This window comes from Nonomuraea sp. NPDC049750 (genome assembly GCF_040659625.1).
In the GTDB taxonomy this organism is placed as follows: domain Bacteria; phylum Actinomycetota; class Actinomycetes; order Streptosporangiales; family Streptosporangiaceae; genus Nonomuraea.
Genome location: NZ_JBFANB010000044.1, coordinates 1 through 56,977, shown reverse-complemented (window position 1 = coordinate 56,977; position 56,977 = coordinate 1). Strand labels below are relative to the sequence as shown.

Genomic DNA, 56,977 nt, shown 5'->3' with positions numbered 1-56,977 from the left:
GGGGCCGGGCGCCGTGACGTGCGCATGGTCGGCCATGGCTTCCGTATGGCCGGCCATGGCGTCCATACGGAATGGTCGGCCTCCCCATGGTCAGCCCCGAAGGACGGGTGGGTCTTCGGGGCCGGCTTGGGACAAGAAGGATTCAGCGGAAGCGCGGGACAAGAAGGACGTCACCGGGCGCAGGGCTGGAACGGCCTCCTCGGGAGCGGGGCCAGGACGGACTTCACCGAGTGCGGGGCCAGGACGGACTTCACCGAGTGCGGGGCAGGAAGGCGGCGACCGCCGCGCCCAAAAGGCAGATCAGCGCCGTGACGAAGAACATCTCCGTGTATTCCAGATGTAGCGCCGCGTCCACCTTCGCGAGGTACTCGCTCAGCTGCTTCGCGTACACCGCAGGTTCCACCCCCACCGGCAGCGGCGTGTCCAGGCCCGCAGTCAGCGACTGGAACCGGTGGAACCCCCACGCCGACACCCCCGCGATGCCGATCAGCATGCCCATCATCCTGGCCACCACCAACGCCGCCGAGGCCACCCCGTGCTGCGTGGCGGGTGTCACCCGGAGCACCGCGGCCGACACGGGGGCGATGACCAGCCCCAGCCCCAGTCCGGCCACGACCAGGGAGAGGTCCACCATCAGGGCGGCGTTCGCCAGGTCGAGCGGCCAGCGGCTCATCACGCCGTACCCGGCCGAGGCCACGATCAGGCCCGCCACCGCCACCACGCGGTCGCCGAGCCGGCGGGCCAGCAGACCGCCCAGCAGCGCGCCCACCGGGAGCGCGATCAGGAACCTGGCCAGCACGAGCGCCGCGTCCAACGTCTCCAGGTCGAGCAGCGTCTGTGCCGTGAACTGGACGAACACCATGGTGATCAGCAGCGCGGCCCCGGTCAGGAAGCTCACGCCCAGCGTGGCCAGCAGCGGTCCCTTGCGGGTGCCCGTCAGGTCGAGCAGCCGGACCTTCGACCTGATCTCCCACCAGACGAACGCCGCCCCGGCCACGACCCCGGCCGCGATCACCGGCAGGCCCCAGGGCGGCAGCACGGTCGTGGCGGGATCGGGGTTGTACAGGCCCACGACCAGGAGGGCGAGGCTCAATGCCAGTAACGCGCCGCCGACCCCGTCCACACGCCCGGCCGACGCCTGCCCCGGCAGCCCGGAGGACCCATGATCCGAAAGCTTGGCGGACGCCCCACCCGAAGGCCCGGAAGACGGCTGCTCCGGGTGTTCGGACCGGGTCTGCTCCAAAAGGTCGGACGGAGTCTGCTTCAGAGGGCCGGGCGGGGTCTGACCCATGGGAGCGGGGCCGGAAAGGGCCCGTTGAGCCTGTGGTGAGGGGACGGTCAGGTGGACCGCCACGGCGGCCAGTGCCGCCAGTGGCAGGTTGATCCAGAAGATGGCGTGCCAGCCGCCCAGCTCGATCCCGAACACCGTGGTGCTCGGGAGCAGCGCCAGCACCCCGCCGTACAGCGGACCGAGCGCGCTGCCCAGCTCCTGCGCCGCGCCGACCGCGCCGAGTGCCACCGGCCGCTCGTGCTCGTGCCACAGGTCGCCGATGAGCGCCATCGTGATCGGCAGCAGCGCGCCTCCCGCGATCCCCTGGATCGTCCGGCCCGCCACCACCATCACCTCTCCGGACGCCAGCGCGGTCAGCACCGAGCCGAGCGCGAACGCCGCCAGGCAGGCGTGGATGAGGGGCCGCCGGCCGTACCGGTCGGAGAGCTGGCCGAGCAGCGGCATCGCGGCGATGTAGCCGAGCAGGAACCCGGTGACCACCGGTGTCGCCCGCTCCAGGCGGTTGGTGGGGATGCCCACGTCGGTGGCGATGTCGAGCAGGACGGTCACGACCACGTACGCGTCGAGGGCGGCCAGCAGCACCACCGCGCCGCCGACGCCGAGCGCGACCCGGCGGGCGCGCCTCATCCGGCGGCGGGTGGCGTGATGGTCACCGGCGCGTCGAAGTCGCTGAGCGACACGGTCACCGTGCCGTCCTGCAGCGGCAGTTCGAGCTTGGTGAGCCGGCTGGTGGCCTTGTCCACCCAGAGCTTGCCGTTGACGCCCTGCGTGACGCCGGGGATGAGCGTGCCGAGGACCTGACCGGAGAACGCGGTGGCCACCCGGTAGGCGCCGCTCTCCTCGGCCTCCACACGCGGGTCGGTGGCCGTGCTGAGCAGCTGCGCGAGGCCCTTGGCCGGGTCGAGGATCTTCGACGGGTCGTAGAGCTGCGCCAGGTCCTTCCTGGTCATCTTCTGGAAACCGCCGGTCGGGCCCTTGAAGTGCACGGTGTCGCCGACCAGGGCGAAGGTGATCTCCTGGAGGCTGCCCAGCACCTCGATGGTGATCGTGCCGTCGGCGTCACCGGCGGCCGTCAGCCTGCCGTCGGCCTTCTTCACCGGCACCTTGGGCTTGCCGTCCGTGGCGATGGAGAAGGTGGCCGACTTGACCACCTTCATGGCCTCGGTGGACTTCTTCAGCAGGTCGGGCCCGGCGGGCAGCTCGCTTCCGCCGCCGCCCGATGAGCAGGCGGACACCAGCGCGAAGACGACGACGAACAGCAGCTTTCGAAGCATGAGCGGATCGTAGCGAGCGCCCGGAACGATCGTGCGCCGTCGGGCATATCGGTTAGGTGTCGGCGTGGCCGTTCAGCGTAGCTTCTTCAGGTGCTCGACGATCGGCTCGTAGGCGGCCACCAGCGCGTCCAGCTGGTCGTCGGTGAGCCGGTCGACGAAGTGCTCCCGGACACTGGTCACGTGATCAGGCGCGACCCGCTCGATCGTGGCCCAGCCCTCGCTCGTCAGCACCGCGAACGTGCCCCGCCGGTCGTCGTGGCAGTCCTCCCTGACGACCAGTCCCTTGGCCTCCATACGGGAGATCTGGTGCGACAGCCGGCTGCGCGACTGGATGGTCGCGTCGGCCAGATCGCTCATCCGCATCCGGTGGTCGGGACTCTCCGAGAGATTGACCAGGATCTCGTAGTCGTTCACCGACAGGGCGTGCTCCTGCAGCTCGCGGTCGAGCCGATGCATGAGCAGCTTGTGCAGCGCCAGGTGGGTACGCCAGGCACGCTGCTCGGCGGGGGAGAGCCAGCGAGGCGCGCTCATCGAGACTCCTCGAGCGTGGATACCCCCGTCTTCAGGCGAGGGAGGAGGTCAAGATCTCCAATCTAGCGCACATAGGCGCCGGCCTCGCAGTCCGTGTGACCTCGCAGTCCGTGGAACGCCGCAGGCTCTATGGCGGACCGCCGGACGAGGCCCCGCCACGCCGCCGGACGCGGCCCACCATGCCGCCAGGGGTAACGCGCGTCATAGAGTGACCCGTCGTGGCGGACAACTCGGGTGAGAGTCTGGGCACCGTCCTGGTCGCGGGCGGTGCGAACCTGGCCATCGCGGTGGCCAAGCTGATCGCGGGCCTGATCGGCGGTTCGGCGGCGATGCTGTCGGAGGCGGCCCACTCGGCCGCGGACACGGTGACGGAGCTCCTGCTCCTGGTCTCCGTACGCCGGGGCCAGCGGCCCGCCGACTCGCGCCACCCCTTCGGGCACGGCAAGGCGGGCTTCTTCTGGGCGATGATGGCGGCCGTCGCGACCCTGGTCGGTGGCGCGGGGTTCTCCATCACCCATGGCGTGCACGAGATCAGCCACGGCGAGCGGCTCGGCAACCTCATCCCGTCGTACATCGTGCTGGCCCTCTCCTTCGCGATCGAGGGCGTGTCCTTCCTCAACGCGCTCGCGCAACTGCGCAGGGAGGCCCGCAGGCATGACGTCAGCCCGTTCCGGCTGGTCTCGATCACCTCGGACACCGCGCTGAAGGCCGTCGTGTACGAGGACGCGGCCGCGCTGATCGGGCTGGTGATCGCGGCGCTGGGTCTGCTCGGCTACCAGGTGACCGGCTCGCCCGTGTGGGACGGCGCGGCGTCGATCGCGATCGGGGTGCTCCTGCTGGTGGCCGCGCTCACGCTGATCCGGTCGAACGTGTCGCTGCTGATCGGCCAGTCCGCTCCGGGCCCGGTCGAGGAGGAGATCCGCGCGGTGCTGGCGGGGCAGCCCGAGGTGGAGAGCGTGGTCGAGCTGCTCACCATGATGCTGGGCCCGGGCCGCTTCCTGGTGGCCGCGAAGATCGACTTCCGGGACGACGCGACGGCCGCGGGGGTGGAGATCGCCTGCGACGAGCTGGAGCGCTGGCTGCGGGATCGCTATCCCGGCATCTCCCAGGTGTTCCTGGATCCGACTCCCACTCGGCGTCGTTAGTCCAGGGCCATGACCACGGCGAGGCCGACGACGTGCATGAGCACGACGGCGACGATCAGCGAGACGAACACGAACTTGGCCGGCCCGTGCTCGAAGGTCTTGCCCTCTTCGAGCGGCTTGCGCTTGGCCATCCGATCGGCGATTCGCTCCTCGACTGACTTGCTGTAGAACATGCCTCCATTTTATCCGACCAGAGGCAGCTGCTCGGCTGGTGAATCTGTGATGACGGCCACTACGATGTCGCCCTCGGCGGTCCATTCGAGCAGGTGGCGGCCCGTCACGTCGGCGTCGGTGGCCCGCAGCCCGTCGATGGTCAGCTCGCCGCGCTTGATCAGGGCCTCCTTGCGGGTCCAGCGCCTGATCAGCTCTTCGTTGGTGCTGACCGCCGCCAGTTCCCGCTCGGTGAGCGCCCGGCCCGCGAGCAGCCGGTCGAACGGGCCCGGCGGCACGCGTTCGGCGTCGATGCCCACCCGGCCCGCACCGGCCGCCGCGCAGACGTAGCCGCGCGTGTGGCTGAGGCTGACGCCCAGGGAGGGGGCCTGTTCGATGTATGGGCGGCCGTGGCCGGGGCCGTGTATCTCGCAGTGTTGTAACAGGGTCAGCCCGGCCGGGTCGGTGTCGAGCACCGCCGCGGCGCAGAGGCGTACGAGCAGGTGGGCCGCCGTGAACGAGCGGCGGTCGGGCTCGAACGCGAACCTGGCGGCGCGCGCCCGCTCGACGTCGGTCAGCCAGTCTTCTGGGGCGAGCACCTCGTCGGGGCGCCCACCCATCGCCACGGGGCCGATCGGTCAGTCCTTTTTCTTGGTGCCGCTGTCCAGGTTGTACTGGTCCTCTTTGGCCGCGCCGAGCACGGTCACGTCGTGGACCTTCCAGACGCCCTTCTCCTTGACCAGGCTGATCTTCAGATGGGAGTCCTTGACCGAGCGTATCGCCTCCGAGGTGTTCACCTGCTGGTCGACCACGACGATGGCGTGCGCGGTGGCCTCGTCGACGTCCGAGAGGTAGACCTCGCGGACGTTCGCCTGCGAGACGGCCTTGAGCTTGACGATGACCTGGGCCATCGCGCCGCCGAACGCCTCGTCGTAGGTGGCCAGGAAGTCGCCGGTGGCCTGGGCTGTCAGCGTGGCGCGGGTGGCCTGGAGGTTCTGGTAGTCGTAGCTGAGCAGCGCCTTGCCGAACGAGCTCGCCGCGCCTGAGACCTCCAGTCGCAGGGCCCGCTCGCTCTCCAGCCGGGCCAGCGAGTCGCGGGCCTGGCTCGCGGAGATCCACTGCAGCGCCGCCGTGGCGGCCAGCGCGGCCACCAGCAGGGCCACCACCGCCACCAGGATCCGGCCACGCCCCAGCCCCGACCGCCCAGCAGCGACCACCCCACCGCCGTCCGAGGCACCGGTGTCGGAGGGGACGCCGTCCGAGGGGCCGCTGTCAGAGGAGGCGCCGTCCGAGGGGCCGGTGTCCGAGGCCGCGCTGGCCGAGGGCTCCCCAGGCGGCCCGTTCGAGGTGGTCGGTGATTCTGCCGCTGGGGCCTCCTCCGTGGCGCTCCGCTGGTCCTCCGCGAGGTCCTGCTTGGTGGTCATGACTTCTCCTCACGGCGGCGGGCGGCCCGGCCCACCGCGATCCACCCCAAGATGCCACCACTCGCCGCCACCGCGAGGAAGATCGCGACGATCAGCGGAGCGGCGTCCACCGGGGTACGGGACGCGGGCCCGGAAGCCGCGGCGGGTGACTTCGCGCCCGCCGCCTCCGGGGTCCGCTCGGGCTGTGCGGTGGCCTTGGCCTGGGCTTCCGGCCGCCTGGTCTGCTCTGCTTCGGTGTCTTTCCTGGGATGGTCGGCGGCGTCTTCCGTACGGACCGGCTCGTCCGTCGCGCGGTCGGTGCAGGCGCGCAGGCGGGGCACGGTGGGCGGGCCGACCGGGCCCGCGTACTCCTCCGCCGGTTGCGGCCCGCCTGGGACGCTGAAGATGAACGACGCCTTGCCGTACACCGTGTTCCCCTCCCTCACACTGATGTCGTCCGCCAGGCTCAGCGCGGTCGGCACGATGCTCAGCAGGTGGTGCACGTTCCGCTCGGTCTCGGCGGAGAACACCGGTTTGTGCGGCAGGCCCGCCGCGGTCAGCAGGCACGACAGGCCCGGTCTGGCCCGCTTGATGGCCTGGTCGAGCTGCCCGAACACGCCGGGTCCCTGGTCCAGGAAGGCGTCGAGGTCGCTGCGCGAGTCGCGCAGCGTGGCCGTCACCGTGCTCAGGTCCGTGATGCCGGAAGCCAGCTTGTCCTTCCTGCCCGCCAGGGTGTGGGTGAGCTGGGTGAGCTGCACAGACAGGTCGTCGAGCACCTGGGAGTTGTCGGCCAGCGTGCCGGTCAGGTCGTGCGCGTCCTCGATGATGTCCCTGATCGACGACGACCGGCCGTCCAGCGCCACCGCCAGCTCGTGCGTGATCGTCTTGGCGTCCTTGGGCGGCACCGCGGACAGCAGCTTACCGACGCCCTCGAACAGCTTGCGGTAGTCCAGCGGCACCGTGGTCTTGGACAGCGGGATCACGTCGCCGGCCGCGAGCGTCGGGCCGTTCACGCCGGTCACGGGCGGCGACAGCTCCACGTACGGCTCGCCGACCGCGGACTTGCGCCGTACCTCGGCCGTGGCCGCCTTCGGCAGCCGGACCTCCTTGTCGATGTCCAGACCCACGACGATCTTGCCGGGCGCCAGCCGTACGTCCCCGACCTTCCCCACCCGCACACCCAGGTAGGCGACGTCGAAGCCGCGGACCAGGCCGGGGGAGGAGACGAACTCCGCCGACACCCGGTAGGGCTGGGTGATCGCGTCGAGCTTGATGATCGTGCTGAACGCCCAGATCGTCATCACGATGCCTAGGACGACGAAGAAGCCAAGGTTCAGATAGATGCGGCGGTTCCTCATCGCGACGGCCCCCAGAGCAGATAGTTCCTCATCGCGGCGGCTCCCAGAGCAGGCGGAAGTCCGCGACCCGGTTGGGCAGCAGACCCGTCTTGCCGTTCGGCAGCAAGCCCGTCTTGCCGTTCGGCAGGAGTCCCTTGTGCCGCGGCGTCAGCAGGCCCTTCAGCCACACGTAGATCAGCACCTGGCCGTTGACCGTGATCGGCGGCGTGTCGATGAACGCCTGCAGCTTGGCCACCAGCGCCTTCAGGTCCTCCTTGCCGCGCAGCATCGAGGAGGTGATCGCGTCGAGCTCGCGCAGCAGCGTGCGCAGCCGGGCGGCGTGCCGCGGGTAGACCGTGAGGTTGGCCTCCTTGGCCAGGTCGGTCAGCGCGATGATGGCCGTCTTCACGTGCTTGCGGCCGTGCGCGATGCGGGCCGTGGCCGCCGCCAGCGTGCCGGGCAGCCGGTCCAGCTCCTTGCTGCCCTTGGCGAGCTGGTCGCCCAGCTTGGCCAGGGCGTCCACGGTGGTGGCGATGTCCTGGCGGGCGGCGGCGTAGGTGTCGGTCACCTCGGCCGTCTGCTTGATCAGCTTGTTGACGTCGGCGCCCTTGCCGGCGAACGCGGTCGAGGCGGCGTCGAGGATGGCGTTGACGTCCTGTGTGCCGAGCGCCTCGATGAGCGGCCCGGCTTTCGCGGTGACCTGCTCGATGTCCGGTTCGACCGAAGTGTCGGTGATCGTGGCGCCGCTCTTGAGGTAGGGGCCCTTCGACAGGTCCTTGCCCGGGGGCGGCGTGAGCTGGACGTAGTTCTCGCCCAGGACCGAGGTCTTGGCCACCGTCGCGGTGCTGCCTTCGGGCACCGGGTGCTCCGGCGTGATCGACATGGTCACCCTGGCCTGGTAGCCCTGCAGCCGGATGCCGGTCACCGTGCCCACCCGTACGTCGGAGATCTGCACGCTGTGCCCGGCGACCAGGCTCTGGACGTCGTCGAAGGTGGCGTTGATGGTCAGATCGCCGCCGGTGGCGCCGAGTGTCTGGAGCGAGCAGGACGCGGTGATGCCCAGCGCGAGCAGCCCGGACAGGACACGTGCCTTCATCGGTTCTTCTTCCCCTTCTCGAAGGGGCAGTTGCTGAGGCCGGCGGGCAGGCACGGGACCTTGCCGAGGTTCAGGGCGTCGAACAGCGGGGTCAGCCAGGCCCTGGTCATCGCGTTGAGCACCACGCGGATCTTCAGTACGTGCTGCTTCTTGTCCCAGGAGTCGATCAGGATGTCGGAGAAGTCGGCCGCGCCCTTGATCGCCTGGGCCATCGACGCGCTGTTGGCCCGGACGGTCAGCACCAGCTCGGCCAGTGTGCCGGCGGCCTGGGGGAGCCGTTCTGAATAGGCTTCGATGATCACGTCGCCGCGGCGCACGAAGTCGGCCATCCCCGCGATGAACGTCCGCAGCCGCCGCCGCTCCTCGGCCAGGATGGCGCTGGCCTCGGCGAAGGAGTCGATCGCGCCGGTCACCTGGCCCTGCCGCTTGTTGAGGCTGGTGGCCAGCTTGTTCAGGCCCTTGGCCAGGTCGATGAGCTGCTGGTCCTGCTTGGCCAGCGTGTCGGTGAGCCGCGCGGTGTCGGCGAGCGCGTTGTTGACCGTCTTGCCGCGGCCCCTGACGCCGTCGGCGAGGTCGCCCGCGACGTCGCCCAGCTTGTCGGAGTCCAGCGCGTCGGTCAGCTTGGTGAACGCGTCGAGCGCGTCGTCGATCTCCACCGGCAGGTCGGTGCGCTCCAGCGGGATGGTGGCGCCGGAGGCGATCCGCTGGTCGCCGGGCTTCCAGGGCGGGTAGAGGACGACGTTGCGCTCGCCCAGGGTGTTCTGCGGCGCGACCACGGCCTTGACGTTCGCGGGCAGCGGCACCTCCCGGTCGACCGACAGCTCGACGCGCACCTTGTCGCCGTCGATCCGGATGCTCGTCACATATCCGGCGTCGAGCCCCATCACCTTCACCCGCGCCTGCTCGTACAGGGAGGGCGCCTTGCTGAAGATCGCGGTCAGCCGGTACGGCTCGGGGCCGAGCAGCGTGCACCCGCCACTGGCCGCCAGCAGCGTGCCGGCCAGCAGGGCCGCCAGTAAACGGGTCATCGGTCGTTCTTCCTGTCCTTGGCGATGGCGCCGAGCACCTCCGGGTCGATGGGGCCCAGGCCCGTGGCTATGGCCTCGAGCCACGGGCCTTGGCCGCCCATCGTGGACAGCCCGGAGAACGTCGGGCCGGCCCACGCCAGGAGCGCGTTGAACTCCTTGTTGCCGCTGTTGAGCTTGGTGGTGATCGCGCCGGTGTCGTCGAGGACCTGGACCAGCGTCTTCTCGTGCTCGTTGATCAGCCGGGTGGTGCTCTGGACGAGGTCGCTGCCGTCGCCGAGCAGCGCGCGCAGCTCGTTGCGGCGCGAGCGCAGCTCGTTCAGCATGACCTCGATGGCGTCGATGAGCCGGCCGAGCTGCTTGTCCTTGCGCTCCAGCACGTTCATGATCTTGGTGCCGTTGTCGAGGAGCTTCTGCAGCTGCGGTTCGCTCTGGCTGATGGTGTCCGACAGGTCGCCGATGTTCTTCAGCAGCTTGGTGATCCGGCCGCGCTTGCTGATGTCGACCTTGCCCAGTTGGGTGAGCAGGTCGTCCACGGCCTTGGTGTCGAGCTTCTGGACCAGGTGGGTGGCGTCCTTGATGGCATCGTTGATCAGCGTGGGGACGCCCGTCCGCGTCACCGGGATCCGGCGCTGCGCCTCGGGGAGCTGGTCGACGTACGGGGCGGTGACCGGGCCCGACAGCTTGACGTAGCGGCCGCCGAGCAGGTTGGACAGCGTGATGTCGGCCCGGGTGGCGCGGCCGAGCCGTACGTCGGTGTCGACCTTCCAGGTGACCACCACGTTGCCCTGGCCGTAGTCGGGCCGTACCTCGGTCACCTTGCCGACCCGCACGCCCGCGACCCGCACATCGTTGCCGGTGCGCAGGCCGCCGGAGTCCACGAACGTGCCGGACATGTAGTAGCCCCCTTCGAGCAGCCCGAGGCTGCCGACGAGGAAGGTGGCCACCAGGATCGTGCCGATCACCGCCAGCGAGATCAGGCCGACGACGATCTTGTTGCGGTCGCGGAAGGACTTGAGCGCCATCACTCACCGACCATGAGCTTCTGCAGGTCCTTCGAGCTCTGGATCCGCGTGCTGCCGCGCAGTGGGGGCGGCGTCTTCATCGGGTACGGGCAGGGCGCGGCGCTCAGCGCCAGGCACGGGACCGCGGTGATGAAGTAGTGGCCGCGATCGACGCTGGAGTAGGCGCGGGCCAGCAGCGGCTGGAAGGTGCCGATCGTCTTGTCGATCTCGTTCACGTGCCGCCTGATGCCGCCGGTCAGCCCGGAGAGGTTGTCGACCAGCGCGCCCAGCTCGTCGGCGTTCTTGCCGAGCACCTGATCGGAGGTATGGACGGTGGTCGAGAGTTGCACGATCGCGTCGTCGATCAGCTTGCGGTTGCCGGCGAACGCCTCGGAGAGGGTGACCAGGTTGTCGACGAGCTGCTCGATCTGCTTGTCGCGCTGGGCGACCACGCCGGTGACGGTGGCGTAGTCCTTGAGCAATCGCTGGATAGTCTGCTTGCGCTCGTTGATCGTGCCGGTGATGGCGTTGACGTTGTCGAGCAGCCGGGGGATGTTCTTGTCGTTGCCCTTCAGGGATTTGGCGGCGGCGGTGAGCAGCTGGTTGATCTGGTCGGGGTCCAGGCTGCGGGTCAGCGGGCCGAGGTCGCTCACCAGCTGGCCGATGTCGACCACGGACGAGGTGCGGACGACCCGAGAGCCGGGGGCCAGCCGGCCCGGCGCGGTGCCGGGGAGCAGGTAGACGACCCGCTGGCCGACCGCGTTGCGCCACCTGATCGCGGCCTCGGTGTCCGACGGCACCCTGACGGCGTCCTGGACCTCCATGGTGATCTCGGCCCGGCCGTTCACCACCTTGATCGTGTCGACCTGTCCCACGGGCGCCCCGGCGATCTTCACCTGATCGCCCTCCCGCAGCCCGGACACATCATCAAATGTCGCGACTAATTGGTATCCGCCGCCGGTGCTGACCCGGGCGATCTGCACCGTGATCACCACGATCAGCGCCACCGTCAAGCCGACGAACAGCACCACGCGCAGCAGCGTCCACCGGCGGGCCACGCGTTCCCTGGACAGCGCCACGTCAGTCCCTCCCGTCGGTGGGTCCGCAGGAGCCGACGACGAGCTCGCAGATGTCGGTCGAGACGAACGCCTCCACCTGCAACTGGCGGGCGCCGCCGGGGCCCGGCGCCTCGATCAGCTTGTTCAGCAGGTCCACCAGCCGGTTCAGGCCGCGTACGCCGTCACCGGCCAGGCCGAGCTGGGCGTAGATGAGCGAGGCCACCCGCTCGCCCGAGTGGACGGCCGCCCGCAGGTCCTGCCGGTGCTTGCGCAGGCCGTGCGCGCTCAGGTCGGAGACCGAGGTGACCTCCTGGAGCAGGACCCGCACCTTGTCGGCCCGTTCCAGCAGGTCGGGGGTGATGACGTTGACGTCGGAGGAGATCGCCACCAGCTCGTCGCCCTTGTCGGACAGCGCGGTGGACAGCCCGGCAGTGTCATGCAGGAACTGCCTGGCCCGCGCGCGCTGCCGGTGCGCGACATCGACGACCGTGCCCGCGTCGTCGATGAGCTCGCGCAGCCGCTTCCCTTCGCCGTCGAGCCCCTGGGCCAGGGTGTGCACGATGACGGTGACCTCGCGCGGGTCCACGGCGTTCAGGCCCCGGTAGGCGGCGCCGAGCGTGTCGGACAGGTCGAGGGCCTGCTCGGTCTGGGTGATGACCGCGCCGCCGGCCAGGTAGGGGCCGGTGGTCTCGCCCGCGCCGAGCTTGAGGTCGACGAACTTGGGCCCGAACACCGACGACGGCTCGATGGCCGCGACAGTGGTGCTGGGCAGCCTGACGCCGGGCTCGATGGCCATGCTCACCACGGCCTTGCCCTTGGCGTCGAGGGACACCTTCGTCACGTCGCCGACCGTGATGCCGCGGATCTTGACGGGGGACTGGGTGTCCAGGCCCTGACCGGACCGGGCGAAGACGGCGTCGATCCTGGTGCCGTTGATCTCCGACGCGGTCCGTACGATGAAGATCGTCGTCGCCGCGAGCACCACGATGAGCGCGAGCGCGATGCCCGCGCGGACGGGCAGGGAGAACTCGTCGCGACCCATTCATTCACCCCGTCAGCTTCACGCTGCCGCCGTTACCCCAGAACAGGTACGACAGCAGCAGGTTGAGCAGGACGATCGTGACGATCGACTGACGGATCGCGCGGCCCGCCGCCACGCCCACGCCGACCGGGCCGCCGGTGGCGTAGAAGCCGTAGTAGCAGTGGATGACGACGACGGTGAAGGCGAACACCGCCACCTTGGTCACGCTGAACACGATGTCGCTGACCGGCAGATACAGGTAGAAGTAGTAGTCGTAGACGCCCGGCGCCAGCCCGAACAGGACCGTGCTCATCAGCCGGGTGGCGAAGAAACTGGCGAACAGCGCGATCAGATAGATCGGCACCAGCGCCAGCAGCGCCGCCACGACCCGGGTGCAGATCAGGTAGGTGAAGGCGTTGATGCCCATCACCTCCAGCGCGTCGATCTCCTCGGAGATCCGCATCGCGCCCAGTTCGGCGGTGAAGGACGAGCCGACCTGCGCGGCCAGCGCGGTCGCGGCGATGATCGGGGTGATCTCGCGTACGTTGGCGAAGCTGCCGACCAGGCCCATGAACGACTCGGCGCCGATCGCCTGCAGCCCCTGGTAGCCCTGCAGGCCCACGGTCGCGCCCACGACGAAGGCCATGGTGAACACCACGAAGATCATGCCGCCGCCGATGACGGTCGCGCCGACGCCCACGACCACGTCGCTGACCTGGCGGATGACGACCTTGAAGTACTTCAGCCGGAGGATCACATCGCGGACGGAGTAGAACAGCACCTTCCACACGAACAGCGGCCAGTTGGCCAGGGTCGCGAACCGCTCGGCCCATTCGCGCCCGCTGACGGCGAACCTGAGGCCGGCCGTACGTGAGACCATCACAGCGCCTTCGGCGGGTAGGCGAGGAAGTAGACGGCGGAGATCACGTAGTTGAACGCGAACACCAGCATGAACGTGACCACCGTCGACTGGTTGACCGCCCGGCCCACACCGACGGGGCTGGTGGCGCAGGTCATGCCCTTGTAGCAGGCGACGGCCGCGGCGATGAAGCCGAAGATCCACGCCTTGAACAGCGTCACGTACAGGTCGGAGCCCACCACGAGCGACAGCGCGCCGTCGAAGTAGGCGCCGGAGGTCACGCCCTGGACGACCACGTTGAAGAAGTAGCCGCCGCTGGCCCCGGCCAGGATGACCAGCGGGCACAGGCAGACCGCGACCGTGCTGGCCGCCCACATGCGCGGCGTCACCAGGCGGTGGATCGGATTGACCGACATCACCTCCATCGCGCTCAGCTCGTCGCGGATGTGCCGCGCGCCGATGTCGGAGGTCATCGCGCTGCCGCCGGCTCCGGCGATCAGCAGGGCGCTGGCCAGCGGCGCGACCTCCCGGATGAGCCCGACGAACACGGCGCTGCCGGTGGCGGACGCCGCGCCGAGCTGCCATGCCAGGTCACCCACCTGCAACGCCACAGTGGCGCCGAGAGGTAAGGAGACGAGCAGCACCGGCACGCTGGTCACGCGGGCCAGGAACCAGCACTGGTCGACGAACTCCCACCACCAGCTCCGGACGTCCCAGCTGCGGCGCAATCCCTCCAGGACGATGACGAAGAGGTCACCCACCTGGCCGAGCACGGACACAGCCTTGCGGCCAACGTATCCGGACAACTGACCACCTCGTGGAACCAGCCGACTACGGAAGCAGTAACCCTACTGACGGTCCGTCTAGTAAGTCGATGCTTTCGCTGGAATTTGAGGAAAAGGTATGAGACCCAGGTCACAGGTTGTCAGCCCGCTACGAAACGTGATCGCCTCGTAACCGTTTCAGCTCAGCAGGTCGCCCATCCAGGATTCGACCTCGGCGGGGTGGCGCGGCAGGGCGGCCGACATCAGGCGCGCGCCGTCGGCGGTGATCACCAGGTCGTCCTCGATCCGGATGCCCAGCCCCCGGAACTCCGCCGGCAGGGTGAGATCGTCGGGCTGCAGGTACAGGCCCGGCTCGACGGTGAGCACCTGGCCCTCCTCCAGGACGCCGTCCAGGTAGACCTCCGAGCGCGCGCGGGCGCAGTCGTGCACGTCCAGACCGAGCATGTGGCCACTGCTGCAGAGCGTGTAGCGGCGGTACAGGCCCGACTCCATCAGCGCGTCCGGCGAGTCGCGCAGCAGGCCCCAGTCGTGCAGGCCCTCGCTGATGACCCGCATCGCCGCCAGGTGGAAGTCGCGGAAGCGGGCACCGGGCTTGAGCGCGGCGATCCCGGCCGTCTGCGCCTCGTACACCAGCTCGTACGCCTGCCGCTGCACGGGACTGAAACGGCCGGACAGCGGCAGCGTGCGGGTGATGTCGGCCGTGTAGAGGGTGTCGGACTCGACACCCGCGTCCAGCAGCAGGAGTTCGTTCGGGTCGAGGCGGCCGTCGTTGCGGATCCAGTGCAGCACGCACGCGTGCGCGCCCGAGGCCACGATGCTGTCATAGCCGGCCGCGTTGCCCTCCAGGCGCGAACGGAGCCCGAACACGCCCTCCAGATAGCGCTCGCCCCGAGGGTGCCCGAGCGCGGCGGGCAGCGCGCGTACGACGTCTTCGAAGCCGCGCGCGGTGGCGTCGACCGCCGACTGCAGCTCGCCGATCTCCCACGCGTCCTTGATCAGCCGCATCTCCGACAGGAAGCTCTCGAACTCCGCGTCGCCGGGCAGCAGCGCGTCGACCGCCGCGTCCACGCCGCCCAGCACCCTGGCGGGCCCGGACAGCGACAGCTCGCGGATGTGGGCGCAGCCGATCTGATAGAGCTCGGCCGCCTCCTCCAGGTCGGGCCGCCGCCCCACCCAGAACTCCCCATAACGCCGGTCGCGGTAGAACTCCTCGCCGTCCTCGCGCGGCGAGCGCGGCCTGAGGTACAGCGTGGCCTCACCCGACGGCTCGATGACCAGCACGTCGCCCGGCTCGCCCGCGCCCGTCAGATAGGAGAACGCGCTGTGCGGCCGGAAGCGGTAGTCGCTGTCGTTGCTGCGCACCTTCAGCGTCCCCGACGGCACGACGAGCCGCTCACCGGGGAAGCGGGCGGCGAGCGCGGCGCGGCGCCTGGCCGCCCAGGGCGCGATCGGCAGCGCCGCCACGTCGGTGCGCCGGGTGTCGGCCCAGCCCGTCCGCATGAACGCGGTCAGCGCCGCGGTGACGGGCAGATCATGGCTGCCGGTATTGAGCGGCTCTGTCATCACGCATCCTGTTTCACAAGCTCCATGTACGGCATGCAGCCTACGGGAACGCTTGACGATGCCCCTACCTGCTTGCTTGCCTGAGAGGCACACGGGTGGAGCGCTTAGCCGGAGCCACCCGGGGTAACTGAGAGCCGAGGTGGTTCAGATGCTCATCGGGACAATCCTGCGCGGCAAGGGAAGCGCGGTGATGACCGTGGCTCCGGAAGCCACGGTCCGCGAACTCCTGACCAAGCTCGCCGAGCACAACATCGGCGCCGTCGTGGTCTCCGCCGACGGCGTGACGATCACGGGCATCGTGTCCGAGCGCGACGTGGTCCGCCGCCTGCACGACCGCGGCGCGGCCGTGCTCGACCAGCCCGTCTCCGCGATCATGACTTCGGAAGTACGCACGGTCGGCCCGCACGACAACGTCGACGAGCTGCGAAGGACCATGACCACACACCGGTTCCGGCACATGCCCGTCGTCGAGGACGGGCGGCTGGTCGGCATCGTGAGCATCGGTGACGTGGTCAAGAGCGCGATCGAGGAACTGGAGACGGAGAAGGCGTCGCTGGTCGACTACCTCCACCGTTGACACGGATGGGACGCTTGTCCCCGTGATGTACGGGCCTCCTCCCGAATACCCTCCGTCTCCGGAATATCCCCGGGCGACGAGCAGTCCGACCATCATCGTGCTCGTTTCCGGGCTGACCTGCTTACTCGGGTTCCTGCTCGGATACTTCACCGGGCTCGACTCGGGGGAGGCGACGGCCGCGCCCGCGGAGACGCCTCCGGTGACGATGACGATCGGCGACTCGACCCCGCCCGCGGACCAGGGGACGGACCCGTCGGCTCCGGCGGGCGCCCCCACGTCGGATCCGTCGGCCCCGGCGGGCGCGGTCACGTCGGCTCCGGTGGCCCTGCCCGGCACCGCCACGTCCGGTCCGGCCGCCTCCACCCCGGCGGGGACATCCGCGCCGTTGGGTACGGCCGCGCCGACGGGGGCGGCCGCTCCCGTGGGCTCGGCGGGGCCGCCGGGCGCCCTCGGCGGCATGCGGACGCTCATCGTGGGCGTGGACATCCAGCCCGGCACCTACCGTACGACGGGTCCCGCGACCGCCACGGACACGTGCTACTGGGCCCGGATGAAGAGCACGTCCGCCCAGCTCGGCGACGTGATCGCGGCGGACATGCCGAAGGGTCCCGCCACCGTGACGATCCTGGCCACCGACAAGGCGCTCCAGACGGGCGGCTGCGCCCCATGGACCAAGTCCTGACGTGCTTGGAGCCGGGCAGGCCGATATAGGAGGATGCAGCCAGCCCATCAAGGAGGATGACATGTCGATCTTGCGGAGCCTGGTGGAGAGCCTGCGCGGTGGCGCCATCGAGGTGATCGATCTCACCTCGCCCCTGTCGCCGGAGACGCCGATCCTCCAGCTGCCCGAGCCGTTCGGCAACACGATCCCGTTCCGGCTGGAGGAGATCAGCCGCTACGACGACCGTGGCCCCGCCTGGTACTGGAACGACATCCACACGGGTGAGCACACCGGCACCCATTTCGACGCGCCGATCCACTGGGTGACCGGCCGCGAGGGTCAGGACGTCTCCCAGGTGCCCCCGTCCAGCCTGCTGGCGCCCGCCGTCGTGCTCGACCTGGCGTCGGAGGCGGAGAAGGACCCCGACTTCCTGCTCCAGATCGACCACGTCAAGGAGTGGGAGCGCGTCAACGGCCCGCTGCCCGACGGCGGCTGGCTCCTCTACCGCACCGGCTGGGACGCCAGGTCCGCCGACCAGGCCACCTTCCTGAACGCCGACGAGACCGGCCCGCACACCCCCGGCATCTCCGTCGAATGCGCGAACTGGCTGGCCGCCGAGACGCCCATCCTCGGGCTCGGCGTCGAGACGGTCGGCACCGACGCGGGCACCGCCCACTCCTTCGACCCGCCTTTCCCGTGCCACTCGTTCCTGCTGGGGGCGGGCAAGTACGGCCTGACCCAGCTGCGCAACCTCGACCGCCTGCCGGTGACCGGCGCCGTCGTCCTGGCCCCGCCGCTGCCGATCGTGGGCGGCTCTGGGAGCCCTGTGCGGGTATTGGCGCTGGTGGAGCGGAGGAGCTCGGAGGGAGAGAGCGAGGGACGAGCCAACGAGCTCCGAAGCGGCCGCGACCATAAGCTCGAGAGATGATCGTCGCCGAGGCCGTCGGGCGGGTGCTGGCCGAGGCCGGGGTCGACACCGCGTTCGGCGTGGTGGGCAGCGGCAACTTCCACGTCACCAACGCCCTCGTGGCGCACGGTGTACGCTTCGTCGCCGCCCGCCACGAGGGCGGCGCCACCACGATGGCCGACGCGTACGCCAGGATGAGCGGCAAGGTCGGGATCGTCTCCGTCCACCAAGGGCCCGGCCTGACCAATGCCGTGACGGGGATCGCCGAGGCGGCCAAGAGCCGTACCCCGCTGATCGTGCTCACCGGCGAGGCGACGGACGTACGGTCCAACTTCCACATCGACCAGGACGCGCTCGCGGCGTCGGTCGGCGCGGTGCCGCTCCGCGTCACCGAGGCCGGCCGGGCGGTCGAGGACACGCTGTCGGCCTACCGTACGGCGGCCCGCGACCGGCGCACGGTCGTGCTCAACCTGCCGCTCGACGTGCAGCAGGAGCTCGTCGAGTGGCGCGGCCTCATCGGCGAGCCGCACGGGACGCCGTCGGCCGTGGGGTCACTCTCGGCTGTGAAGTCGCCGGGAACGTTGTCGGACGCGGAGTCGCCCAGGACGCCGTCGGCCGCGGAGCTCGGCACGCTGGTCCGGCTGCTGGCGGAGGCGCGGCGGCCGGTGTTCGTCGCCGGGCGCGGCGCCAGGCACGCCAGGGCCGAGCTGGAGGAGCTGGCCGACGCCACGGGCGCGCTGCTGGCCACCTCCGCCGTCGCCAAGGGCCTGTTCCGGGGCAACCCCTGGGACCTGGACGTGAGCGGCGGTTTCGCCACTCCGCTCGCCGCCGAGCTGATCCGCGACGCCGACCTCATCGTGGCCTGGGGGTGCGCCCTCAACATGTGGACCACCCGCCACGGACGGTTGATCGGCGAGCACACCAAGCTCGTCCAGGTGGACCTCGACGAGAGCGCCCTGGGCGTCCACCGCCCGGTCACCCTCGGACTGGTCGGCGACACGGCCACCACGGCGCGCACGGTCCTCCACGCCCTCGCTTCGACCGGAGACGCTCGCGGTCCGGTGGGGAACGCTCGCGGTTCGGCGGGGGATGCCGGGCGCGGGTATCAGTCGGTGGAGGTCGCCGCGCGGATCCGGGCCGAGGGCCGATGGCAGGCCATGCCCTACGACGACGAGGGCGGTGACGGGCTGATCGACCCCAGGACGCTCACAATCGGGCTCGACGACCTGCTGCCGGGGGAGCGGATCGTGGCGGTCGACTCCGGGAACTTCATGGGGTACCCGGCCATGTTCCTCGACGTGCCCGACGAGCGGGGGTTCTGCTTCACCCAGGCGTTCCAGTCGATCGGGCTCGGGCTGGCGACCGCGATCGGCGCCGCGCTAGCCCGACCCGACCGGCTGCCGGTGGCCGCGCTGGGCGACGGCGGGGCGCTCATGGGCATCGCCGAACTCGACACCGTCGTACGGCTCGGGCTGCCGATGGTGGTCGTGGTCTACGACGACGAGGCGTACGGCGCCGAGGTGCACCACTTCGGCCCGCACGGGCACCCGCTCGGCACGGTCAGGTTCCCGCCCGCCGACTTCGCCGCCATCGCCACCGGCTACGGTTTCGCGGCCGTCACGGTCACCGGGCCCGGCGACCTGGCCGGGGTGGCCGAGTGGCTGAAAGGCCCCAGAGACCGGCCGCTGCTGGTCCATGCGAAGGTCGCCGGGAAGCGCGGCTCGTGGTGGCTGGAGGAGGCGTTCAAGGGCCACTGAGCCGACTCAGGAGTCGCTGAGCTTGCGGATGGTGCGGGCCTCCTCGGCGGCCGTGAGAACGGCCGCCAGGGGCGCGCCCGCACCCGCCGTGACGGCCGCCGCGATGGCCCCCTCCACGAACGGCACGTCGGCCACCACCACCCGGCCGGGCTCCGCCAGCAGCTGGGCCGTCAGCACCGAGCTGCCCAGGTCGGGTACGAGCACCACGCCGTCGCCCTGGTCGACCGCCGTGAGCGCCCGCTCGATCAGGTCGAGGCTCGTGCCCACCCCGCCGTCCTCGGTGCCGCCCGCCGCCGCCACCAGCGCGCCCGTACCGGCGATGCCGCGGACGAGCGCGGCCGCCTCCGCCGCCAGCCCGGCGCTGTGGGCCACCAGTACGATGCCCACCATCACGGGCTCACGGTGACCAGGCAGGCGACGATGAGCGCCGACGACGCCGCCCCCGGATCCTCGTGCCCGACGCTGCGCTCGCCCAGGTAACTGGCCCTGCCCTTACGGGCAAGCATCGGGATCGTGGCCCGCGCCCCCTCCTCGGCCGCGCGCGCCGCCAGCTCGAACGCCTCCCGAACCCCCACCCCATCCCGTACGGCCAGCGCCAGGGCCAGCGACGCCGGAGCCAGCGCGTCCACCATGGTCTTGTCACCCGGAGCGGCCTTGCCCAGCCGCTCGACCGCGACCACCCCCGCCTCGAACGCCGCCGCGAACCCGGCCTGCGTCACCGGTGCCTCCATCGCCTTGCCCATGGCCCGGAACGCCGACCCGTACAGCGGCCCGGAAGCACCCCCGACGCGGCGGATCAGCGTCGTGCCCGCGGACACCAGCACCTGCCCCGGCGCGGTCGGCGGGGAGTCGGCCAGCGCCTTGAGGATCTCGGTGAAGCCGCGGTCGAGGTTCGCGCCGTGGTCGGCGTCGCCGATCGCCGCGTCCAGGGCCGTCAGCCGCTCGCGATGCACCCGGACCTGCTCGGCCACCTCCTCCATCCAGGCGACGAAGAAGGCCGTGGTCAACATGCCGGGGTCCATGAAACCGCCGTCCGTCCCAGGGTCCATGGAGGACCCGCCCGTCTCGGGGTCCGTGGGGGCGCCCATCAGCGTCCCCAGCGCAGCCCCGGCGTCTCGACCGGCGCGTCCCACAGACGCGTCAACGTGTCGTCGAGCCGGCAGATCGTCACGGAGAAGCCCTGCATGTCCAGACTCGTCACGTAGTTGCCCACCAGCGACCGCGCCACCCGCGCCCCTTTGCCGCGGATGATGGCCGCCACCTCGGCGAACGCCACGTACAGCTCCATCAGGGGGGTGCCGCCCATGCCGTTCAGCAGGACGAGCAGGTCGCCCTCCAGCGGCAGGTCGCGGTGTATGGCGTCCATGGCGATCTCGGTCAGCTCGCGGGCCGAGGCCATCGGCGCCCGAATCCTGCCGGGCTCGCCGTGGATGCCGATGCCCAGCTCCACCTGCGTGTCGGGCAGGTCGAACGTCGGCTTGCCCGCCGCGGGCGTCGTACAGGAGGTGAGCGCGATGCCGAAGGAGCGGCTGCGCGCGTTCACCTCGCCCGCCACGCTCGCCACCTGCGCCAGCGGCGCGCCCTCCTCGGCCAGCGCTCCGGCGATCTTCTCCACGAACAGCGTCGCGCCGGTGCCCCGGCGGCCCGCCGTGTAGAGGGAGTCCTGGACGGCCACGTCGTCGTCGACGAGCACCCCGGCGACCTGTACGTCCTCGCACAGCTCGGCGGCCATCTCGAAGTTGAGCACGTCGCCGGTGTAGTTCTTGACGATGTGCAGCACGCCCGCGCCGCCGTCGACGGCCGTGGTCGCCTCGACGATCTGGTCGGGCACGGGCGAGGTGAAGACCTCTCCGGGGCAGGCGGCGTCGAGCATGCCGTAGCCGACGAAGCCGGCGTGCAGCGGCTCGTGCCCCGAGCCACCGCCGGAAACCAAGCCGACCTTGCCCGCCCGCGGCCCCGACGCGCGGTAGACCACCCGGTCGCGGATCCGCAGCGACGGGTGGGCGGCCGCCATCCCGGCCAAGGCGTCGTCAACCGCGGATTCGGCCGAGTTGATGAGCTTCTTCATGATGAGAGACATCTGCCCGTTTCCCGGGCAGGACAAGCGTCTTTGCGGAACTCGGCCACAGCTTCTACGACCCTGCCGACTACCGTCCGACCGGGGTGAATAGGCTACCTTCTGGTCATGGCTGAGATCGTGTACCCGCCGGTGATCGCCACCGCGCGGACCCTCTTTCGCGTGCTCGACTACCGCTTCCACATAGAGGGGACCGAGCATATCCCGCGCACCGGAGGCGCGGTGCTGGTCAGCAACCACATCAGCTATCTCGACTTCATCTTCGCCGGGTTCGGGGCGGTGCCCGCCAAGCGGCTGGTGCGGTTCATGGCCAAGCAGGACGTGTTCGAGAACCGCATCTCGGGGCCGCTGATGCGCGGCATGCACCACATCCCGGTCGACCGGGGCGCGGGCGCGGGGTCGTACGCGACGGCGCTGCGCATGCTGAAGGCGGGAGAGGTGGTCGGCGTCTTCGCCGAGGCGACGATCAGCCGGTCGTTCACGGTCAAGGAGATCAAGAACGGCGCCATCCGCATGGCTCAGGCGACCAAGGTCCCGGTCATCCCGATGGCGTTGTGGGGGAGTCAGCGGATCTGGACCAAGGGCCGGTCCAAGCAGCTCACGCTGCGGCACGTACCCATCACGATCCTGATCGGGGAGCCCATCCACCCCAAGCGCGGCGAGAACGTCGACCAGCACGTCGCCGACCTGCACGCGCGGATGTCGGAGCTGGTGGACCGGGCCCAGCGCACCTACCCGGAGATCCCGCCGGGCGTGTGGTGGCAGCCCCAGCACCTCGGCGGCACGGCTCCCACGCCGGAGGAGGCCGCCGCCATGGACGCCGCCGAGGCGGAGGCCCGCGCCAAGCGCGGCGAAGAGGACTAACGGAACGACCGGTCAGCCGGTCGCGGGGGAGTAGCGGGCCGCTCGGGCCGCCAGGGCCGGTCGGCCGACGGCGGCTCAGCGGCTGGTCAGATCGCCGCGGGGTAGCTGCTGGCGCGCATGCCGGCCAATAAGCCGGCGGTCTGCTCGGGCGTGAAGCGGCGTACCGGGTCGTGGTGGAGCAGGCCCTCGATGAGGGGCCGCATCACCCCGGCCCGGCGCGGCGGCGGGTAGCCGCCGCTCCTGGCCATGCCGAGCACCGTGGCCGCGTCCTGCCCGGGGTAGGGCGGCTGGCCCTCGATGGCGCTGTAGAGCGTGGCACCGAACGACCACATGTCGGCCTCCTTGCTGGCCGGGCCGCCATGCAGCCGCTCGGGGGCCATGAACGCGGGCGTGCCGCGCAGCCGCCGGGACGTGGTCATCCGGATGTCGCCCTCGACCGTGGCGATGCCGAAGTCGGTCAGCACCACGCGGTCGCCGGTCAGCATCACGTTGGCCGGCTTCACGTCGCGGTGCAGCACCCCTGCCTGGTGGGCGGTGCGCAGCGCGGCCAGCAGGTGCTGGCCGATCGCCGCCACCGACTGCGCGGGCAGCGTCCCCACCTGGGAGAGCAGCTGGTGCAGTGAGAGGCCGTCGAGGTACTCCATCACGATCCAGAGCTTGCCGCCCTCTTCGATGAGGTCGTGGACCGTGACGATGTTCGGGTGGGTGAGCCCAGCGGCCATCCGCGCTTCACGGAGGACCCGGCGGCGGACCATCTCGGCCTCACCGCTGAGGGTCAGCTCCTTGAGCGCCACCTCCCGGTGGAGAAGCTGGTCGAAAGCCCGCCAGACGACTCCCATACCTCCACGACCGGCCTCCTCGTTAAGGAGGTACCGTCCGCCGATCTCCCGCATGCCATCCCCTCATTGCTCGGGGTAATCATGTCATCTCGAGGTAGGCCAAAGTGTGACTAACGTGATCTGAATGTGTCGGGAACGGAAGGTGTGCTGGTCAAAGGGTGGGAAATTCGATCGTGTAAGGCGCGCCACACGAGCCCCACACCCACCAAACAGACGCCCGTGGCGCCGAGAAGCACGGCGGTCAGCCCGGCGAGTTCGGCCACCACCCCGCCGAGCGCGGCCCCTACCGGCATCCCGCCCATGCCGATCAGCCGGTAGGCGGAGTTGACCCGGCCGAGCAGTTCGGGCGGGATCAGCCGCTGTCGCGTGGAGATGACCAGCACGTTCGCGACGGCCCCCACGACGCCCCACACCACGGAGGTCGGATACAGCAGCCAGGCGACGGGCCACACCACCGGCACGAGGTACAGCAGGGCGCTCACCAACCAGGCGCCGACCAGCGTCCGGCCCTCTCCGAACAGCCCGGATACCCGCTCCGAGACCAGCGATCCGGCCACCGCGCCGACGGCCATCGCGGTCATCATCAGGCCGTACCCGCTGGGGGACAGCCCGATCCGCGACCCGTCGCCGACGGCCCACAGCACGAACACCCCGAAGTAGGCGGCGCTGGCGAAGTTCAGCAGGCCGGCCGAGACGGCCAGCGTGCGCAGGAACCGCTGGGACCACAGATAGCGCTGGGCGGCCAGGATGTCGCGCAGCAGCGAGCGCCTGGGGCCCGCTGTGGCGGCCGTTCCGTAGGAGCCCCTCATGCCCAGCAGGAGCAGGCCCGCCGCGCCGTACAGGAGGGCTGGAGCGCCGAAGACGGCGGTGGGCAGCAGCGTGACCAGAAGGCCCGCGATCGGCGCGCCGGCGAACTCGTTGCCGATCATCTGGGCGCTCTGTACCCGCCCGTTCGCCGCCGTGATGCGCTCTGGCGGCACCGCCATCGGCAGCACCGACTGGGCCGAGGTGTCGGCGAAGACTTCGGCCACGCCCGCGATCAGTACGGCGGCCAGCACGACCCACAGATTCACCAGCCCGAGCAGCCCGAGCGCGGCCGTCGCCGCGAGCACGGCGGAACGGGCGAGGTTGGCCAGCACCATGATCCGCCTGCGGTCGAGCCGGTCGGCGATCGCGCCCGCGTGCAGGGCGAACAGTAGCCACGGCAGCGTGGCGGCGGCGCCGGTCAGCGAAACCAGCGTGGGGGAGCGGGTCATCGACACGGCCAGGAGGGGCGCGCCCACCTTGAGCACCCCGTCGGCCAGGTTGGAGAGGGCGGTCGACGACAGGAGGAAGCCGAACGATCGGCCGAGACGTGGCATGGCTCACTCCGCTAATGTGTAAGGAAAACTATGCACAGATTTCTTTGCAAAGATAGGTGTGCACAGCCATGGAGAGCAAGCACTATTCGGCCAGGGCGCTCGACGCGAACGCGCTGAAGTCGTTCGCGCACCCGCTGCGACTGCGCATCTACGAACTGCTCGACGAACACGGCCCCTCGACGGCCACCCGGCTGGCCGGACTGCTCGGTCAGAACACCGGGGCGACCAGCTACCACCTGCGTGAGCTGGCCCGGCACGGCATGATCGAGACGGTGCCCGAGCTGGGCAAGGGCAAGGAGAAGTACTGGCGGATCGTGCCGGGTGGCTTCTCCTACGGCGATCCCTCGACCGACCCGTCGGCCGACGCCGAGACGGTTGACGCGTTCGCCCGGCTGCTCGACGACCTCATTCGGCAGCGTGGTGCCGAGCTGGCGCGCTGGCGGGAGGAGGAGGCGACGACTCCCGAGGAGTGGGTGCGGGCGAGCGGGTTCGGGCGGCGGTCGATGCGGCTCACCGCGGCCGAGACGACGCGGATGCGCGAGGAGGTGTTCGAGGTTCTGGAGAGGTACCGCGCCGTGGCGGACCGCCGGGACCTCGAGTCCCCGGGCGCTCCGGATCCGGCGACCGGCCGCGTGGTGGTCCACTTCGACGTGCTGCCGGTGGGGGTCAAACATGCGATCAAAGACGTCTAGGGATCGTCTAGGGATCAAGGACGCCTAGGGATATCCCTAGGCCGAGCCCTGTCGCGACGCCGCCGCTCGCCGCCTAATGTCCTGCATCAAGCTCCCGTCCCCCGTCCGCATGCCGGGCGCGGCGCCGCCGACGGAGCGGGCGATGCTCGGCGGCGCCGCCGCCCTCGTCATGTCGCTGACCTCCGAGTCCGCCGGACATAGGGCTCGGAATGGCAGGCGCCCCCGTCCCGGGCTGGAGGGACGGGGGCGTTTGCCGTGCCCGGACGGGACTGGTCGATCAATATGAGTTAGGTTAGCCTCACCTTAAAGGATCGAGGTGGAGCTGACGATGATCGAGCCCTTTCGCATGTTCGATGTACGCGTGAACCGGTTAGCACGCCTGAGCCCGACGTTCCTGCGCGTGACGTTCGAAGGGGAGGACCTGCGCCACTTCGCGGACAACGGGTTCGACCAGCGGATCAAGCTCATCCTGCCAGTCGACGGGCACGGGCTGGAGCACCTGCCCAGCGGCCCCGACTGGTTCCCGCGCTGGCGCGGCCTGCCCGACGCGCTGCGCAACCCGCTCCGTACCTACACCGCCCGCCTGGTACGCCCCGAGGCCCGCGAGGTGGACGTGGACGTGGTCATGCACGATCACGGCGACGGCCCGGTGGCCCGCTGGGCGGCCGATGTGCGGCCAGGGGCCGTCGCGGTGCTGCTCGGCCCCGACGCCCGGCACGACGGGCCGCACGGCGGCCTGGAGTTCCACCCGCCGGCGGGCACCGGGGCGGTGCTGATCGCCGGCGACGAGACCGCGGTCCCCGCGATCTGCTCCATTCTCGAACGCCTGCCGGCCGGCTACGAGGGCGAGGCGCTCATGGAGGTCCCCAGCGCGGACGACTTCCTGCCCGTCGAGACGGCGAGCGGTGTGAAGGTCACCTGGCTGGCCCGCGCCGACGAGGAGCGCGGCGCCCTGCTGGTGCCCGCCGTCAGGGCCGCCGCCGACCGGCTGCTCCCGCCGCTGCCCACCCCGGACTCCTTCCAGGACATCGATGTAGATGTGGAGGAGCTGTGGGAGGTGCCCGAGGAGGCGCCGTACGGCCCGCTGTACGCCTGGCTGGCCGGCGAGGCGGCCGTGATCAAGTCGCTCAGGCGGCACCTGGTCGCCGAGCGGGGGATGGACAAGCGGGCCGTGGCCTTCATGGGTTACTGGCGGCTGGGCCGCGCCGAGCACAACGAATAAGGGAGTTCCCAGTAGTGCCCGTCGCCACCACCGTTCGACTCCGCGGACGCGGTGCGCGTTCGCTGTCGAGAACGCGCACCGGTCATGCCGTGGGGCTATCGGGCCGCGTTCAACGCGTCGACGATGCCCGAGCCGTAGAAGCCGTTACGCGACCTGCCGCCCTCGCAGGTGTGCGTGGCCGTCGTCGTCGTACCGTCCGGCAGGATGCGGGTGTAGGTGAACGCCCGCGGCTCCGGGCACGGGGTCTTGGTGGCGGTCGCCTTCAGCGCCGCCTCCACCGCGTCCGGGTTCATGGTCAGGCCGCCGTGAGCGCGGTCGCGGTGGCCGAACCGGCTGACGATCAGCGCCGCCACGCCCGCGGCACGCGGCGAGGCCATCGAGGTGCCCTGGAGGTAGGTGTAGTACCCGCAGACCGAGCCGCGGCAGTCGCGCACCACGGACGGAGTGTTCGGCGTGCCATCGGGGTTGAGCTGCCCGTTCTCCTCGGCCAGCGACTTCGGATAGGCGGCCAGCGTCGCTCTGGTCACGTCACGAGTGTTGGCCGGGTCGTCGTAGGCGTCGCCGCCGGGCGAGGCCACGTCCACGTAGCCGTTGCCGTAGTCGGAGTAGTACGCCTTGCGCTTGCTGATGCCGGTGGACGAGACCGCGATCACGTGGTTGCCCTCGCTGGGCATGGACACGCAGCTCGGCGGGATCGTCCGGTCGTACGGCGCCTCGCCGGGCACGCTGGCGAAGTCGGGGCTGGAGCCGTCGACGAGCTCCTTGGTGTAGTCGGTGCCGCCGTTGCCCGCCGCGGACACCAGCGTCACGCCCCTGTCGTGGGCGTAGTTCAGCGCCCGCTGGGTCGCCTTGATGATGGTGGCCTGCTCCACACGGTCGGCGGGGGAGTCGGCCGGGTTGTCCACGCAGTTGAACAGCCACGGGTCGATGTAGTAGCTCATGTTGACCACGTCGATGCCGTGGTCGCCCGCGTATGTCAGCGCGTCCACGCTCGGCTGCAGGAAGAAGAAGCCGGAGTCCTGGCCGACCCGGAGGTTGACGATGGACACCTTGGGCGCCACACCGGACACGCCGAGCCGGTTGATGGGCGAGGCGATGGAGGAGGCCACGTGCGTGCCGTGCTCGTTCTCGTCCACGTCCGCGGGGTCGGTGCAGGAGTGGTCCGGCTCGGCCTCGCAGGGCCCGTCGACCGGATCGCCGTTGGCGTCGACCGGGATGTCGACCGTGAAGTTACGGCTCAGAGCCCGATTGAAGTTGGGTGCTATATCCGGATGCGAGGCGTCCACGCCGGTGTCCAGGATGCCGACCAGCACCCCTGGGTTGCCCTGCTCGTAGCGATAGGAGCCGCTGGCCGTGGCGTGGATCTGCTTCATGTCCCACTGCAGTTCCGACAGCGGCTCGGCCGTCGGGCCCGGCTTGCCGAAGGTGGTGGCGGCGGGGGCGCCGTCAGCGGCCTTCTCCACGGCGTCGCCGGCCTTGCGCGCCTTGGCGGCGCTGCGGGCGGCGGACGGGACCGTTCCGATGGAGCGGTTGTGCGCCACGCCCTCGATCGAGGCGTTCGCGGCGACGGCGCCGGCGAAGCCCGTGTTGGTGGTGGAGACGGTGGCCACGCCGACCGCGGTGTTCTCCTTGACCACTGTGCCGCCGGCCGCCTGGACGGCCTTGCGGGCGACGTCCGGCTGCACCCCTTCCTTGTATAAGACGATGTATTCGGTTGCCGAGGCGGTAGAGGTCCGGACTGCCTGGGCGGGGCTGACCATAGCGGTAGCCACGAGGGTGCAGGCGGCCAGGACGATGACACGCTTCACGCGTACCTCCGGGCGTAGTTGGATATGTCCACCAATCTGGGCATGTTTCCCGGCTACGTCCATAGGTCCCGCCTACCTCATAAGGTGTGCTCGATGAGGCATATCGCGTTCGACCGGCTGCACAACTTCCGGGACCTGGGCGGTTACCGCACCCGCGACGGTCGTACGGTGCGCTGGAGGCGCCTGTACCGTTCCGATTCTCTGGCCAAGCTCCAGGGGGAGGACTGGCGGCGCTTTCTCGACCTGGGCGTGCGCACGGTCATCGACCTGCGCTACCCGTGGGAGATAGCCGCCAGGGGCCGCGTACCGGACAGCGACGGCCTGGTCTACCACAACCTCAGCATCGAGCATCGGCCCTACGACCAGGCCGAGCTGGGCGCGGACATCGACACCGCCCGCTTCCTCGCCGACCGGTACGCCGAGGTCGCGCTGGACGGCGTCGAGGAGCTGGGGCAGGCACTGAAGGTGATCGCCGCCGAGGAGAGCGCTCCGCTCGTCATGCACTGCGCCTCGGGCAAGGACCGTACCGGGCTGCTGGCCGCGCTGGTGCTGTCCCTGCTGGGGGTGGACGAGGAGACGATCGTGGAGGACTTCGCGCTCACCGAACTGGCCACCGAACGGCTGGTCGCCGACTGGCGGGCGGCCTATCCGGACCGGACGCTGAAGTGGCCGGGCTACGGCCGCGCACCGGGCGAGGTCATGCGGCTCTGCCTGGCGGACCTGGCGGCCGGCCATGGCTCCGTACGGGACTACGCGGCCGACAGGTTGGGCGTCGACGCCGAGCTGATCGCGGTGTTGCGCGAACGCTACCTGAGCCCGTGACAAGCGCCGGGCCCTCGGCGCAGGCCATCAGCCGCTTGCATGGCTCCTCCATACCACCGCAATAGGGGCAAACTGGCTTATCCCCGGACCGCGTCGGCGCGCCTACCGTGACAGCACCCCCACTGTCCGAGGAGACCCGATGCACAAACCCCTGCGTCTCGCGCTCTCTCTCATCCTCACCGTCGCGTTCTTGCTCGCTGCCTCGCCCGCACAGGCCGCGCCCCTGCTCAGAACCCTCCGGTACGACGCCGGCCGCGCGGCCGAGTTCCGCGGCGCGGTCGACCAGGCCGCGCAGATCTGGAACTCCAGTGTCACGAACGTCCGCCTCGTCGCAGGCACCCCCGCGGACTTCGTCGTCGTCGCCGACAACGGCTGGCCCCGCACCCTGCCCACGAGCCTGGGCCGGGGCACCATCTGGATGGGCAGGGAGGCCACCTCACAGGGCTACAACCCCGTGCGCATCGCGGCCCACGAGATCGGCCACATCTTAGGCCTGCCCGACCGGCGCACCGGCCTCTGCTCCGACCTGATGTCCGGCTCCAGCGCTCCGGTGAGCTGCACGAACGCGAATCCGAGCGCGGCCGAACGGGCCCAGGTCGACCGTAACTTCGCCGGCGCCACCCCGGAGGTCGAGTTCGGCCGGGTGCTCGTGGACCGCTGAACCGGTCAACGGTCACCGACCCGACCTGACCGAGTAGAGCGACAACACCGGATCAACACGGCATCTACGCGATCTGAACGGGCTTACTACCGGCCACCGCCACTCTTGATCTCGGCCGCCAGAAGAGTCTGGCGGCCGACGTCGACGGGGAGCCGGTGGGAGCGCGGTGTTGAGAACTCGTTGGACCCTGACCGCGGTGTCAGCGATGGCGGCCATGACCTTGTCATGCCTCGCCGTCCCGTCCTGGGGCGCGGCCCCCGGACGGGGAGCGCGGGCCGCCGGTCCTGAGCCCCAGGTGACCGAGGCCGAAGCGGCGCGGTCGGCCCGTGAGTCGGGGCAGCCGGTGGAGGTCCTCGGCCTGCGCGGCGAGAGACGTGAGGTGCGGGCGCGACCACAGGGCGGGTTCGTCGCGGTCGAGCACCTGGAACCGGTCCGTACCTTGAAGGACGGCACGTGGGTCGGCATCGACACCACACTGCGGAGGGATCCCGACGGGTCCATCCGGCCCGCGGCCACCACCGTCGATCTGCGGCTGTCCGGCGGCGGCGACGCGCCCATGCTGTCGATGACCCGAGCGGGCCGCCGGATGTCGCTGTCGTGGCCCGGCCGCCTGCCCGCACCCGAACTCGACGGTGACACCGCGGTGTATCGGGGCGTGTTCGGGCCCGAGGTCGACCTGCGGGTCCGGGCCACCGCGGACGGCGCGTCCCATGTGCTGGTGGTGAAGACGCCGGAAGCGGCGCGCGATCCCCGGCTGGCCAGGCTCCAGTTCGGGTTGTCGGCGCCGGACCTGCGGATGGCGGCGGACACGCGAGGCGACCAATCGGCACTCGACCCGGTGACGGGCGCCGAGGTGTTCAGGGCGCCGCCGCCGAAGATGTGGGACTCGAGCGAGCCCGCCGGGGCATTGGCCGCCTTGGCCACGCCCGGGAACGGAGGGCTGCGCAGGCCGTCGGCGGTGGCGCCGGGGGACACCTCACGCGTGGCGGTGATGAAGACGAGCGCCGACGCCGGGCGCATGACGCTCGAGCCGGACCAGGGGCTGCTCACCTCTCCGGACGCCAAGTTCCCGATCTACATCGACCCCATGTGGTACGCGCCCGGCGAGTCCGCCAAGCTGATGGTCTCCAGCGGAGGCTGGGAGGACCACAAATTCACCGACGAGGGCATGGGGCGCTGCCCCATCAGCCTGCCCCCGGCCGGCGCCTACTGCGGCAGCTCGCACGTCAAGCGGCTGTTCTACCGGATGCCGACCAGCCGCTTCGCCGGCAAGCAGATCCTTTCGGCGGAGTTCTCGGTCAAGGAGACCTGGGCGCCCTCGTGCGACGGGCGGTCGGTGCACATCTACCGGACCACCGCGTTCGGCAAGAACTCGACCTGGAATTCGACCTCCGACAACTGGGTGGACTACCTCACCTACCGGGACGTCGCCAAGGGCCATTCGAGCAGCTGCCCGGCGGGCGACGTGGTCTTCGACGTGGAGTCGGCCGTCAAGGAGGCCGCGAAGAAGGGCTGGTCGAGTACGACGTTCGGCCTGCGGGCCGGGCACGAGGACGACGAGTACGGCTGGAAGCGGTTCGACGGGGACGCGACTCTACGCGTGTACTACAACAGCACCCCGCCGCAGCCGCAGATGAAGCAACTGCACTCCAGCCCCGGCGGCCCCTGCCCGGCCTACGGCCACACCACGCCGGTGAACCGGCTGCCGATGCTGTACGCCGACAACCTCACCGACCCCGACAACAGCGGCGCCGAGGGGGAGAAGCTCAACGCCGAGTTCCTGGTGTCGTGGAAGGACGCCGCCGGCACCGAGCACCAGTGGCGCACCACCAGCCCCAAGAAGCAGTCGGCCAAGGGCTCGCACCGTTCGTCGTTCTCGGCGCAGGTGCCTTCGGGCCTGATCCCGGTGAACACGGACTTCAACTACCAGGTGCGCGCCTACGACGGCGTGGCGTGGAGCCCGTGGAGTTCGGGCGGCGCCGCCACCAGCTGCTACCTGCGCTACGACCCCACAGCGCCCCGCACCCCCGTGGTCGGCTCGCCCGAGTACCCGGAGCTGAACCCCGACGACCCAGACGTGAGCGCGCGCGACGGCGTCGGCCGCTACGGGTCGTTCACGATCACCTTCGACCCCGAGGTGACCAAGTACGCCTACGCGCTCAACACCACCCCGGCCCCCGCCTCGGCGCTCAGCCGCGCCGCCAACCCGCAGACGGTCAAGGTGGTCCCGACGCATCCCGGCGTCAACACCCTGTACATCACCGTGTGGGACGCGGCGGGGAACTTCTCCGTCGGCGACTACCGGTTCTGGGTGAGCGAGGGCGCCCCGGAGAAGACACGCTGGAAACTGGACGAACCCGCCGGCTCCACCACGCTCACAGGTGAGACCCCGGGGATCGCGGCCCGGTCCGGCGCCGGGGCCACCCTCGGCGCGGAGGGCAAGGCCGGCAACGGACTCAGCCTCGACGGCTACGCCGGTGGCTACGCCGCCACCGACCTCGCCGTCGCCGACACCGCGCAGAGCTTCACCGTCGCGGCATGGGTCCGGCTGCGCAAGAACGACGCCTTCTACAACGTTCTGGCGCAGGACGCGTCCGTCCAGAGCGGTTTCCAGCTCGGCGTGAATCCCGCCCCTAGTTCATGGGTGTTCAAGACCCCGGCGAACGACGTGAAGGGCGCGAGCGATCCGTGGACGGGGGCGATCGCGCCCACGCCGCCGGAGCTGAACGTCTGGACCCACCTGACCGGCGTGTACGACGCGCCCGCCAAGATGCTCCGGCTGTACGTCAACGGCACCAAGGCGGCCGAGACCCCGGTCACCTCCGTACTCGACGCCAGGGGCGCGTTCCAGATCGGGCGCAGCCTGTACGACGGCGGGTACGCGAACAACTGGCCGGGCGACGTCGACGAGGTCGAGGTGTTCGCCGAGGCCCTGTCCGACGCCGACGCGGCGAGTCTGGCCGCCGGTTCCACACCGGAAGGCCGGAAGCTCGCGGCGCACTGGCGGCTGGAGGAGCCGGCCGGCAACGAGCGGGTCTACGGCGAGGGTGGCGGCCCTCTGCCCGCCACCGTGCAGGGCGGCGCCACTCTGGCGGTCCCCGGCCAGATCGGCACGGCCATGCAGCTCACCGGCCCCGGAGCGTACGCCTCCACCGCCCGCCCGGCGCTGAACACGACCGGGAACTTCGCCGTCGCCGCCTGGGTCAAGCTGCCGACCACCGCCGCCACGGACATGACGATCGTCAGCCAGGACGGCGCCAACCAGAGCGGCTTCTACCTCAAGTACCGGGCCGCCAACAAGAAGTGGGCCTTCATGCGGACGGCGGGCGACATCACGGCTCCGACGACGCTCACCGCGTATTCGGCCGCCACGGCGACGCTCGGCCAGTGGACTCATCTGGTCGGGGTCCAGGACGTCGTGGCCGGGAAGCTCCGGATCTACGTCAACGGCGTCGAGAGCGGCTCCAACGACCTTCCACCGGTGTGGCAGGCCGCAGGCGGGCTGCAGATCGGCCGGTCCAAGTGGAACGGGGCAGCGGTCGACCATGTGACGGGCGCGATCGACGACGTGCGGGTCTACGACCGGATCGTCTCGGTCGAGGAGGCGCAGGACCTGTTCGCCGTCAAGTCCGACATCTTCGGCCGCTGGCGGCTCAACACCGCGACCGGCACCCCGGCGACCAGCCCCGACTCCGCGCCGGTGGCCGTCAAGCACCCGGTCACGCTGGCCGGCGCCGCGAAGATCACCACCGATCCCGCCCTGGCCGTCGTGACCCCGCCCGACGGCCAGGTGGCCGGGGCGCTCGACCTCCCCGGCGGCGACGGGGACTACGCCGCGGCCGACGGGGCGGTGGTGGACAGCGCCGAGAGCTTCACGGTGTCGGCGTGGGTGCAGACGGCGGGCACTCCCACCAGGTCCATGACCGTGCTCGGCCTCGCCGGCGCCACCAACAGCGCCGTGGTGGTGCGCTACGACGCGGCCAAGGGCTGCTACGTCCTGGACGTACCCAGCGTGGACGGTGCGGGCGCGACCACCGCGACGGTGGAGCACTCCAGCTTCCACCAGGGCGGCTTCGGCGACTGGGACCACCTGGCCGTCGTCTACGACGGCTTCGACAGCCGGATCACGCTGTACGTCAACGGCGTGCGGGAGGACGCCGCCGAGGCCCCGACGGTGTCCTACCGCGAGAACACCCGGGTCTTCGCGCCCATCACCTCAGTGCAACTCGGGCGGGCCAGAACCGGCGGCGCCTATCCAGCGGGCCAGAACTGGCGCGGCCAGCTGGACGACGTCTGGGTGCTGCGCGGCGCGGCCACCGAGGAAGAGATCGCCTACCTGGCCAACCCGACCGAGATCGACGAGCTCTAGCCGTGGAGGAAGTTGTGCGTAGCGGCAATGGCATGAAGCGCCGGCGGCGTTCTCCGCGCCTGGTCGCGACCGTGACGGCGCTCCTCGTGTGCGCGGGGCTGCTGGCGGCGGTGCCCGTCGAGGCTCAACCGGTGGCGGCGGAGACCGCACGGCTGCTGCCCAAGCCGGCGGACCCCGACAAGACGGTGGCCGGGCACGAGGTGAAGGTCAAACCGCGCAAGGTGGACGCGTCCGTGGCCCACCCGGCGCCCTCCGCCACCGTGACGTGGCCGAAGGCGGGGGTCGCCGAGGTCTCCCTGCCCGCCGCCGCGCCCGGCCTCCGTAAGTCGGCCTCCACGGCTGCCGCGAAGGCGGGCACACTCCCGGTCTGGGTCGGTGCCGTCTCACCCGCCGGTGCCGCCACCGCCCCGTCCGCCACCGCCTTGTCCGCCACCCCGGGCAAGGTGCGGGTGCGGATGCTGGACCGCGCGACCGGGCGGCGGGCCGGCGTCGACGGGGTGGTGTTCTCCGTCGAGCAGGCCGGTGCCGCGCCGATCCCCGGGAAGATGGCCGTGCGCCTGGACTACTCCGGGTTCGCCCGCGCGTACGGCGCCTCCTACGGCTCCCGCCTGCGGCTGGTACGGCTGCCCGCCTGCGCGCTCACCACGCCGGACGCCGCCGGCTGCCGAACGGCGACCCCGGTGGCCTCGGCCAACGACACCGAGCACCAGAGCGTGAGCGCGGAGGTGACGACCGCGTCGGCGGACGGCGCGGCGACGGTGCTGGCCGCCGCGGCGGCGCCCGCCAGCGGCAAGGGCGACTACAAGGCGACGTCGCTGTCGGCGTCGGCGACGTGGGGTGTCGGCCCTCAGTCCGGCGACTTCACCTGGTCGTACCCGATGCGGGTGCCGCCGGTGCCGGGCGGGCTGGCCCCGGAGGTCGGCCTGTCGTACTCCTCCTCGTCCATCGACGGCCGGACCTCCAACACCAACACCCAGCCGTCCTGGGCAGGCGACGGGTTCGACCTGTGGCCCGGTTACATCGAGCGGCGCTACAAGTCCTGCAAGGACGACGGCGTGCCGAAGAACACCACGCTCGACCTCTACCCCGGCGATCTGTGCTGGGGCTACGACAACGCCACGATGACGCTGAACGGCAAGGGCGGCGAGCTCATCCCCGCGGGCGGCGACAAGTGGCGGATGAAGAACGACGACGGCACCCGCATCGAGAAGCTGACCAGCGCCTCCCTCGACAACGGCGACAACGACGGGGAGTACTGGAAGGTCACCACCCCCGACGGCACCCAGTACTTCTTCGGGCTGAACACGCTGGCCCTGGAGAACCCGCAGACCCAGTCGGCCTGGACGGTTCCGGTGTTCGGCGACGACGACGGCGAGCCGTGCCACAAGTCCGAGTTCAAGGACTCCTGGTGCCGGCAGGCGTGGCGGTGGAACCTCGACAAGGTCGTCGACCGAGACGGCAACGCCATCACCTACTTCTACAAGCAGGAGACGAACCACTACGGCCGCGACCTCAAGGCCGAGGATGAGACGTCGTACGTACGCGGCGGCTACCTCGACCACATCGACTACGGCCTGCGCTCCGACAACCTGTTCCCGGGCAAGGCTCCGGCACGGGTCAGCTTCGAGGTCTCCGAGCGGTGCCTGCGCTCCGAGGACGCCGACTGCGCGGTGGACAAGATCAAGGACCACCCGGAGTACTGGGAGGACGTGCCCTGGGACCTGCACTGCGACTCCGGACAGGAGTGCAAAGAGGACCACGGCAACCTCTCGCCCACGTTCTGGACCCGTAAACGACTGACCATGGTCAAGACCCAGGTCCTCAAGGCGGACGGCAGCGACTACCGCCCGGTGGACTACTGGGAGCTGAAGCACGCGTGGGGGATGGCCGACGTCGACCGGCAGTTGCTGCTGACGTCCATCGTCCACATCGGTCTCGCCGGACCGGACCCGGTCGAGCTGCCCCCCGTGTCGTTCGTCTACACACAGAAGCCGAACCGGGTGGACAAGCTCGGCGACGACCTCGGCCCGTTCGTGAAGGACCGGCTCGGCACGGTGTACAACGAGTTCGGCGGGGTCCTCGACATCAAGTACTCCGACGCGGACTGCACCACGAGCGACCTGCCGACCCCGCAGACCAACCGCCGTCGCTGCTTCCCCACGTACTGGACGAAGACCGACGGCGAGAGCGAGAACCCGACCCTCGACTGGTTCCACAAGTACGTGGTGACCGAGACGGTACAGACCGATCTGACCGGCGGGTCGCCGGACATGGTCACCAGGTACGACTACGGCGTCGGGCACGCCGCCTGGCACTTCGACGACGACGACGGGCTCACGCCCGAGAAGTACAAGACGTGGTCGCAGTGGCACGGCTACGACGAGGTACGGGTGATCAGCGCGGCGACCAGCGGCGCGCCCGGCCAGGTCGACCACTGGTACTTCCAGGGCATGGACGGCGACCGCCTCAACACCTCCGGCGGCGAGAAGGACGTCAAGGTCTCCGACGACGAGGGAGGCAGCTATCCCGACCACGAGTCCCTGCAGGGATTCGAGGTCCGCACCGTGACCTACGACAAGGCCGGCGGCAGCGTAGTGTCCAAGAGCGTCTCTTCGCCGTGGCACTCCCAGACCGCCTCCCGCACCCGCTCGTGGGGAACCGTCACCGCCAACCTGATCGGCACCAAGACCACCCGGAAGCTGACCGCGCTCGACGACGGGAGCTGGCGGGAGACCAAGGCCACCACCAACACCTTCGACCCCACGACGGGCGCGCCGACGCAGGTCGACGACTTCGGCGACGTCACCACCGACGCCGACAACCGATGCACCACCACGACGCTCGCGGCGCAGAACACCACCGATTGGCTGGTCGGCTTCCCGGCGCAGGTGCGGACTGTGGCGGCGTCCTGCGGTCAGTCCGTGGACCTCGGCAAGCAGCTCATCTCCGACGGGCGCACCTACTACGACGGCGGGGCCTTCGGAGCGGCGCCGACCAGGGGTCTGGTCACGGCGACCGACAAGGTCGCGGCCACCGGCACCACCAGCACCGTCGTGCGCTATGTGCTGGCCGCCAAGACCGCCTATGACGCCTACGGCAGGCCGAAGGCCGTGACAGTGGTCGACAACACCACGGCCACCCCCGTCGAGCGCACGACGACCACCGTCTACACCGAGAGCAGCGGCCTGACCACCAGGGCGACGGTCACGGGCCCGCCGGTCAAGAGCGGGGACGCCGGTTCGGCGATGACCACGATCACCGAGCTCGATCCCGCCTGGGGGAGTGCCCTCAAGTCCACCGACGAGGGCGACAAGACGACGGTCTTCTCCTATGACGCCCTCGGCCGGGTGAGCAGGGTGTGGGCGCCGGGCCGCGACACCGGCCAGCTCCCGAACCGGCAGTTCGGCTACCAGACGGTGGCCGGGCAGATCACCGCGATCTACACCAAGGAGCTCAACAACGACGGCGGCCAGGACACCGCGTACGAGCTGATGGACGGCTGGCTGCGCTCCCGCCAGACCCAGCAGCCCGGTCCTGACGGCGGCCGCCTGATCAGCGACACCTTCTACAACGCCCAGGGCAGCGTGGACCGGACCTACGCCACGTACTACGCCGACGACGCTCCCGGCGCATCCCTGTTCGGCGTGGACACCCCGGGCCAGGTGGAGAGCCAGACCGCCTACACCTACGACGGGCTCGACCGCGTCGTCGCCGAACGGCTGCTCGCGGGCAACAGCGACGCCGGGGAGAAGTGGCGCACCACCTACGCCTATGGCGGCGACTGGACGACCGTCACCCCGCCCGCCGGCGGTATCCCCACGACCACCGTGGTCGACGCCCTCGGCAGGAAGGTCGAGGTACGCCAGCACAAGCCAGGCGGCTACGACTCGACCTCCTACAGCTACACCCCCAGGGGACAGCTGGCGTCGATCAAGGGGTACGGCGGCCACACCTGGACCTACGACTACGACCTGCGCGGTCGCCAGATCCAGGTGTCCGACCCCGACAAGGGGGTCACGAAGTACGCCTACGACGACCTCGACCAGGCCGTCCAGGCGGAGGACGCGCGCGGCAAGAAGATCGGCACCACCTACGACCCGATCGGCCGCCAGACCGCCCGGTACGACACGACGAGCGGCAGCCCCGGCGCCAAGCTCGCCGAGTGGACCTACGACACGGTACGCAAGGGACAGCCGACCGGCTCCATCCGATACGAGAACGGCGCCGTCTACACCGAGGCGGTCAACTCCTACGACAACCAGAACCGGCCGACCCGCACGACCGTCACCCTGTCCGGCCTCCCCGCGGCCGAGTCGGCGCTCGCGCCGTCCGCCGGCTACCAGTTCAACACCGTCTACAACCTCGACGGGAGCGTGCAGTCGGTCAGCAGCCCAGCGGTCGGCGGGCTGCCGGCCGAGGTGGTCGCCACCACGTATGACGAGCTCAGCCGTGCGGTGAAGCTGACGAGCAACCTGGCGACGTACGTCATCGGGAGCGACTACAGCAAGACCAGCAAGCTGCTGGGCAGACGGCTGTCCACCGGAGGCAAGCAGGTCGATCAGACCTACGGGTACGAGTTCGGCACCCAGCGGCTGAAGACCAGCACCACGGTCCACGCCGGCATGCCGGGCATCGACCGCGACGCCACCTACGACTACGACGACGCGGGCGACATCAGGCAGATCACCGACGTCTCCCGCGACGGCACCGACAACCAGTGCTTCCGCTACGACTACCTGAGGCGGCTCACCGACGCCTGGACCCAGGCGAGCGACGGCTGTGCGACCGATCCCGGCTCGGCGACCCTGGGCGGCCCCGCGCCGTACCGGACCGCGTACACCTTCGACGCCTCCGGCAACCGCGCCACCGAGACGCAGTACGACACCTCCAACAAGCTCGGCACCACGCGGACCTATGCCTACGCGGGTGGCACCGGCGTCGGTACCTCGTACAAGGGGCACCAACTCGCCACCGTCACCACCCAGACCGGGACAGGTGGGCGTACCGACAGCTACGCCTACGACGCCACCGGCAACACCACCAGGCGGACTACAGCCGCAGGCGACCAGACGCTCTCCTGGGACGTCGAAGGCCATCTCACCAAGGTCGCCGACGCGGGCGCCGGTGAGACCGGCTTCGGCTACGACTCGGACGGCGACCGGCTGATCCGCCGCGACCCGACCGGGACCACGGTCTACCTCCCAGGGCTCGAGGTGCGCCTCAACAAGGGAGTCACGACCACCCAGGCCACCCGCTACTACAGCCACGACGACGTGACCATCGCCATGCGCACCACCGCGGGGGTCACCTTCCTGTCGCCCGACCACCAGGGCACCGGGGAGGTGGCGATCGACGCGACGACCGGCGCGCTCACCAAGCGGCGCTACACCCCCTTCGGCCAGCCACGTGGCACCGCGATCGGCACCTGGCCGGGGGAGAGGGGCTTCGTCGGCGGCACCATCGACTCCAGTACGTCCCTCACCCACCTCGGCGCTCGTGAGTACGACGCGGACATCGGCCGCTTCATCTCCGTCGACCCGCTGTTCAACCTCGGCTACCCGCAGAGCTGGGACGGCTACTCCTACGCCACCCAAACCCCCGTCACCCAGAGCGACCCCGACGGCCTCGACGGCCCGCTCCACGGCAATCCGGACTGCTACTACGCCAACAAGGGGTGCTCGCACTCGAGCCCCGGAGGAGGCAACAACACCTCTGGCGGCAGCAGCGGTGGTGGCGGTGGTGGCCATAGCGGTGGCGGCGGTGGCGGCAACTGGTTCGTCAAGCATGTCCTCAAGCCGGCCTGGAACGGCTATGTAGGCGCTGAGATGTGGGGCTTGCAGAACCCTGTCATGAACCCCCTTTCCGGTCTCTTCAATCTGCCCGGAGCCGAAGACAAAATCGCGGGCTGGGTAGGAGCGAACACTCACTCCAACTGGTACAAGGCCGGCAAACTAGCGCCAGACATCGCCCTTGCCGTGGTCAGCGTCGCAGGCCTGGCCAGATCAGCGATAAAGCTTGGGCTCGCCGGGCTGACCAGATACGCCGCGGCGAGGGCAGCGGGCATGGCGGGCCGCGAGATCGCCGGGGAGGTCCTCCGGAAAGGGGCGACCTCCGCCGCTCGCGGCGCGGGCAGGATCCGATCGGGCATAAAAGCCGCCGCCAGGGCGATCGGCCGAGGCTGTAAAGGCAACAGCTTCGTCCCCGGCACGAAGGTGTTGATGGCGGACGGATCCGCCAAGCCCATCGAGCGTGTCGAGGTGGGCGATTGGGTCCTGGCCGCCGACCCGGGCACCGGCAGTACACAAGCGAAACAGGTCACCGCCTTGATCGTCGGTGAGGGCGTCAAGCACCTCGTCAAGATCACCGTGGACATCGACGGCGGCCGAGGCGATCGCACCGGTAACGTCACCGCGACCGAAGGCCATCCGTTCTGGCTGGACGACCTGCGCGAGTGGCGTGACGCGGACCAGCTGCAGCCGGGCATGTGGCTCCGCACCAGTGCCGGCACCCACGTCCAGATCACCGCCGTCCAGAAGTGGACCGCCACCGAACGCGTTCACAACCTCACTGTCAACGACGCCCACACGTATCATGTGGTCGCTCGAAACACTCCGGTACTGGTACACAATGCGAACGGCTGGGAAGTACCAGACGATTACGTCATCGTTCGTGGCGGACAAAGCCCGATGCCAGGAGCGGGAGAAGTGTTCTCAGGTTCGATGGGACAGTCGGTCGAAGAAGCAGGCGCCGGCGTTCCTCATGGAAGCCTTCGGGCCACTACCGCCGGCGACATCCGCGCCGCTGGAGGTACGGTCACCTACGCTCCTGAGCCGACCGCCGGCGGCGCGACGAACTACAATCACGTGAATGTCACGGTCGGTGAGGGAAATCCGTTCGGCGATGTGCAGCAAAATCCAGTTCCCAAGAAGGGCCGGTTGGCGCCTGAGGCCCTTGGAAAGCCTCGCTGCTGAAGGGCGCGGGTGCGATGGGCAACGGTTTCCCTCATGACTGAAGGGCTTTCCTGGGGTGCGGCTGATCTTGTGGGCGGTCCCGTCGACAAGATTTTCGCCGCCCTCAGGAAAATGTTCGCGGATATCGAGGTTGCGCGGATACCGAAAACTCATGCGGCCGACGACGACAACGTGTGGTTCATCAGGCGACGATCCGGGGCCATCGAACTGCAGCTGGATTCAATGCCTAATGGCGATCCCCCGTTCCTGCTGGAATCCGATTCCGGGCGAGCCAGCACGTGCAGCGTAGAAGAGGCGATTACGCTCTTGATCTCCTGGTTGTTCGTATGAGGGAATGTGCATGAAGGCCTGTTCTTTGGCGAACAGTCGCATCAGGCCGGACATCTCGTAGTGGTCCGGTCGGGGCGAGTCCAGGAGCCGAGTGTCCAGCAGTCTCTGGAACAGCCGCTCAGCATGGTCAAGTTCCACGTCGGTGAGTGCGGTGGCGAAGGGGGGAGTGACGTAGGGGTGGCGGGCCAGCAGGCAGAACAAGCGAGTCAGGTCCGGTCCGCTGGGGTCGTTCTTCAGTTCTCTGAAGCTGACGCTGTACACGGAGCGGATGGATAAGTCGTCTATCTCCAGTTCGTCCAGGCGATGCTGTTCGCTCTCCAACTTGTCCGCCAGCCAGCGGAGGGGCCAGTTCGGCCGGGACGTCAGTCGGGCGCCCGCGATGCGTAAGGCGAGAGGAAGGCCTTCGCAGTATCGGGCGATTCGCAGAGCCGCGTCCGGCTCGGCGGCGACGCGGTCGTCGCCCGCCAAGCCGCCGAGCATGGTCAGCGATTCCCGCTCGGGCAGGGCGTTCAGGTGGTGGACGGCGCAGCCCAGGGTCGTCAGGGAGCGGCGAGCGGTCATGAGGACGCCGCAGCGCTCGCCGGGGAGCAGTGGTTCGACCTGGGCTGTGTCCACCGCGTTGTCGAGAAGCACCAGCAGGTCGCGGCCCGACGTGAGAGAACGGAATCGGGTGGCCGCCTCCGCCGGTTCCGCCGGCACATCCGCCGATGCGACGCCGAGGGCCCGCAACATACGGGCCAGGGCTTCGGCGGGTTGGAGGGGCTTCGCTTCTTCGCGGGATCCTTGCAGGTCGACGTAGAGCTGGCCGCCGGAGAAGTGGTCGCGTAAGCGATGGGCCAGGTGGATCGCCAGTGCCGACTTGCCCATGCCGCCGCCTCCGGTGATCACGACGGCACTCGACCCGCCGGGGTTGGTCATGAGTCGTTGCAAGGACGCTAGGTCCTGCTGCCGTCCGGCGAACGCCGGGACGTCCCGGGGCAGTTCCCAGGGCAGTTCCAGCGGCAGTTTCAGGGGTGGTGTCGCCGAGGCCGGGCCATCTTGGGCGGCTGCGGCGCGGGCTGCGGCGCCCGCGCCGGGGAAGGATCTCCCCTCGAGAATGGCTTGGTGGAGTTCCCGCAGCTCAGGGCCGGGCTCAAGGCCGAGTTCCGCCCTGAGTGTCTGGCGTGCTCGGCGGTAGGTGTCGAGGGCGTCGGCGCGGCGGTCGGCCGCGTGCTGCGCGCGCATGAGCTGCGCCCACAGGCCCTCCCGCAAGGGATGCTCTCTGGTCAAGCCCTGGAGCTCGTGGATGAGCTCAGGCCCCCGCCCCTGCAGCAGTCCGGCCTCGATGCGGGCCTCGGTGGCGGTGAGCCGGCGTTCGCCCAGCCTGCTCACCTCGGCGGTCACCGCCGTGGTGGGCAGGGTGTCGGAGTACGGCTCGCCGCGCCACAGGGCGAGCGCCTGGGAGAGAAGCCGGTGGGCCTCCCCGGCGGCACCCTTGACCAGCGCGGTGCGCCCCTGCGCGGTCAGGGCGTCGAAGCGGGCGACGTCGGTCTCCTCGGCGGCGCGGCGGATCTCGTAGCCGGACGCCCGGGTGATGATCGTCTCGCCGCCGTCGTCGCCGAGTGCGCGCCGCAGTTGCAGGATGTAGCCCCGGAGCAGAGTGGCCGCCGTCGGCGGCGGCTTGACCGGCCACAGCTCGGCGATCATGTGTCCTGTGGTGATCGGCCGCCCCGCGCCGATCGTCAGCAGGGCCAGCAGGGTTCGGGGGCGCGGGCTGGGGATCGGAGCCCAGTCGCAACCGGTCCAGAACCGCATCGGCCCGAGCACCTGTAATCGCATATGGACCCCCGTCGCCTCCCCGATGCGGGCCCCCGCCGACACCAGGACGATCTCCACCTGCGGAGCAGAACATGCCCCCACACCTTCGTCGAGTTCGTGAAGGACGAACGCTTTCCCCGGTGCCTGGCCAGGGTGCCGCAACATGTCGGCACCATCCAGAGGTTTCCGTCTGAGTGCAAAACTCCAGCTCAAGGGGCCGAGCGACCGGACGTCCCCGTGCGGGCGCGGGACGGGGCGGCCCGCCGGCCAAAAGGTGAAAGGCACCCCGAGTCCGGGGTGCCTTTCACCTGTTCAGCCGCTGGACCTCAGTAACCCAGCTTCTTCAGGTCCGGCTGCTCGAACGCCGTCTGCGGAATGTCACCCCGGTAAGGACCCGTGATGACCGGCGGGACGAAGGTCTCCTTGATCGTACGGGCGTTCACCCAGCGGATCAGGTTGAAGATCGAGCCCGCCTTGTCGTTGGTGCCCGAGGCGCGGGCGCCGCCGAACGGCTGCTGGCCCACGACCGCGCCCGTCGGCTTGTCGTTGATGTAGAAGTTGCCCGCCGCGAAGCGCAGCCGCTCCGAGGCCGAGGCGATCGCGTAGCGGTCCTGGGCGATGATCGACCCGGTCAGCGCGTACGGCGAGACGCTCTCCATCTGGTCGAGCACCGCGTCGAAGTCGCCGTCCTCATAGACGTGTACGCCCAGGATCGGCCCGAAGTACTCCTTGACGAAGATCTCGTCCGTGGGGTCGGCGCACTCCAGGATCGTCGGCTTCACGAAATAGCCGGTGGAGTCGTCGTACGAGCCGGTGAGCAGGTCGATGTTCGAGGCGGCGCGCGCCCGGTCGATGGCCGCCTTGTGCTTGGCGAAGGCCCGGTCGTCGATGACCGCGCCCATGAACGTCGACAGGTCGCCCGCCACGTCGCCCACGGTCAGCGACTCGGCCGCGGAGACGAAGTCGTCGCGCATGCGCGACCAGACCGAGCGCGGCACGTACGCCCGCGACGCCGCCGAGCACTTCTGGCCCTGGTACTCGAAGGCGCCCCTGACCAGCGCGGTGGCGAGCACGGCCGGGTCGGCCGACGGGTGGGCCAGGACGAAGTCCTTGCCGCCGGTCTCGCCGACGAGGCGCGGGTAGCCGCGGTAGGAGGCGATGTTCGCACCGACGGTGCCCCACAGGTGCTGGAAGGTCGCCGTCGAGCCGGTGAAGTGGATGCCCGCCAGCTGCGGGTGCGTGAGCGCCACCTCGGAGACCGCCTGGCCGTTGCCGGTGACCATGTTGATCACACCCGGCGGCAGGCCCGCCTCCTCCAGCAGGCGCATCGTGAAGTGCGCCGCGAACTGCTGAGTGGGCGAAGGCTTCCAGACGACGACATTTCCCATCAAAGCCGCCGACGTCGGCAAATTTCCGGCAATGGCGGTGAAGTTGAAGGGGGTGATCGCCAGCACGAAGCCCTCGAGCGCCCGGTACTCCATCCGGTTCCACACCCCGGGCGACGACGCCGGCTGGTCGGCGTACAGCTGCCGCGCGTAGGCCACGTTGAACCGCAGGAAGTCGATCAGCTCACAGGCCGAGTCGATCTCCGCCTGCTGCGCCGACTTCGACTGCCCGAGCACGGTCGCGGCGTTCAGCGTCGCCCGCCACGGCCCGGCCAGCAGGTCGGCCGCCTTGAGGAAGACCGCCGCCCGCTCGTCGAACGACAGCGCCCGCCAGGCCGGAGCCGCGCGCAGCGCGCTGTCGACGGCGTCCTGTACGTCCTGGGCCGTGGCGTCCTGAATGCGGCCGAGGACGGAGGCCTTGTTGTGCGGCTGCACCACGTCGATCGGCGCGCCGCCGCCCAGCCGCCGCTCGCCGTCGATCGTCATGGTCAGATCGATCGAGGACCCGGACAGCTCCTTGATCCGGTTCTCCAGCGTCGTACGCTCCGGGCTGCCCGGCGCGTAGCCGTAGACCCGCTCGTTGGCGGGAACCGGCACGTTGCTGATGGCGTCCATTTACTTACCCCCAAGGGCACGAAGGAAGAAGGCGACGTTGGCGGGCCGCTCGGCCAGGCGGCGCATGAAGTAGCCGTACCAGTCGTCGCCGTAGGGAACGTAGACGCGCACGGTGTGACCGGCCCCGGCGAGGTCCTCCTGCCGGTCGGTGCGGATTCCGTACAGCATCTGATACTCATAGGACCCGAGCCGGCGGCCGAAGCGGTCGGCGAGCAGCTCGGTGATCGAGATGATCCGGTCGTCGTGCGTCGCCACCATGGGGTACCCCTGCCCCGCCATGAGGGTCCGCAGGCATCGCACGTACGCCTTGTCGACCTCGCTTTTGCCCTGGTAGGCGACCGAGGCGGGCTCCCGGTAGGCGCCCTTGACCAGGCGCACCCGCGAGCCCTCGACCGCCAGCGCGCGGCAGTCGTCCGCGCTGCGGAACAGGTAGGCCTGGATCGCCACGCCGGTCGACGGGAAGTCCGCGCGCAGCTTGCGCAGGATCGCCAGCGTCGAGTCGACGGTGGTGTGATCCTCCATGTCGAGCGTCACGGTCGAGCCGCCCGCGTCGGCGGCGGCGCAGATCTCGCGGGCGTGCTCCAGGGCCATCGCGTCGTCGAGCCGCTGCCCGACGGCCGACAGCTTCACCGACACCTCGCCCCGGCGGCCGAGATCGAGCGGGCGCAGCGCGTCGAGCAGCGTGATGTACGCCTTCGCGGTGGCCGCCGCCGCGCCGGCGTCGCGGGTCTCCTCGCCGAGATGGTCGACGGTGACGGCGAGTTTGGCGTCGCGCAGCCGTTCGATGGCGGTCCGGGCCTCCTGAACGCTCTCACCGGCGACGAACCTGTCGACGACCTTGCGAGTGAGGGGGAAGCCGGATACCGAGCGGCGTACCAGCGCGCTCCGGGAGGTGGCGAGTAGCAGTTGACCCAGCATGTTCTCAGCCTAAAACCGCAGCTCACAACCGGGCCATCGACGCGCGTAACGCCACGTGTGGCAGGCTGTCATACAAATGCACAACTCGGCAGATCTACAGGAGACCGTCGACGAGCTCGCCCGCCTGCTGGGGGCGTCCGCGACGCTGGAGGACCGCTCGTTCCGCCTGCTGGCGTATGGCGCGCAGCACGGCGACATCGACACCGTCCGCCAGGAGTCGATCCTGCGCAGGCGCGCCACCGGCGAGGTCCGCGACTACTTCGAACGCTACGGCATCGCCCGCGCCCACGGCCCGGTCAGGATCCCCGCGGACGCCGACCTCAAGGTCTTGGCCAGGGTCTGCTGGCCGTTGCGCCATGGCGAGGTCACCTACGGCTACCTGTGGCTGCTCGACTCGGGCAGCCTCACCGAGAAGGCGCTGAGCCGGGCGGCCCCGCTCGTCGCCAGGGCCGCCGCCGCGCTCGCCCAGGAGGCCAGGAGCCGCCACGACCTCGGCCACGGCCTGCGCGCCCTGCTCTCGGCCGACCCGGAGGAGCGGGCCGGCGCCTCCATCGAGGTGTTCGGGCCCGTCACCGCGATCGCCGTCCGCGAGTCGGAGGAGCGCGTCGCCGCCCTCTGGACGCTGCCGCGCGGCGTGCTGGCCCGCGCCGGCTCGCCCGTCGCGCTGCTCGCCCCCGCGCACCTGGCCGCCGAGGTCGCCCACACCCTGCAGAGCGCGTACGGCACGGCGGCCGGCACCGGCGCCCCCCGGGCGGACCCGGCGGAGGCCTGGCAGAGCTGGCGCGAGGCGCGGCAGGCGCTGCGCGTCGCCGAGCACTTCCCCCGCTTCGCGCCCGTCGCCCGGTGGGAGGACCTGGGCGTGCACCGGCTGCTGGCCCGGCTCGGCCAGAGCGACCTGCGCGAGCTGGCGGCCGAGACGGGGGCGCTGGACGCCGAGCTGGCGCACACCGTGGAGGTCTACCTGGACCACGGCGGCCACGCCCAGAAGACGGCCGCCGAGCTGGGCATCCACCGCCAGACGCTCTACTACCGGCTGGGCAAGGCCGAGCGGACGCTGCACCGGGACCTGTCGGAGGGCGACGACCGGCTGACCATCCACCTGGGCCTCAAGGCGGCCCGCCTCCTGGCGCCTTAGCCGGCGGGTCTTACGGATGGCTGAGGGCTGACGCGTCTTACAGGTGGCTGAGGGCTGAGGCGTCGCCGGGCCCGCCGCGTTCGGTCAGCCCCTTGGCGACCCGCTGCCGGTGAGCGTCGTCCTTGTGCCCGTCGTACTTGAACTTGCCGCGGATCTCCTCGATCGCCAGCCGGATCCCTTGGATGCCCGACATCAGCCGCGGCATCCGGGCCGGATCGCCCTGCCCGGGTTCGAGGTCGGCGAGCTGCTCGCGCAGGATCTCCAGCTTGCCCTCGGCCTCCTTGACGATCTCGGCCCGGCAGATGAGCTGGACGGAGGAGTAGAACGTGGTCGGCACGCCCAGCTCCGGCTCGGCACCGGGCTCGGCCCGCCACCGGCCGGGGATGTAGGCCCAGGGGCCCGCCACCGACATGACCACCTTGGGGTTCTCGTCGATCGCCGCCCAGATCGGGTTCGGCCGGGCCAGGTGGAGCACGATCGTCCGCTCATCCACCAGCAGGAACTGCGTCGGCACCACGACGGGCACCTCACGGCCGTGGCCCGCGGCTATCAGGTGCCCGAACTGGTGGTCTTTCACGTACGCCAGGGACTGCTCGTCGGTGCCCGCGTCCCAAGGGTGAATCAGCATAAAAGGAACTTTAAGCGCAGGCGAGTTCGTACACCCGCACCAGCTCCTGGCTGACCCGCTCCCACGAGTAGCGCGAACGGGCGCGGTCAGCGCCCGCGTAGCCGAGCGCGGTGCGCAGCGTCGGGTCCGTCAGCAGTTCGCGGGCCAGGCGCGCGGTCCGCGCGGGGCGGTCCGGCGGCACCAGCAGGCCGGTGACGCCATCGATGATCGAGTCGAGGTGCGCGCCCACGGCCGAGGCGATCACGGGTACACCGCAGGCCATGGCCTCCAGCGCGACGATCCCCGTCGTGGCCTCGCGCGGCACCGACACCACGGCGTCGGCGCTGCGCATGAGCTTGGGCACCGCGGTCCGCTTGACCTGCCCGAGCAGGGTCACCCGGTCGGCCACGCCGAGCTGCTGGGCCAGAGCGCGCAGGCGGCGTACCTCCCGGTCGCCGTCGAGCAGGTCCGGCTCGGGGCCGCCCGCGAGCACCAGCTCGACGTCCTGGAGGCCCTGCAGCGCGCGGATGATCGTGGGGGCGCCGCGTTCGGGGGTGAGCGGGCCCAGGTGGAGCAGGCGCTTGCGGCTGCCGCGCGTGGCGACCGGGCCCTGGCGGTGGAAGCGCTCGGTGTCGACGCCGTACGGCACGATGGCGATGTTGTGGCGCGGCACGCCGAGCCGGATCAGCGCCGACTCCTCGTCACCGGAGCCGGCGATGACCGCTCTGGCGCTGCGGCCGAGCGCGCGCTCCAGCTTCACGTGGGCCGCGTCGACGGTGTGGAAGGTCTGGGTGACCGGCACCCCCAGGCCGCTGGCGCCCGTGACGGCGGCGAGGCCGCCGGTCCAGGAGTGGGCGTGGATCACATCGGGGCGTTCCTGGCTCCAGCGCCGGCTCAGATATTGGCCGACGTCCTTGAGGTACGGCATGACGTCGGCGGGGGCGAGATCGCGGGCCGGGCCCACCTCGATGTGCTCCATCATCACACCCGGGGCCACCCGCGTCCTGGCCTTGCCCTCGGCACTGTCACGACGGGAGTAGATGGTGACGTGGTGCTCGCGTCCCAGTTCACGCGCTACGGAGAGAATGTGGTGACGCTTGTTACCGGTAGCGGAAGCGACGATCGCGATATTCATGGCACACCTCAGCGTTAAAACAGCTTTCAAGGTGTGCCTGCGTCTTAGGCACGTCGTTCTTCCCCCGACCTTACCCAAAGATGGCTCAACCGCAAACCCCCGCAGATCAGACGCCGCAGAGCCGGCACCACTCAGACGCCACGCAGCGCCAGCACCACGATCTCGTCCCACACCTGCCCGCCGGAGAACGCGTGCCGGTCCGCCTCGACCGCCTTCACGATGGTCGTAGGCGCCTGACCGGCGCATCTGCCCAGTACGTCGGCCAGCCGCTCCTCGCCGTACGGCTCGCCGACCTCGTTCCTGGAGGAGATCAGCCCCTCGGAGTACAGCAGCAGCGTCTCACCCACCGCGACGGTCAGCTCCTCGGCCTCGGTCTCGGCCTCCGGCGAGATGCCCAGCGGCACGCCGCCACCCGAGGCGAACCGGACGCTCCCGTCGGGCAGCAGCAGCGCGGCCGGATGATGCCCCGCGGACGACAGGCGGATCCTGCGCCCCCGTACGAACCCGGCCACGACCATCACGAACATGCCGGTCCCCTGCGTCACCAGGGCCTCGTTCACCTTGCGCAGCACCACGTCGGGATCGGACTCCCAGACGCTGAGCACCCGGACCCCGCCCCTGACCATCGCGCTGACCGACGCCGCCTCCTCGCCCTTGCCCGCGGCGCCGCCGAGGGCGAACGCCCAGCCGTCCGCGACGGGGAAGACGTCGTAGAACTCGGCGCCGACCGAAGCGCCGGGATTGTAGATCGCGGCGGCCTCGTATCCGGGCACGTCCGGCAGGTTGCGCGGCGCGACGGTGGCCGACAGCGCGTCGGCGGCCCGCGAACGGCTCTGGAAGCTGCTCTGCGCACGCACCGCCAGCCCGAGCTGGAGCCCGACCTCCTGCATGACCCCCAGGTCGGCCAGCGTGAACGGCGGCCGGTCGTGCGACCTGACCAGCGTGAGCACGCCGTCGGCCGGGCCGATGGGCACGCACAGCATCGAGCCGGCGCCCATCGCCGTCAGCAGCGGCCCGTCGGCGCCGAAGCCCAGCAGCGTCTCGTCGTCGACCATCTCGTGCACCACGCCGGAACCGCGCTCCAGCACCTGGGTCACCACGTGGCTCGCGGCCGGCTGGGCGGACTCGATCTGGCGTACCAGGTCGCCCAGCGGGTGGTCCTTGGGCGCCACGACGGCCGCGCGGCGGGCCAGACCGTCGCGTACCACGTCCGCGATCACCCAGTCGGCCCAGCCGGCCGCCAGCAGCCGCGTCGCCCTGGGCAGCGCCACAGGCTGCCGCAGCGCCTCCTCATCCAGCAGCAACGTGGTCATCGTGGCCAGCAGGTCCTGGCGCTTGGCCGCCGCCAGCAGCAGCGCGCCGTCGGACTGCTCGGGCCGCCGCGCGCCCGGCTCGGGCAGTTGCACCTCGGTCGGCAGCGCCACGGCCGCCACCATCTGCTGCGGCTCGCCGGGCATCGTCAGCCTGGTCAGGGCCACCTGGACGGTATGGGTCCGGCCCTGGTGCGCCAGCCGCGACTCGAACGCCGCCGGCTGCCCGGTCTGCAGCACCGACATCAGGTGCGAACGGAACGCCGCTCGCCGCGACACGTCCACCAGCAGCGGGAACGACCGCCCGACCAGGTAGCCGTCAGGGCTGCCCAGCATCCGCGAGGTCTCGGGGTTGATCCGCCGGACCACCCCGCCGCCGTCCAGCACGATCACCGGCACGGGGAAGGCCCGGTAGACCTGGCGCAGCAGCTTCAGCTCCCGCTGGCCTCCGTCCTTCTTGCCCCCCTGCCGCTTGGGCGCGTTGCGCAGCGCTTCACGCGCCTCGGCCAGCAACTCGGCGGCGGTGTCGAGCTCCGCGAGTGCCGCGTCTAGAGTCGGCGCAAGGTCGGAGGGGTAGGCCGCCCGCGCCTCGCGCAGGGAGGAAACACGTCCGGACAGAGCGTCCAGGGCGTGTTCGAGGCCGGGCATGGTCATTCTCTGACGCTACGCCACGCTGGATAATGCTAGCTATAAGGGGTAGGGCTTGCTTGCTATGAAATCAACGGCGATGATCACCCCCGGACTTGCCCGTAACCTGGCGACTCTCGGGCGGTTGGGCGAAGACAACTCAACGGAAAGCGTGCTGCGCGGTCTGACCACCGCGCTGGCCGACGGAGTCCCCGGCTGCTCGGGCGGTTCCGCCGAGCACTGGCGGGACCAGCGGGTGCTGGTGTCGGGCTCGCACAGCGAGCTCATCATGCTGGTCGAAGGCGAACGCGACATCGGCGAGGGCCCGTCGACCGACGCCAGGCTGACCGGCGGCCGGGTGGTCGTGACGGACGTGCTCAGCGACTCGCGCTGGCCGCGCTACGCCCCGCTCGCCGCCCGCTGGGGCGTGCGCTCGGTGCTCACCGTGCCGATCCGGCTCGACCCCGTCCTGCTGGTCATCGGCCTCTATTCGGTACGGCCGGCCGCCTTCTCCCCGCAGGCCGCCCAGGCGCTGGCCGACATGCTGGCCGAGCAGGTGGGCGTGGCCATGGCCAACCTGTGGGACTTCGAGGAAGCGCGTACGGACGCCGCCCAGCTTCAGGAGGCCCTGGCCGGTCGCTCGGTGATCGACCAGGCCAAGGGCATCATCATGAAGACCAGCGGGTGCTCGTCCGAGGCGGCCTTCGAGGAACTGCGCCGAATCTCACAGCACCACCAGGTCAAGGTGGCGGACCTGGCCAGGCTCCTGGTCGACGAGCACCAGAAAAAGTCCCGCCGCTAGCGGCCTTGGTGGAATGTGCTCAGCCAATGGCGGCCAAGGCGTCGTCGAGCGTGTCGTACAGCGGCAGCCGCTGCGCGAGCCCGGTGATCCACATGACCTTTGACTTTGAATATTCCACGCCGACCAGGGCAAACCTGGCACCCGATGCCAGGCTGGTCTGCCAATGGTGGACGATCAGGCCGAGCGCGCGCGAGTCCATGAACGTCACTCCGGCCAGGTCCAGGATCAGCTCGGAACCCGCCAGAGAGAGGTAGTCGGCGAACTGCTCGCGCGTCGTGGCGTCGAGCACGCCATCGACCTTGATCACCGTGATCTCGTCCACGGTCGACGACGTAAGGCTCAGGGCCGTCACCGCCCCTTCGCCGTTCTCCGGCATTGTCACGGGGCAACCCTACTGTCACCGCACGAAGGAGGAATACTTCTGCCGTGAGGGGGGACACTGGATCCGAAGTCCAGCAGAGGGCTTCCGTCTCGGATGTAGAGCGAGGCCGGCCTCTGCATGGGCTTTTCCTGCAGGTGGAGGCGGCCCTGCGACCCATATGAGGAGCAGCCATGGCTGTGCGGGAATTCGTCCTCGAGGAGTTGACCGCCGAAGAATTGCTGGCCGAAATGGCCGGCGAAGCCACTACCGACAGTCACCGCGAACGCCTGAGGGAGCGCATCGTCGAGATGCACCGCTCGCTCGCCATGGAGATCGCCAGACGCTACCGCTACCGCGGTGAGCCTCTGGAGGATCTTCTGCAGGCCGCGTACGTCGGCCTCATGAAGGCCGTCAACGGCTTCGACCCCACTCTCGGCCACGCCTTCAGGGGCTACGCCGTCGTCACGATGACCGGCGAGGTCAAGCGCCACTTCCGCGACCGTACCTGGGCCATCCGGGTGCCGCGCCTCTATCAGGAGCGCCGCTCCGAGCTGAACCGGCTCGTCGCCGATCTCAGCCAGGACCTGGGACGCTCCCCGACCGTGGCCGAACTGGCCGCGAAGATGAACATCAGCGAGGAGGACGTCCTGCTCACGCTCGACGCCTCGGCCGCCTACAGCACGCTGTCGCTCGACGCGCCGCTCGGAACCGAGGACGACGCCGCCTCTCTCGGCGACATCATCCCGGAGGACGACGATACGCTGAGCAAGATGGTCGACCGGCAGGCCGTCAAGCCGCTGATCGACGCGCTGCCGTCGCGTGAGAAGCACATCCTGCTGCTTCGCTTCTTTGGGAACATGACACAAGCCGAAATAGCGGCAGAGTTCGGCATCTCGCAGATGCATGTATCGCGAATCCTCCGTAAAGTGCTGGACCAGCTACGTAGTGAGCTAGTCAGCTGATTAAGGCGGTTACCGGGTGAACGAGGATGTCGATCCTCAGGCGGGCTCCATCAGCCCGCCACCGGGCGCGCCGGTGAAAAAGCTGAGCTTCCGGTTGCCGGACCTCCCGCGGGTTCGCCAGTTCGCCGCGTCCGAGGCCCGCGAGGTGGGCATGGCGGAAGAGGCGGTGGGCGATTTCGTCATCGCCGTCAACGAGGTGGCCACCAACGCCGTCACCCACGGCACGGTCGACGCACAGCTCCGCACCTGGGTCCACGACGGCGAACTGGTGGTCGAGGTACACGACGAGGGCACCTGGAAGCCCGGCCCGATGCCCGGCTCGGTGGGCGGGATGGGACTCTGGGTGGCCCGCCTGCTCTCCTCCGACCTGTCGCTGCGGGTGGGCGGCGAGGGCAGCACGGTCACCATGCGCTTCCCCAGCAAGACCTGATCTCACCAGACATGAATCGACATGTGCGCGCGCGACGCCCCGTGATCATCTCGTGATCATCGAGTGCGCCGCGCGCTGTCGTGCTGTGTCCGCTATCGGCGTTCGTTATCGGCGGGTACGGCCTCGCCAGCCGCCGTAGCTCTTGACGCTGGCCGTGCCGATGCCCGCCTGGTGCAGCGCCAGCAGGGTGAGGCCGAGCAGCATGAACGTCGTGCCGGAGATCCCTGACCCGATGCTCACGTTCAGCAGGTCGAGCAGGAAGCCCAGGCCGAAAATGATCGCCGCGACTATCGCCAGCATGTCCCGTTACCTCGTTCCGTAGGCCGTATCGGTTGCGTGGCTCGTCTCATGGCCTGTTGCGAGACCTGTCTCGTGCCCTGATGTCTCGTGCCCTGTCTCGTGGCCTGAGAGGGTGAGCAGCCGCTCCAGCACGACCCGGTAGTCGCGCAGGGCCAGCCGTAGCTGCTCGGTGTCGCCAGCGCCCTTCCAGCGGTCGCGCAGCTCGCCCGTACGAGCCGTCAGACCGCTGGTGATCGCCTCGACGACCTCTTCGACCAGTCCTTCGGCCCGCTGGACGGCGTCACTGGGGTCGTCCACGAACGAGGTCTGCAGCTCGCGCCAGCGGCCCTGCACTTCGGCCGGGTCCTGGTCGAACAGGACGACGGACTGAGGGGCGGCGTGGGCCGGCGCGCTCTCCACCACCATGGGCTCGCCGGCCACGTCGTCGGTGCCGCCGCCGTACTCGGGCTCGGAATCCGCCAGCATGTCGCCGCCCGTCGGGGCGTACGGCTTGTGGTGGCGGGCGCCATTCCCCTCGTCGTTCTCGTCGTTCTCGTCGTTCTCCGCGTCGACCTGCGACCGCTCGTCACGGACGCTGTCTTCCCTGCTGAGGTCGGCGGTGGGGGTGTCGTTCGCGCGGAAGTCGTCCTTGGGGGAGCCGTCGTCCCTGGCATCATCGTCTGGAACGGCATCGGCACGGAAGCCGCCCACGCGGTCATCGTCCGTACGGAAGTCGTGTGCGCGGTCATCGTCCGTGCGGAGACCGTCCCTGGGGGCGTCGTCGTGCCCCCGGGCATCATCGTCGACTTGGTCCGCCCGTTGCGACGGCACTTTCAGCTCGTCGCTCGTCATATCGGTCACCGTCCTCGCGTGGTCTCTTGTAGGAGCTCTTCGAAGAGCGCGCGGTAGTGCACCATCGCCTGACGGAGGTCCTCGGTAGAGGCCTCCTTCCTGGCGGCGCGCCCGCTGATCTCGTGGGCCGCCCGGTAGTGGTCCAGGGTGGCACCGTGCCCGACGGACAGGTCGGACACCCGCTGCTCGAAGTCCTCCGTGGGGTAGCCTCGCTCCGCCATGACCGCCGCCACCAGCTGGTCGGCCTCGGATACCGCGAACCCGGGGGCGTCGACGAAGCGCTCCTGCACCTCGTTCCACCGGGCGGCGTAGCTGTCACGTGACTCCTCCGGCAGGGGCCGGATGTCCAGCTCGGAGTGGCGCTGCTCACGGGCGAGCAACTCCTGCTCCGCGTCGTGCCTGCTGTCGTGCTCCGCCATCAGGCGTTCGTACTCGGGGCCGAAACGTGCGCGGAGGCGGCTGCGGCGCTGCTGCTGCAACACCACGTAGCCGACTGCGGCGAGGGCCACCACCGCGACCACGACGACGACCACCCAGATCAAGGTGGACATGATGTTCGCCTCCGGTCTCTAATGTCGAGACCAGCGACTGCCCCCGTACGAGCGCCCGAAACGCCGGTGTCAGCGGCCTTCCAGCGCTTTCCTGGCCGCTTCCAGCACTGTAGCGACGTGTGAGTCACCAGGGGCGGCGGCGACCTCCCTGAACCCGCTCACGCTGTCGTAGCCGACGTCGAGCCCGGCATCGACCAGCCGCTGCGCCCACCGCAAGGCAGTGTTCAACCGCTCGGCCGCCGGCGGCTTCCCCTGCGCGGCGGCGGACAGGTTCCGCAGGTTCGTGGCGGGCCCGGACTGCGCGTGCTTCCGCTCCAGCTTCCACGGTACGGCCCGGCTGTGATCGAGCATCGGCTTGGCCAGGCCCGCGGCCCGCTTGGCCTGCAGCACCCCGGACTCACTGACCCCGAAGTGCGCGGCCAACTCCTGCACACTCATCCCCTCGGCGACGAGCCTGGCCAGCTCACTCCGATCGACGGTCGGCCTACGCCCCACGAGCCCCTCCCGCTGAGTACACGTGCGGTTCTGATGTGCGCTAAGGTTATGACGTCTCGCCCCGCAGGGGGTGATCGACACAAACCGGGACGTAGCGCAGCTTGGTAGCGCACTTGACTGGGGGTCAAGGGGTCGCAGGTTCAAATCCTGTCGTCCCGACCAGGTTTTTCTGGTCGAGCAGGGTGTCACTCTTCTGGGTGGCACCCTTTCGCGTTGGTGAGCGACTAACTGAGTGACTACCAGGCGAAGAGGGTGTCCATCGCCGCAGCTCCTTGCAGGAGTACCGGGCGGATCTGCTTGCGGTGGACGGCTTCGGTGACCGCCGTGCCGCTGTGGCCGACGAGCCGGGCGATGTCCTCCAGGGGGACGCCGGAGTCAGAGAGCACTCATAGGAGATCAAGGCGGCGGGGCGGCGCGCCGCCGCACCTCCGGCCCTCCGCCCGCCCGCCGTCCGGGCGTGCGGCCTGGGGGCCGGTCCCGGACGGCGGCGGGACACCGGGTCGGCCACCGCACGCCAGTACCGCCGTACGAACCGAACGCTCCGACCGGGATTGCCGCGCCGCCGCACAGATGCGGCCCTTACGATCGCCACGGTGTGGCTGGCCGCCGTGCATGGCTGGGGGCGATCGGCGATCCAGGGTTCGTTCCTCACCCTGGCTCACTGAGCAACGTGGCTGGCCCTCCGATCAAGGCAGGCGCAGGCGTGCGGAGGCATGCGCGATGCGGCGCCATGTTCATGACCCTTGGCTGAGAGAGTCCACCGGGCGCTCGGGGCATTCCAGGCAAACGAACAGGTAGAGCGATCCAGCATCTTGGATCACGAGGTCGGCTGGATACAGAATCTCGGAAGGGGCATGAGGGGGCAGCGGACGCTCTTCGATAGGAGCCCAACGCTTTCCCGTCTCGATGTCGAATTCCCGGCTAGCAATCGTCAACAGATGCGCCATCTCGTGGCCTTTACCGCATTCGACTTGCACGGGATCCTGAATCCAGCGCACCCAGCCGCTGACCTTGCTGCCTGGAGCACTTGAGGGGTGGTCGAAATAACTCCAGTCGTCAGGGTTCGGGAAATCCTCTTCCCAGGCCCAGATTCTCTCTCTGAGCTCAGCAGGAAGTCCCCAGCCCGCCGGATACTCCTCCACCCGCTCCGGCGACAACACGGACTCTTTTTCATCCTCAGGCGGCCTGGGCAACGCGGTGGTTCTGAAGGACGGCGATGGCCTTGCAGAGGTGGCCGGCCTTGGAAGGGCTGCAGC

Annotated in this window: 49 protein-coding genes, 1 tRNA gene and 1 pseudogene; 17 read left to right on the top strand and 34 right to left on the bottom strand. The window is 70.0% G+C overall.

Translation table 11 applies throughout. The annotated features are described in order from the left end of the window. Positions 1–250: 250 nt before the first annotated feature. The 3 genes from AB0J16_RS54480 to AB0J16_RS54470 all read right to left on the bottom strand — a co-directional run bounded on the left by AB0J16_RS54480 (position 251) and on the right by AB0J16_RS54470 (position 3,096). On the bottom strand, positions 251–1,918 hold the full coding sequence (locus AB0J16_RS54480) for an MFS transporter (RefSeq protein WP_358555613.1): 1,668 nt from the start codon (positions 1,916–1,918) through the stop codon (positions 251–253). Then, complete coding sequence (locus tag AB0J16_RS54475) at positions 1,915–2,565, bottom strand: LppX_LprAFG lipoprotein (protein ID WP_358555610.1); 651 nt, start codon at positions 2,563–2,565, stop codon at positions 1,915–1,917. The genes AB0J16_RS54480 and AB0J16_RS54475 overlap by 4 nt, the downstream gene beginning before the upstream one ends. A gap of 72 nt (positions 2,566–2,637) precedes the next feature. Next, a complete protein-coding gene (locus tag AB0J16_RS54470; RefSeq protein ID WP_357639270.1) occupies positions 2,638–3,096 on the bottom strand; it encodes a MarR family transcriptional regulator in 459 nt (152 codons plus the stop codon). Positions 3,097–3,314: 218 nt separating this feature from the next. Here AB0J16_RS54470 and AB0J16_RS54465 point away from each other — a divergent pair, with 218 nt between their 5' ends. Continuing rightward, positions 3,315–4,241: a cation diffusion facilitator family transporter gene (locus tag AB0J16_RS54465; protein ID WP_358555607.1), complete on the top strand. Its 927-nt coding sequence runs from the start codon at positions 3,315–3,317 to the stop codon at positions 4,239–4,241. Here the strand turns inward: AB0J16_RS54465 and AB0J16_RS54460 are convergent. From AB0J16_RS54460 to AB0J16_RS54405, 12 genes are all read right to left on the bottom strand, one after another. Further along, positions 4,238–4,414 (bottom strand): hypothetical protein, encoded by a 177-nt coding sequence (locus tag AB0J16_RS54460; protein WP_225291654.1) that lies wholly within the window; start codon positions 4,412–4,414, stop codon positions 4,238–4,240. The two genes, AB0J16_RS54465 and AB0J16_RS54460, sit on opposite strands and share 4 nt — an antisense overlap. A gap of 9 nt (positions 4,415–4,423) precedes the next feature. After that, entirely contained in the window at positions 4,424–5,011 is a 588-nt protein-coding gene (locus AB0J16_RS54455) for a 4'-phosphopantetheinyl transferase superfamily protein (protein ID WP_358555669.1), read from the bottom strand. An 18-nt stretch (positions 5,012–5,029) separates the two neighbouring features. Next, on the bottom strand, positions 5,030–5,815 hold the full coding sequence (locus AB0J16_RS54450; RefSeq protein WP_358555605.1) for a hypothetical protein: 786 nt from the start codon (positions 5,813–5,815) through the stop codon (positions 5,030–5,032). Further along, positions 5,812–7,152, bottom strand: a complete 1,341-nt coding sequence (locus AB0J16_RS54445; RefSeq protein ID WP_358555602.1) for an MCE family protein — start codon at positions 7,150–7,152, stop codon at positions 5,812–5,814. The genes AB0J16_RS54450 and AB0J16_RS54445 overlap by 4 nt, the downstream gene beginning before the upstream one ends. A 28-nt stretch (positions 7,153–7,180) precedes the next feature. Continuing rightward, complete coding sequence (locus AB0J16_RS54440; RefSeq protein WP_358555599.1) at positions 7,181–8,227, bottom strand: MlaD family protein; 1,047 nt, start codon at positions 8,225–8,227, stop codon at positions 7,181–7,183. Continuing rightward, positions 8,224–9,255: an MCE family protein gene (locus tag AB0J16_RS54435; RefSeq protein ID WP_358555596.1), complete on the bottom strand. Its 1,032-nt coding sequence runs from the start codon at positions 9,253–9,255 to the stop codon at positions 8,224–8,226. Before AB0J16_RS54435 ends, AB0J16_RS54440 begins: the two co-directional genes overlap by 4 nt. Continuing rightward, a complete protein-coding gene (locus tag AB0J16_RS54430) occupies positions 9,252–10,277 on the bottom strand; it encodes an MlaD family protein (RefSeq protein WP_358555666.1) in 1,026 nt (341 codons plus the stop codon). Before AB0J16_RS54430 ends, AB0J16_RS54435 begins: the two co-directional genes overlap by 4 nt. Continuing rightward, complete coding sequence (locus tag AB0J16_RS54425; RefSeq protein ID WP_358555593.1) at positions 10,277–11,335, bottom strand: MlaD family protein; 1,059 nt, start codon at positions 11,333–11,335, stop codon at positions 10,277–10,279. The genes AB0J16_RS54430 and AB0J16_RS54425 overlap by 1 nt, the downstream gene beginning before the upstream one ends. Before the next feature lies 1 nt (position 11,336). Further along, positions 11,337–12,356, bottom strand: a complete 1,020-nt coding sequence (locus tag AB0J16_RS54420; protein ID WP_358555590.1) for an MlaD family protein — start codon at positions 12,354–12,356, stop codon at positions 11,337–11,339. A 4-nt stretch (positions 12,357–12,360) separates the two neighbouring features. Further along, a complete protein-coding gene (locus AB0J16_RS54415) occupies positions 12,361–13,215 on the bottom strand; it encodes an ABC transporter permease (RefSeq protein WP_358555587.1) in 855 nt (284 codons plus the stop codon). Then, positions 13,215–14,000 (bottom strand): ABC transporter permease, encoded by a 786-nt coding sequence (locus tag AB0J16_RS54410; RefSeq protein ID WP_263655046.1) that lies wholly within the window; start codon positions 13,998–14,000, stop codon positions 13,215–13,217. Before AB0J16_RS54410 ends, AB0J16_RS54415 begins: the two co-directional genes overlap by 1 nt. A gap of 156 nt (positions 14,001–14,156) precedes the next feature. Further along, positions 14,157–15,542, bottom strand: a complete 1,386-nt coding sequence (locus tag AB0J16_RS54405) for an aminopeptidase P family protein (RefSeq protein WP_358555584.1) — start codon at positions 15,540–15,542, stop codon at positions 14,157–14,159. 148 nt (positions 15,543–15,690) lie between these two features. Here AB0J16_RS54405 and AB0J16_RS54400 point away from each other — a divergent pair, with 148 nt between their 5' ends. From AB0J16_RS54400 to AB0J16_RS54385, 4 genes are all read left to right on the top strand, one after another. Then, positions 15,691–16,119, top strand: a complete 429-nt coding sequence (locus AB0J16_RS54400) for a CBS domain-containing protein (protein ID WP_357639239.1) — start codon at positions 15,691–15,693, stop codon at positions 16,117–16,119. A gap of 97 nt (positions 16,120–16,216) precedes the next feature. Beyond that, positions 16,217–16,801 carry a hypothetical protein gene (locus AB0J16_RS54395; RefSeq protein WP_358555581.1) on the top strand — a complete coding sequence of 195 codons (585 nt, stop codon included), beginning with the start codon at positions 16,217–16,219 and terminating at the stop codon, positions 16,799–16,801. A gap of 61 nt (positions 16,802–16,862) precedes the next feature. Further along, a complete protein-coding gene (locus AB0J16_RS54390; RefSeq protein ID WP_358555578.1) occupies positions 16,863–17,708 on the top strand; it encodes a cyclase family protein in 846 nt (281 codons plus the stop codon). Then, positions 17,705–19,444, top strand: coding sequence for a thiamine pyrophosphate-binding protein (locus AB0J16_RS54385; protein WP_358555575.1), 1,740 nt, complete (start codon positions 17,705–17,707; stop codon positions 19,442–19,444). Before AB0J16_RS54390 ends, AB0J16_RS54385 begins: the two co-directional genes overlap by 4 nt. A gap of 6 nt (positions 19,445–19,450) precedes the next feature. Here AB0J16_RS54385 and AB0J16_RS54380 read toward each other — a convergent pair whose 3' ends face one another. From AB0J16_RS54380 to dhaK, 3 genes are read right to left on the bottom strand one after another with little or no spacing between them, the layout of a single operon-like run. Then, positions 19,451–19,834 (bottom strand): phosphoenolpyruvate--protein phosphotransferase, encoded by a 384-nt coding sequence (locus AB0J16_RS54380; protein ID WP_358555663.1) that lies wholly within the window; start codon positions 19,832–19,834, stop codon positions 19,451–19,453. Then, the gene (gene dhaL, locus AB0J16_RS54375) at positions 19,834–20,532 is read right to left on the bottom strand and encodes a dihydroxyacetone kinase subunit DhaL (protein WP_358555572.1); all 699 of its coding nucleotides are present in this window, start codon (positions 20,530–20,532) and stop codon (positions 19,834–19,836) included. The genes AB0J16_RS54380 and dhaL overlap by 1 nt, the downstream gene beginning before the upstream one ends. Next, positions 20,532–21,512: a dihydroxyacetone kinase subunit DhaK gene (dhaK, locus tag AB0J16_RS54370; RefSeq protein WP_358555660.1), complete on the bottom strand. Its 981-nt coding sequence runs from the start codon at positions 21,510–21,512 to the stop codon at positions 20,532–20,534. The genes dhaL and dhaK overlap by 1 nt, the downstream gene beginning before the upstream one ends. 117 nt (positions 21,513–21,629) lie before the next feature. Here dhaK and AB0J16_RS54365 point away from each other — a divergent pair, with 117 nt between their 5' ends. Then, entirely contained in the window at positions 21,630–22,385 is a 756-nt protein-coding gene (locus AB0J16_RS54365) for a lysophospholipid acyltransferase family protein (protein WP_358555569.1), read from the top strand. 86 nt (positions 22,386–22,471) lie between these two features. Here the strand turns inward: AB0J16_RS54365 and AB0J16_RS54360 are convergent, their stop codons facing one another. Next, a complete protein-coding gene (locus AB0J16_RS54360) occupies positions 22,472–23,278 on the bottom strand; it encodes a serine/threonine-protein kinase (RefSeq protein ID WP_357945775.1) in 807 nt (268 codons plus the stop codon). 56 nt (positions 23,279–23,334) lie between these two features. Continuing rightward, positions 23,335–24,585: an MFS transporter gene (locus tag AB0J16_RS54355; RefSeq protein WP_358555566.1), complete on the bottom strand. Its 1,251-nt coding sequence runs from the start codon at positions 24,583–24,585 to the stop codon at positions 23,335–23,337. Positions 24,586–24,653: 68 nt separating this feature from the next. Between AB0J16_RS54355 and AB0J16_RS54350 the strand changes: the two genes are divergently transcribed. Together AB0J16_RS54350 and AB0J16_RS54345 are read left to right on the top strand one after the other, a co-directional pair. Continuing rightward, positions 24,654–25,277, top strand: coding sequence for a helix-turn-helix domain-containing protein (locus AB0J16_RS54350; RefSeq protein ID WP_358555563.1), 624 nt, complete (start codon positions 24,654–24,656; stop codon positions 25,275–25,277). A 328-nt stretch (positions 25,278–25,605) separates the two neighbouring features. Then, positions 25,606–26,499 (top strand): siderophore-interacting protein, encoded by an 894-nt coding sequence (locus AB0J16_RS54345; RefSeq protein WP_358555560.1) that lies wholly within the window; start codon positions 25,606–25,608, stop codon positions 26,497–26,499. A gap of 95 nt (positions 26,500–26,594) precedes the next feature. On the opposite strand, the gene AB0J16_RS54340 is transcribed toward AB0J16_RS54345, so the two are convergent. Further along, positions 26,595–28,307, bottom strand: coding sequence for a S8 family serine peptidase (locus AB0J16_RS54340; protein ID WP_358555557.1), 1,713 nt, complete (start codon positions 28,305–28,307; stop codon positions 26,595–26,597). A gap of 93 nt (positions 28,308–28,400) precedes the next feature. Between AB0J16_RS54340 and AB0J16_RS54335 the strand changes: the two genes are divergently transcribed. The 4 genes from AB0J16_RS54335 to AB0J16_RS54320 all read left to right on the top strand — a co-directional run bounded on the left by AB0J16_RS54335 (position 28,401) and on the right by AB0J16_RS54320 (position 41,130). Then, a complete protein-coding gene (locus AB0J16_RS54335; protein WP_358555554.1) occupies positions 28,401–29,129 on the top strand; it encodes a tyrosine-protein phosphatase in 729 nt (242 codons plus the stop codon). Between the two features lie 139 nt (positions 29,130–29,268). After that, positions 29,269–29,790: a snapalysin family zinc-dependent metalloprotease gene (locus tag AB0J16_RS54330; protein ID WP_358555551.1), complete on the top strand. Its 522-nt coding sequence runs from the start codon at positions 29,269–29,271 to the stop codon at positions 29,788–29,790. A gap of 169 nt (positions 29,791–29,959) precedes the next feature. Continuing rightward, on the top strand, positions 29,960–34,159 hold the full coding sequence (locus AB0J16_RS54325; protein WP_358555548.1) for a LamG-like jellyroll fold domain-containing protein: 4,200 nt from the start codon (positions 29,960–29,962) through the stop codon (positions 34,157–34,159). 14 nt (positions 34,160–34,173) lie between these two features. Continuing rightward, positions 34,174–41,130: a polymorphic toxin-type HINT domain-containing protein gene (locus tag AB0J16_RS54320; RefSeq protein ID WP_358555545.1), complete on the top strand. Its 6,957-nt coding sequence runs from the start codon at positions 34,174–34,176 to the stop codon at positions 41,128–41,130. A gap of 219 nt (positions 41,131–41,349) precedes the next feature. Here the strand turns inward: AB0J16_RS54320 and AB0J16_RS54315 are convergent, their stop codons facing one another. The 3 genes from AB0J16_RS54315 to AB0J16_RS54305 all read right to left on the bottom strand — a co-directional run bounded on the left by AB0J16_RS54315 (position 41,350) and on the right by AB0J16_RS54305 (position 46,175). Further along, the gene (locus AB0J16_RS54315; RefSeq protein ID WP_358555542.1) at positions 41,350–43,335 is read right to left on the bottom strand and encodes a BTAD domain-containing putative transcriptional regulator; all 1,986 of its coding nucleotides are present in this window, start codon (positions 43,333–43,335) and stop codon (positions 41,350–41,352) included. Between the two features lie 248 nt (positions 43,336–43,583). Then, positions 43,584–45,257 carry an L-glutamate gamma-semialdehyde dehydrogenase gene (gene pruA / locus AB0J16_RS54310; protein WP_358555539.1) on the bottom strand — a complete coding sequence of 558 codons (1,674 nt, stop codon included), beginning with the start codon at positions 45,255–45,257 and terminating at the stop codon, positions 43,584–43,586. Next, a complete protein-coding gene (locus AB0J16_RS54305; protein ID WP_358555536.1) occupies positions 45,258–46,175 on the bottom strand; it encodes a proline dehydrogenase family protein in 918 nt (305 codons plus the stop codon). Between the two features lie 76 nt (positions 46,176–46,251). On the opposite strand from AB0J16_RS54305, the gene AB0J16_RS54300 reads away from it, so the two are divergent. Continuing rightward, on the top strand, positions 46,252–47,310 hold the full coding sequence (locus AB0J16_RS54300) for a helix-turn-helix domain-containing protein (protein ID WP_358555534.1): 1,059 nt from the start codon (positions 46,252–46,254) through the stop codon (positions 47,308–47,310). A 37-nt stretch (positions 47,311–47,347) separates the two neighbouring features. On the opposite strand, the gene AB0J16_RS54295 is transcribed toward AB0J16_RS54300, so the two are convergent. The 3 genes from AB0J16_RS54295 to AB0J16_RS54285 all read right to left on the bottom strand — a co-directional run bounded on the left by AB0J16_RS54295 (position 47,348) and on the right by AB0J16_RS54285 (position 51,016). Continuing rightward, positions 47,348–47,938 (bottom strand): FMN-binding negative transcriptional regulator, encoded by a 591-nt coding sequence (locus AB0J16_RS54295; RefSeq protein ID WP_358555531.1) that lies wholly within the window; start codon positions 47,936–47,938, stop codon positions 47,348–47,350. Positions 47,939–47,948: 10 nt separating this feature from the next. Continuing rightward, entirely contained in the window at positions 47,949–49,052 is a 1,104-nt protein-coding gene (locus tag AB0J16_RS54290) for a glycosyltransferase (protein WP_358555528.1), read from the bottom strand. Between the two features lie 131 nt (positions 49,053–49,183). Next, positions 49,184–51,016 carry a SpoIIE family protein phosphatase gene (locus AB0J16_RS54285; RefSeq protein ID WP_358555525.1) on the bottom strand — a complete coding sequence of 611 codons (1,833 nt, stop codon included), beginning with the start codon at positions 51,014–51,016 and terminating at the stop codon, positions 49,184–49,186. Positions 51,017–51,134: 118 nt separating this feature from the next. On the opposite strand from AB0J16_RS54285, the gene AB0J16_RS54280 reads away from it, so the two are divergent. Next, on the top strand, positions 51,135–51,791 hold the full coding sequence (locus AB0J16_RS54280; RefSeq protein ID WP_358555522.1) for a GAF and ANTAR domain-containing protein: 657 nt from the start codon (positions 51,135–51,137) through the stop codon (positions 51,789–51,791). Between the two features lie 19 nt (positions 51,792–51,810). On the opposite strand, the gene AB0J16_RS54275 is transcribed toward AB0J16_RS54280, so the two are convergent. After that, positions 51,811–52,167 (bottom strand): STAS domain-containing protein, encoded by a 357-nt coding sequence (locus AB0J16_RS54275; protein WP_357946367.1) that lies wholly within the window; start codon positions 52,165–52,167, stop codon positions 51,811–51,813. Between the two features lie 176 nt (positions 52,168–52,343). On the opposite strand from AB0J16_RS54275, the gene AB0J16_RS54270 reads away from it, so the two are divergent. Then, positions 52,344–53,114 carry a SigB/SigF/SigG family RNA polymerase sigma factor gene (locus AB0J16_RS54270; RefSeq protein ID WP_358555519.1) on the top strand — a complete coding sequence of 257 codons (771 nt, stop codon included), beginning with the start codon at positions 52,344–52,346 and terminating at the stop codon, positions 53,112–53,114. 16 nt (positions 53,115–53,130) lie between these two features. Then, positions 53,131–53,544 carry an ATP-binding protein gene (locus tag AB0J16_RS54265; protein ID WP_357945833.1) on the top strand — a complete coding sequence of 138 codons (414 nt, stop codon included), beginning with the start codon at positions 53,131–53,133 and terminating at the stop codon, positions 53,542–53,544. Positions 53,545–53,649: 105 nt separating this feature from the next. On the opposite strand, the gene AB0J16_RS54260 is transcribed toward AB0J16_RS54265, so the two are convergent. From AB0J16_RS54260 to AB0J16_RS54245, 4 genes are all read right to left on the bottom strand, one after another. Beyond that, complete coding sequence (locus AB0J16_RS54260; RefSeq protein ID WP_219538302.1) at positions 53,650–53,844, bottom strand: hypothetical protein; 195 nt, start codon at positions 53,842–53,844, stop codon at positions 53,650–53,652. 6 nt (positions 53,845–53,850) lie between these two features. Beyond that, a complete protein-coding gene (locus AB0J16_RS54255; RefSeq protein ID WP_358555516.1) occupies positions 53,851–54,675 on the bottom strand; it encodes a hypothetical protein in 825 nt (274 codons plus the stop codon). Between the two features lie 5 nt (positions 54,676–54,680). Then, complete coding sequence (locus tag AB0J16_RS54250; protein WP_358555513.1) at positions 54,681–55,226, bottom strand: hypothetical protein; 546 nt, start codon at positions 55,224–55,226, stop codon at positions 54,681–54,683. Between the two features lie 69 nt (positions 55,227–55,295). Then, complete coding sequence (locus AB0J16_RS54245) at positions 55,296–55,721, bottom strand: hypothetical protein (RefSeq protein WP_358555510.1); 426 nt, start codon at positions 55,719–55,721, stop codon at positions 55,296–55,298. An 85-nt stretch (positions 55,722–55,806) separates the two neighbouring features. Between AB0J16_RS54245 and AB0J16_RS54240 the strand changes: the two genes are divergently transcribed. After that, positions 55,807–55,883: transfer RNA gene (locus AB0J16_RS54240), tRNA-Pro, on the top strand. A gap of 74 nt (positions 55,884–55,957) precedes the next feature. Here AB0J16_RS54240 and AB0J16_RS54235 read toward each other — a convergent pair. Continuing rightward, positions 55,958–56,107, bottom strand: a complete 150-nt coding sequence (locus AB0J16_RS54235) for a hypothetical protein (RefSeq protein WP_358555507.1) — start codon at positions 56,105–56,107, stop codon at positions 55,958–55,960. Positions 56,108–56,455: 348 nt separating this feature from the next. Beyond that, a pseudogene (locus AB0J16_RS54230) lies at positions 56,456–56,977 on the bottom strand (hypothetical protein); the annotation flags it as partial.

Bases quoted from the DNA above. Each gene is read 5' to 3' on its own strand.
- AB0J16_RS54440 (WP_358555599.1), bottom strand. From the start codon at position 8,227: ATGAAGGCACGTGTCCTGTCCGGGCTGCTCGCGCTGGGCATCACCGCG.
- AB0J16_RS54405 (WP_358555584.1), bottom strand. From the start codon at position 15,542: ATGACAGAGCCGCTCAATACCGGCAGCCATGATCTGCCCGTCACCGCG.
- AB0J16_RS54335 (WP_358555554.1), top strand. From the start codon at position 28,401: ATGAGGCATATCGCGTTCGACCGGCTGCACAACTTCCGGGACCTGGGC.
- AB0J16_RS54430 (WP_358555666.1), bottom strand. From the start codon at position 10,277: ATGGCGCTCAAGTCCTTCCGCGACCGCAACAAGATCGTCGTCGGCCTG.
- AB0J16_RS54355 (WP_358555566.1), bottom strand. From the start codon at position 24,585: ATGCCACGTCTCGGCCGATCGTTCGGCTTCCTCCTGTCGTCGACCGCC.
- pruA (WP_358555539.1), bottom strand. From the start codon at position 45,257: ATGGACGCCATCAGCAACGTGCCGGTTCCCGCCAACGAGCGGGTCTAC.
- AB0J16_RS54480 (WP_358555613.1), bottom strand. From the start codon at position 1,918: ATGAGGCGCGCCCGCCGGGTCGCGCTCGGCGTCGGCGGCGCGGTGGTG.
- AB0J16_RS54385 (WP_358555575.1), top strand. From the start codon at position 17,705: ATGATCGTCGCCGAGGCCGTCGGGCGGGTGCTGGCCGAGGCCGGGGTC.
- AB0J16_RS54255 (WP_358555516.1), bottom strand. From the start codon at position 54,675: ATGACGAGCGACGAGCTGAAAGTGCCGTCGCAACGGGCGGACCAAGTC.
- dhaL (WP_358555572.1), bottom strand. From the start codon at position 20,532: ATGGGCGCCCCCACGGACCCCGAGACGGGCGGGTCCTCCATGGACCCT.
- AB0J16_RS54260 (WP_219538302.1), bottom strand. From the start codon at position 53,844: ATGCTGGCGATAGTCGCGGCGATCATTTTCGGCCTGGGCTTCCTGCTC.
- dhaK (WP_358555660.1), bottom strand. From the start codon at position 21,512: ATGAAGAAGCTCATCAACTCGGCCGAATCCGCGGTTGACGACGCCTTG.
- AB0J16_RS54275 (WP_357946367.1), bottom strand. From the start codon at position 52,167: ATGCCGGAGAACGGCGAAGGGGCGGTGACGGCCCTGAGCCTTACGTCG.
- AB0J16_RS54460 (WP_225291654.1), bottom strand. From the start codon at position 4,414: ATGTTCTACAGCAAGTCAGTCGAGGAGCGAATCGCCGATCGGATGGCC.
- AB0J16_RS54435 (WP_358555596.1), bottom strand. From the start codon at position 9,255: ATGACCCGTTTACTGGCGGCCCTGCTGGCCGGCACGCTGCTGGCGGCC.
- AB0J16_RS54420 (WP_358555590.1), bottom strand. From the start codon at position 12,356: ATGGGTCGCGACGAGTTCTCCCTGCCCGTCCGCGCGGGCATCGCGCTC.
- AB0J16_RS54330 (WP_358555551.1), top strand. From the start codon at position 29,269: ATGCACAAACCCCTGCGTCTCGCGCTCTCTCTCATCCTCACCGTCGCG.
- AB0J16_RS54250 (WP_358555513.1), bottom strand. From the start codon at position 55,226: ATGTCCACCTTGATCTGGGTGGTCGTCGTCGTGGTCGCGGTGGTGGCC.
- AB0J16_RS54475 (WP_358555610.1), bottom strand. From the start codon at position 2,565: ATGCTTCGAAAGCTGCTGTTCGTCGTCGTCTTCGCGCTGGTGTCCGCC.
- AB0J16_RS54305 (WP_358555536.1), bottom strand. From the start codon at position 46,175: ATGCTGGGTCAACTGCTACTCGCCACCTCCCGGAGCGCGCTGGTACGC.
- AB0J16_RS54300 (WP_358555534.1), top strand. From the start codon at position 46,252: ATGCACAACTCGGCAGATCTACAGGAGACCGTCGACGAGCTCGCCCGC.
- AB0J16_RS54285 (WP_358555525.1), bottom strand. From the start codon at position 51,016: ATGACCATGCCCGGCCTCGAACACGCCCTGGACGCTCTGTCCGGACGT.
- AB0J16_RS54360 (WP_357945775.1), bottom strand. From the start codon at position 23,278: ATGCGGGAGATCGGCGGACGGTACCTCCTTAACGAGGAGGCCGGTCGT.
- AB0J16_RS54390 (WP_358555578.1), top strand. From the start codon at position 16,863: ATGTCGATCTTGCGGAGCCTGGTGGAGAGCCTGCGCGGTGGCGCCATC.
- AB0J16_RS54415 (WP_358555587.1), bottom strand. From the start codon at position 13,215: ATGGTCTCACGTACGGCCGGCCTCAGGTTCGCCGTCAGCGGGCGCGAA.
- AB0J16_RS54295 (WP_358555531.1), bottom strand. From the start codon at position 47,938: ATGCTGATTCACCCTTGGGACGCGGGCACCGACGAGCAGTCCCTGGCG.
- AB0J16_RS54450 (WP_358555605.1), bottom strand. From the start codon at position 5,815: ATGACCACCAAGCAGGACCTCGCGGAGGACCAGCGGAGCGCCACGGAG.
- AB0J16_RS54380 (WP_358555663.1), bottom strand. From the start codon at position 19,834: ATGGTGGGCATCGTACTGGTGGCCCACAGCGCCGGGCTGGCGGCGGAG.
- AB0J16_RS54455 (WP_358555669.1), bottom strand. From the start codon at position 5,011: ATGGGTGGGCGCCCCGACGAGGTGCTCGCCCCAGAAGACTGGCTGACC.
- AB0J16_RS54345 (WP_358555560.1), top strand. From the start codon at position 25,606: ATGATCGAGCCCTTTCGCATGTTCGATGTACGCGTGAACCGGTTAGCA.
- AB0J16_RS54400 (WP_357639239.1), top strand. From the start codon at position 15,691: ATGCTCATCGGGACAATCCTGCGCGGCAAGGGAAGCGCGGTGATGACC.
- AB0J16_RS54350 (WP_358555563.1), top strand. From the start codon at position 24,654: ATGGAGAGCAAGCACTATTCGGCCAGGGCGCTCGACGCGAACGCGCTG.
- AB0J16_RS54270 (WP_358555519.1), top strand. From the start codon at position 52,344: ATGGCTGTGCGGGAATTCGTCCTCGAGGAGTTGACCGCCGAAGAATTG.
- AB0J16_RS54290 (WP_358555528.1), bottom strand. From the start codon at position 49,052: ATGAATATCGCGATCGTCGCTTCCGCTACCGGTAACAAGCGTCACCAC.
- AB0J16_RS54470 (WP_357639270.1), bottom strand. From the start codon at position 3,096: ATGAGCGCGCCTCGCTGGCTCTCCCCCGCCGAGCAGCGTGCCTGGCGT.
- AB0J16_RS54445 (WP_358555602.1), bottom strand. From the start codon at position 7,152: ATGAGGAACCGCCGCATCTATCTGAACCTTGGCTTCTTCGTCGTCCTA.
- AB0J16_RS54365 (WP_358555569.1), top strand. From the start codon at position 21,630: ATGGCTGAGATCGTGTACCCGCCGGTGATCGCCACCGCGCGGACCCTC.